The following is a 57,671-nucleotide window of genomic DNA, read 5'->3' on the forward strand; positions in this document are numbered from 1 at the left end:
GAGGTTATTCATTTCTATGATACTATGACCAGCGCCAGATCCCTTGTGGATTATTACACTTCAGGTCCATTTTTACATCTGGGCGAAGAGAGCTTTCATTTGCTATTGCAATCCAATGATGCAGCAGCGGCTACACATTATTTGAAGGCTTTGCAGGAAAAGTACGGAACAGAAAAGCGATGGACCATATTCGAAAATAAATACGAGGCCATCTTTAATAAATATGGAGTGGAATTTGATAAGCTATAAGCCAGCATTTTTCGTCGATAGACCGGTTAAGCTGAGTGTACCGTAAAGAACGGCAAGCTTTTGCTGTGGAACCGTCTCAAAAAGGGTGCGTAGGTGTTAGAGTGAACTCATTTTCATAAATTCAGGGCCCTCTCATGTTTGAGAGGGCCCTGAATTATTATTACTCTATCAACCCCGAAGCAGGACTGGTTTTTCCAGCATCAATATGGTCTGATTGGGAGTACAGCTTTTACTCCGCCGTTCCTTGGGTTGACCCATGGATATAGGTGAGCCAAGGGGTATCCAGTGCTCCTTGCCCCGGGTTATAGGTAAAGAAGTACTCGACGGTATCGCCATGCTTCAAGTTATTGACAGGATAGGTATAGTTGCCGTTCCCCGTGGGGGTCATGGCGACGTTCAGCTGCACGCCGTTGTTGATCTTATAGTGTAAATCGGCAAAGGTGGCGCCGTTAACATAGAACAGCAAATCATCGCCAATTTTCTTCAGGCCTTTCACCTCATCGCCGATGACGATCACGGTAGAAGACGCCGGCACAACGGTGATGGTGGAGCTAGCTGTTTTATTGCCGTCAGCGGTTGTCGCCGTGACGGTTGTCGTGCCCGGAGCGAGCCCGGTTACGAGACCGCTCGAACTCACGGAAGCGATGCCGCCGCCCGCAACGGACCAGGTGACCTGCTTATTCGTTGCATTGGACGGTGCCACATTGGCGTTTAACTGTACATTTTGCCCGACTTCCACCTGTGCCGTGGTTGGATTCACCGTTACGCCGGTAACCGGCACATTTCCGGGATTCTGGCTGCCGCCTTCCCCTTCTTTATATACACGCACATAGTCTACCTGCATCGTTGCAGGGATATCGGACGGATCCGGGGTCCGGCCGCCGTCAAAGTTCCCGCCGATCGCCAGGTTCATAATGAGGTAGAACGGCTGATCGAACGGGGCGTTCGGATTGTTCGGCGCCGCTGCGGAATACCATTGATCCCGGGTCGCTTTAAAGAAGAACTTGCCGTCCACATACCATTTAATGTTGTCCCCTTCCCAGACGACCGAATAGACATGATAGTCATTGGCAAAGGTTTGCCCTTCCGGGAAGTGATATTCGCCGGAAAGATGACGGTTCGTCGGCCATTGCCCGCCGAAGTGTACGGCGCCGCTCGTCGCCCCAGGCAAGCGTCCTCGTGCTTCCATCACATCGATTTCACCGGAGGATGCCCATGTTCCATACACATTATCCTGCGGAAGCATCCAGAGCGCAGGCCAGATGCCGTTGCCTGTAGGCAGCTTGGCACGGAAGTCCACTCTACCGTACTTGAGGGAAAAATGATCCTTGGTGTTGATTTTCCCGGAGGAGTATTGTGCATACCGATTTGGATCCTGCGGGAAGGATTTTGGCTCGTTCAAGGCCTGATGTTTAGCTTTCCGTCCTGTAGAAAAATATTTTGTGCACTGTCGGTATAGTGCTGCAGTTCCGCATTGCCCCAACCCCAGGTATTGGGATCGTCATTGAGATAATAACCTGTTTCATAGTTCCATTTGCTGCGATCAAGCGCGGTTCCGGCAAATTCATCCTGCCAGATGAGATTCATGCCTTGAATGGTTGGGTCGCTTGGCGTTCCGATCGGAATATCTTCCTGATCGGTAACATCCGGACGGGGAGCATCGGGATTGCCGATCAAGGTATAGTTGATGAAATTGCTGCCGACGCTTCCGCCCGTCTGCCCGTTTAGCGGATAGCCGATACGGATCTGCATATCCTCCTGGATGGGCTGGAACCACAGGCCATAAATATGGTCGGCCCAATATCCCCACTGATTGGCATCGGACTTATTGTTGTAACCGTTCGCGGAGTATACAAATCCGCTCTGACTGGAATTATCCAAATCCACCCATTGCCCGTTGATGTTAATCTGGTACACAAAATTGCCAAGCTCCTTGGCTATTGGCGCCCCCCCATCAATTTTGGGCAGCGGTATGCCGATAGCGCCGCTCGCATCGGCTGTAAAAGTCGTTCCTTCATAAGGCGTAAGAACATATGAATTTCTTACGGGCTCATTAAAGGTGATGGTATAGACGACGTTAGCCGAAGAGGTTTTCGATTCTAATTTGACGTTGATCGACTCCGTGACGTTAAACCAGTACCCGCCTCCTCCGTCGGTGAATTGGCCGAAGTTTTGATCATAGATCCAGCCGCTGGACGCATTGTTGTCAATATCGGTCCATTTGCTGCTGTTTACAGGTTTAACATACACCTTCAAATCATCCGCTACGGCTTCATAGGTTATGGCCGGATCATTGTTGAAAATAGGATAGGTGAAGCCTGCACCGCCTGTAAAACCTGCTGTAATCTCTGGCCCTTGCGTAGGTGTCATCGCCGTGATGGTTGTTTTGTTGATGTTTTGGAATTTAAGCGTATATTCAAGCGTGACCCTATTCGCTTTGGAGTATAGCTGAATCTCGGTCGTTGCGGAGAGGGTGAACCAATAGCCGGTAAAGCCGCCGTCGTTCCAGTGACCCCAGTTCCGGTTATAGACAAAGCTGCCGACACTGTCGATATCGATCCATTTGCCATCTACTTTTACATTTACGCCCAAGTCTTGGGCAACGTCATTCCAGGTGGCAGAGCCCCCGTTGAATATAGGCATGACAAAACCGTAGCTGGCCTGGCCAACTCCTGATTTTGTGATGACCGGTCCGTCTGCTGCCGAAAAGTAAGACATCGAGGTAATGGTGGCTCCAGCTTCTTCAGCTGCCTGAACCTTTGATGTCGGCCATAGGACGATGCTAGCCAGCAGCACGATCGCCAAGAACAAGCTCAGTCCCTTGTGCCTTAACGGCCTTTCCGTAGAGTGAGATCGCTTCATAATACCCTCCCTTAATGATAGATGGATTCTTCCAGCGCATGCGCACACTGGAAAACGCTTACACCGGTGAGCATCTTCATTCTATCGAAGATCATCATCCGATGAACAGGCACCATTTTTTTGGTTGGGTCCCATTATTTCGGGTTATTGGGATGCCCCATTTTCGATGCCTCGCGGATGCATACCGGGACCGGCCCGCTTTTGCGTCAATCAAAAAGGAGCGAACGCACCCGGCGCTCACTCCTTATGGTGTAGCTTATCTCATCAATGTCTCCATAAAATGCTCATGGAACCGCTTGGCGTCGACGCCGATGCAGACGTTGACGTTCGGCCGGTCGGTACAACGCGGACGCAGATCGGCGATGGTTCTGCCATAGGAGTGGATGCCTTCCAGATCGACCTGGAGCACCATTGGCTGAACTTCGACCAGGCTCGGGTCGATCGCCACGGCTACCGCCAGCGGATCATGCAGGGCACAGCTTGTCCGGTCGCCATAGGCTTCCCGGTAGCCTCCGATGTAGTAGGAAGCAATGTCGGCCAAAAAGCGGGTCAGGTCCGAATCCAGATCTCTCCAGCGCTGGATATCCTCCAGACTGAGCTCGGTCTGCATGGTCACATCCAGTCCGACCAGCGTAATCGGAGCTCCCGATTGGAAGATGAGCTGGGCCGCCTCCGGATCGGAGTACACATTCGCTTCCGCATGCATTCGGCGGTTGCCCGCCACGCCAACGGCTCCGCCCATCACGATAATCTGACGGACCAGCGACGATATTTCCGGCGCCTGCAGAATGGCCGCAGCCAGATTGGTCAACGGGCCGACGCAGATGAGCGTTACCTGCTTCGGATATCGCCGGATCTGATCCACCATAAAGGCCGCGGCGGACGTTGAGACCGGCTTGGCTGCAGGATCGGGGAATGCCAAGTTGCCGAGCCCATTCTCGCCATGAAACTGGACGGGATACGACTTCATCGAGGGATGAAACAAGGGGGCGGCTTCCCCCATGGCGACTGGAACCCCGGAAACGCCAAGCCGTTCCAATACATGGAGCGTATTTCGTGTCGCATGCTCCACCGGTACGTTTCCGAAGCAAGTCGTTATTCCAAGGATATCGAGAGCCGAAGACCGGACAGCATAGGCAATCGCCAGCGCATCGTCAACGCCCGTATCCACATCCAATACGATTCGGTGCATCAATCGTACTCCTCCTTCCTCTGACGGTTATGATAGCACCGTGCGAATGTAATGCTGCAGGAATGCCTCTTCACGGACCTGCATGCAGACAGAGGCATTGGTCCGTGACTGCGGGCGTCTGAAGTCGACCAGCGTTGCTCCGGAAGATAACGGCCCCTTTGTTTCAACATAGACGTAATAATCCTCCATCTCCACAAGGGAAGCATCCTCGACGACAGCTAGCGCCAGCGGATCATGCATTAGCCGGTATTTGCCCTCGTTCAAGCGGTCGCTTGCCTCAAAGCTGAATGTGAATATATGATGCATGAATGCTCTTAGTTCTGCCTGTTCATCCGTGAAGCCGTCCATGAGCTGTTGATAATGAGCCTCGCCGAATTTTGCCTTCCCGGTCACGTCCAGGCCTACCATCGTAATCGGAATCCCGGACTCGAACACCCGGTGCGCCGCTTCGGGATCGCCGTGGATGTTGGCCTCGGACACGGGCGTGATATTGCCCGGCACCTTGATGGCCCCTCCCATCAGCACCAGCTTGGCTTTCTGCGCGATCGACGGGTCTTTGGCGAGCGCCACCGCCAAATTGGTCAGCCTGCCGGTGAAGACCAGCGTAATGTCATGCGCCTGTTCCCGCATCTTCCGCACGATGAAATCAGATGCCCTCTCGTTCACCGGCGATTGGCGCGCCTCCGGCAGTTCATATCCGGCCAGGCCGTTGGCTCCATGAATGGCGGTTACGTTCTCCCGGCGGGGGCGAAACAAAGGGGCATCCGCTCCCATGGCAACGGGAATGTCGTACCGGGGCCGAGCCAATTCGAGCACCTGGAGCGTATTCTTCGTCGCCTGCTTCACGTCCACATTGCCGAATACCGTTGTAATGCCTTCTATATGCAGCTTATCGGACTTCACGGCAAAGATGAGCGCCAGGGCATCATCCACGCCGGTATCCACATCCAAGAGGATGTGTTTAACCTGCTCCTGCTCCATATCGTTGTCACTCCCTTATTCCTCACTTAAGCTTGGCAAGCTCGTCTGCAAGCTCCGGTATCGCCAGAATGTTATGGCCGATATCCAGGGAGTGGCTGAGCCTGCTGATATGCGGCTGCTTCAGCATCGCCTGCTCCAGCACATCCAGATTCCAGAAGATGGTTCGCTTGTCGTCATCCGCAATAACCTGACGGTTCGCCATGACGATGACCCGCTGGAAGTTGTTCACGACAAATTCCATATCATGCGTGATGGTGATGATGGTTTTTCCTTCCTGGTTTAAAGCCTCGATCAGATGGGCGAGCCGCGCCATGGCCGGAAGATCCTGACCTGCCGTCGGCTCATCCAGAATGATAACGCTGGAATCCATCGCAATGACGGAGGCAATCGTTACGAATTTACGCATGGAATAGGGCAGGTTGTACGGATTGTCCTTAAGAAACGGAACGACGCCTGCCAGTTCTGCCGCCTTCATGACGTTCGCTTTGACCTGTTCTTCCGGCAGGCCCAGCTTGCGAGGTCCGAATTCAATCTCGCTGTACACATCGTTATGAAAAATCTGGTCGTCTGGGTTCTGGAATACATAGCCCACCTTTCTTGATATTTGGGCGGTGGTATAATCCCGTGTATTCCAGCCGTCGATGACGACATCCCCCTCGGAGGGCTTGAGCAGCCCGTTCATCATCTTGACGGTGGTCGTTTTACCCGCCCCGTTCTGGCCGACAATGGCAACGGATTCGCCCTTTCGGAAGGACATGTTGACGCCGTCCACCGCTTTGTAGCCGTTTGGGTAGGCGAAGGAAACATTCGTCAAAGTCAGAAAGCTCATGCGTTAACCCCCTTCTTCATCCATGTCTTCACGGCATCAATGGCTTCTTTTTCGGTTAACGGGATGCTGCCAAGATCCATTCCCCGTTTGCGCATGTCCAGGCCGAACAGCGAATATTGGGGAAGTGCAGCTCCGAATGCCAGGGCACGCTCATCGGTGAGAATCTCCTTTGAGCTGCCTCGCATGGCCACTTCACCCTCGTTCAGCAGGATGACATCGTCGGCATATTCGGCAATCAGCTCGATTTTGTGCTCGACGAGAATAATGGTTTTTCCCTTATTCTTCATCAGCTCGATAATCTTGAACACTTCTTCCGTTCCCTTCGGATCAAGCTGCGAGGTCGGCTCGTCAATCACCAGCACATCTGGCTCCATGACGATGATGGAAGCGAGCGCAACCCGCTGCTTCTGGCCGCCGGAGAGCTCGAACGGGTTTTTCTCCCGCAAATAATCGATCTCCAGCATTTTGATGACCTGATCCACCTTCTCCCGGATAAGTACGGGCTCCATGCCCAGATTTTCAAGGCCGAATGCAATCTCTTCAAACACGTTATCCTTCACGCCGCTGATCTGCGTAAAAGGATTCTGGAACACATAGCCGATTTTTTGGGAGAGCTCGCCCATTTCCCATTCGCGGATATCCTTGCCTTCGATCAGCACCTCGCCGCGCAGATCTCCCTTATAGAAGTGGGGGATAAACCCGCGGATGACATTGCACAGGGTCGTTTTTCCGCCTCCGTTGGCTCCGATCAGCGCATACAGCTTGCCTCTTTCGATCGTTACATTCACGTTCTTGAGTGCATCGGACTCGCTGATCGGATATTGGTAGGATAGATTCTTGATCGTAATGATACTCATAGCGCAACTCTCCAGACGATTAAGATAGCAAGCAGTACGACCAGCAGAATTCGAACCAGCCGGTCATGCTTTGTTTTCTCCAGTTTGTAGATGCTGCTTTTTTTGACGTTGGCCGAGAAGGCTCTCGACTCCAGCGTCAATACCCGTTCCTCTGTGCTTGCCACGGATCCGAGGATGAGCGGACTAAGGGTCGGCAGGAAGGCCTTCATGCGGACAAGCAGCTTGCCTTCGGTTTCAACGCCTCTTGTTTTTTGGGCGTCCATGATGACGTGGGTCAGTTTTTTCATCTCCGGAATGAGCTGCAAGGTGGACAAGATGACATAGGTTACTTTGGACGGCAGGCCGACCTGTTCCAGGGAATGGACCAAATCCTTGACCTTGGTGATGCGGAAGAACAGAATGAAGGCCGATGCTACCGCGACGATTTTGGATGTCAGAAACAGGGCGAACTCAAGTCCTTCCCGCTTGATGGAGAAGATGCTCCAGCTCCACAGAATGTCGTTGCCGGGATAGAAGAAGCTCTGCAGGATAAAGATGAACACAACGATCATCAGCAGAGCCTTGATCGCCAGATTGGAAAACTCCTTAAAGCTGCCGGCGAAGTAGGCCAGCACCATGCAAATCGGCAGAACGGCGTAGCTGAACCCGTAGCCGGGCACGATAAATGCGGCCAAACATAGAGCGATGGTAATCATAAACTTGGTTGTTGGATAAAGACGGCTTAACATAGCCTGTTCGTTATTCACAAGAACCCCCTCCTTTTGGAAGCGCATCCATTACTGGCTGCACGTCATTTCTTTTTGATGAAAATCGCGCCGTAGTTCAGCTTGGACAAGTATCTCGGGGACATCTTCATCACGATGACAAAGGCAATGACGTTGCTGATGATTTTGTCGACGCTTTCCACCAGGATTTTGGTTGAGAATACCGCCGTCCAGATCTGCTGACCGGAGGCCAGGAATGTAGCAACCACGGCATCCGAAGAGTTGCCGGTCGCTCCGCCGAACATCAGCACCTGGATCGGAGAGGCCACGATCAGCACGGTCAGTACGACGGCGAATGAAGACAAGACCACTTTCCACAGCTTCGTATACATGCCTCTCATGGAGAGCAGGCCGACCACCAGACCGACGGCCATTTGTACGGGCGTAAATGCGAACGAGACCGGATTCGTTATGCCCACGACGAGATTGGTGCTCGCTCCCGTAACCATGCCGACCCAAGGACCGCCGATCATGGCCGTCAGAATCGTCCCGATGGTGTTCAGGTAAATCGGCAGCTTGAGCAGCAGTATAATTTGCGCACCGACAAAGTTGATGGCGATACCGATCGGGATCAACAAAATGGCCAACAACGAAAAATCATATTTTAATCCGCGTTTGATTCCCATTGATTATTCCCCCTAGAGCATAGTTTGTTTTCAGCAATCCCTATTCGTCAGCCAAGATGGTATGGAGCGCGACCTCGACCATGTCGTGGAAAGACTTCTCGCTGTCTTGATGGGACGAGCGTTCATTGTTCAGCAGATGACTGCCTACTGTTAAAATGGATAGGGCCCGTACGCCGTATTTAGCAGCCAGCGTGTACAGGGCGGCACTTTCCATCTCGACCGCGAGCACGCCGAAATCCATAAATTTATGAAGGCGATCCAAAGTTTCTCTATAGAATTCATCGGAATTATAAATATTGCCGACAAAGACATTGACTTGCTTCTCCTGAGCCAGTTGATGGGCTTTGCTTAACATGCCGTAATCGGCGTCGGCGCGTAATTGCAGCCATAAAATATTTTTTCCATCAGATTGCTGTCAGAAGATACGGCTTGGGCCAGTACGATGTCGCGGACTTGAAGCTTTTTTTGCATGGCGCCGCATGTACCGATGCGGATCAGCTTTTTGACCCCGTAATCCTGAATCAGCTCTGTGGCATAAATACTCATGGTCGGGTTGCCCATTCCTGTGCCTTGGACAGAAACCGGGACCCCTTTATAAAGGCCGGTGTACCCATACATGCCTCTCACTTCGTTGTAACAATACAGCTCCTCCAAAAAGTGCTCTGCTACAAACTTCGCCCGCAGCGGATCGCCGGGCAGCAGCACGCGTTCTGCGATGTCTCCCTGTTTTGCTCCCAAATGTATACTCATCTTGCTCCTCCTGCCTACTGGCCTCCCTCTTGAGAAAGCGCTTTATTAACTGTCTGCCTTCATCATAGTAAGAATCAGAGGGATAACCAAGACCAGAATGTTACGGAGCTTAACGGAAAAATGCAACCATGAGGTCTCATGGTTGCATTAATTCCTTGCGGATATTTTCCAGGTCCCGTTTGGTCGGTATCGTTGAAATGATGACCACGGGTACCGTATTCAGCTCAACGGGAAACGTGCTGATCACAAAATCGATGCCGTGCTTCCGAATCATCTCATCGGTAAGACCCTCCATAATGGAGGTATTGATGATCAGCTCGTCGCCGATTTCATTCTTGATGAGCTTGGCCACGTAATGGCGGATGGAGAATTCCTCGCCGATCAGCAGAAACGCCTTTTTGCTGTTATAGCGCAAGCTGGAGCCGATCAATAGCGTCAGCTTCGTCAGATGATAGTCGTTATACAGAATACCGGGATACCGCTGTCCCCATTCCTGCATGCAGCTCTTTACGCTTTGGTACATGGGACGGCATTCTTTTTGGACATAATCTGTCAGGCTGCTTGTCGAGATCGCTATCATATCGGGAAGCGCATTTTCCAGCCGGAGCTTCTCGAAGAAATCTCCGATTTCCCAGATGAACCGGTCGTTCATATCAATGGCAGGGAACGCGGCAAGCGCCAGCATGAGAAAATGATTGACGATTTGATATTTTTCCTCTTGGATCTGCACGAGATTTGTTTTCTCCATCGATATCATCGTGCTGACTTTCGCGTCATCATAATAGTTGTATTGGCCCAAATTGAACATGGTTTGAAGAAACCGGATTTCGTCCAGCGGCAAATGAATGGCGTACCGCTGCTCCAGCGCTCCGGCCAAGGCGGCAACGGACGGGTGAAGCATGCTGCTCTCCCAGTCATAGTGCCCTTTGGGAACGTCCGCATATTTGCCCTGCAGCACTCTGGTGATCATGATCGCCGCCAGAAAGGACAGGCTTCGCTTGGCATTGAGAAAATACACGATGTCGTTCTCCGACTCGATCGTCGTAATGTATTCATGGATCTGAGCTTGGTCCATGTTAACGAATGGCCAACCGGAAAATTCGTAGGCATCGTAATATAATTTCCAGTAAAAATAACGGATATTGATTTCAGTGCCTTTGACCTCGGGCATGGAATACGCGATCCGCAAATGGTATCGCTTCAATTCATGGTTGTTCAACCGGATAATCAGCTTTTTCAGCGAGGAAGAGCTCATATACAGCTTGTCGGCCAGCTCTTCCAGTGAGTAGTGTCCCCCCTCGGCGAATAGCAAATCGAGCAGTTGATAGAAGGTTCTCTGCCTGTACATGGAGGAAATGACTTCGCCAATCGCCACATTCCGTTTCTCATAATGGAGAATGACGCCTTTTCCCCGGGAAATCTCAATATGAATCGAAGGAGGAAGCTCCTGCTTGGTTTCGTCGATAATTTTACGGATCGTTTTGTCCGATACGCCAATCTGCTCCTCAATCTCGGCCAGGGTAAACCATCGATATTCGGAATCGAGCAGGGTCAACAGCTTTTGGGTCAATATAAATTCCTTTTCCATGCGTCTGTTCTCTCCCTTACTGAACGAGTCGGTTAGATGTCAGTCGTCTCACAAGTTGATAGACCTAAGTATGGGACGGAATGTGCGTATTTATAAATAGCCGCGTAAAACATTCGGAAGGCTTCCCGTTTCACGCGGCTTACAGTCCATGTACTTTTTCTTATTTTAATAGATATGTTCCTCGACAAGTATGCTTATAAGTAATGGTAATGGGCTCTGGAGTTTTAATCAATCGGTATATGCGAGAAGCCTTCGGTCGTATGAAACGAAAGGGAGCGGCATAAATGCCTTTTTCGTGATATAGTGGGAATGACAATTTATGGTTGGTTGTGAAGATTATTGTGGAAAATGAGGTCGGAAAATATGATAAAAGAGCTCGCCGAATATTTAAACGAATGCGAAATCGAGATTAGAGCCGTCGAAGGTTTATCCTTACCGATTGCAAAAGAAGAACATCGAAGCCTTCTCATACTTCCAAGCTTTAATATTTTGGAGATGATGGAGGAAGCGGTAGAAGATGCCGGTTCGCTTTCATCCTATGTACGCCACCAGCTGGAGGAGGCAAGCGGTTTGCAGGTTGATGACGCATGGCGGATAATAGTGGAATCCGAGTTGGCTTACTCCGATCTTTCACCGGAACAGAAAGACATGAACGGTAAAGACTTCGAAGAGATTTTTAAAGCCTATGCTTTATTGTGGGAAGATAGCTCCCTTCTGAACGAGCAAATTTGCGATTCAGCAACAGCGCCTTTTTCGATAAATTCTGATTGGATCGAGCAGAGATCAGAAAATGACGAAATCATCATTCTTCATTTACCTGTCCGTTCGGGGTATGAAGCACCTTTATGGATTCCGATGGGAGGATTTAATGAATGTCCTCTGCCTCTATATCAATCGCTTATCTTTAAGCATTGGCAGGATCGGTACGATATAACGCCGCTTGCCGTGTCGGAAGATACATGGATCATTCAAGCCGGCAAATGTCCTGAAACCGAGGAAGAAGCCTTAAGGCTGGCCAAGGAGCATTTTATTTTTTGCAGTTATGCGTTGGAAGGCTGCCCTACGCTCGGGCATTATGCAGATGATTTGATGAAGCACAAGGTTTGGTATTTTTGGTGGGATTAAAGCCAGGGGCCACAACCACAATTGGAAAAAGCTGTCCGGAAAGTAGAAAGTCTACTTTTTAGGACAGCTTCTTTAATGTTCTACGTCATATCCGTTTTTAGCGCATGATATCAAAATGATCTATATCGAGAGTACCATCGGAAGATTCTCCAGCGCCTACACGATATTCTCCGTTCGCGCCATTTCTATTGCTTCCTCGCGGTTGTTGACGCCGAGCTTGGAGTAGAGAGTCGAGCAGTAATTGCGAATTGTTCCCTCCGATAGAAACAGCTTGGCGGCGATGGACTTATAGCGCAGTCCGCTCGAAAGATGCTCCAGAATCTCCATCTCGCGTTTCGTAAGCCCGTACGGGTGGTTTTCCTGACTTGAGCTGATCTTCTCCAATTGCTCACGTTGTCGCTTCATCTCTTCGAAAACTTGCGCAGCGACCGATTGGTCGATCCAGGTTCCTCCGCTAAAAATAAGTTTCAAGGCTTCCTTCATCTCCCGCGGATGAATCGACTTCAGCATATAGCCTTTCGCCCCGCGCTCCAATGCAGTGGCTGCCTGCAAGGAATCCTCAAACGTCGTCATGAGCACAACCTTCATATCAGGCCATCGTTGTTTCATTTCAAGTAAAGCTTCAAGCCCGCCCATTCCCTGCATACGAACATCCATGAGCACGATATCCGGTTGGGACCGCTCACAGTGTTCCAATGCTTCAAGCCCGTCCCTGCTCTTGCCAACGACGATAAAATCAGAATCCTGATCCAAAATTTGTTTTAAGCTGTCGGTAATGATCGCCTGGTCATCAACGATCAACAGGCGGATCGCGTCATGTACAGGCTCTGTCTGCAACGGAATATTACATATGACGAACGTTCCTTGTCCAGGCACGGAATGAACGGACAGCGTGCCGTGAAATAGTTTAAGCCGCTCCTTCATCCCACCCAGCCCAAATCCGAATTGGACTTCTTCCATTCCGATACCGTTATCCTCGATCTGTAACCGGAGCTGCTGACTATCGAAATGCAGCTGAACGGTTATCACGCTTGCCTGGCCGTGCCGAACCGCGTTGGTTAGAGACTCTTGAAGGCAGCGGTGTAGACAAAAATTTATCTTTTGTATAACAAGAGTCTCACTGCCAATTACACGGAAATGGACTGTTATACCTGTCGACTTCATAAACTCCTCGATTAATTGCCGCAGCGATTCGCTTAACGAACGGCTTAATGTAGTATGAGAGAGCTGGTGCAGATGCTTTCGGATATCATCCAGACTGTGCTGGGCGATACCGACAAGCGAATCGATTCTCTCGATCTGCGGATCCGGCACGGACGATCGCAGCGATTCGACGCCGACGATGAGCGAGGTAAGCGCATGGCCAATCGTGTCATGCAGCTCATGTGATAGCCGGCTGCGTTCCTCCATTAGCGTAAGCTCCTCGATCCGTTTAATATGCTGCTCCAGCAACAGCTTCTGCTCTTGAATAATCTGGGCTTGCTTATGGGACTGAATCAATATATTGAACGCGAAGCCGATGGCAAAACCAAGGCTGCAGCTAACGATAAACTCATACGGAAGACGATCCGCGATCCAACCGTTCAATGCCGGGAATACGATTCCGCAGAGGATACCTGTCCACATGTAAGTTCTTCGACTGCTCGCCAAGCCGATAACCATCACGAGTAAAACGAAAGACCAAAGCAATCCCGGCGCTGCGTAGGCTAAATAAAGATGAAAAAAGCCCGCTGCCGTGACTTCGACTGCAAGATACCTGTCTTCTTTCCTATGGCGGACGATTAATGGAACGAGGTAAACGACGAAAGCAAGAGAAAGTACAATCCATAGCGGCGCATCGATCAATGAGGGATGGATAAAATCAGCGCTTGCGACAATGACCAGCCAAAGCGTTCGTATAGTCACAAGTATCCAATCATACCAGAACCATTTCTTTATTATGGAAAACACGGATTATGCACACCTGCTTATATATTTTTGCAAATCAATTTCCGGATAATTCAGACCTATCATGCACCATAACTTTCCGATTCGTCAAGCGAAAGAGGGGGGGACGGTTTAGAACTTGGCTGTAGTAGCCAAGCACGTCACATGAGACGGTTGACAGTTTGTCATACGGTATATGTGACAGGTCCAAGTACGATGTCATCCAAAGCTTAGCGGTTTCATCACTGTCCGATTTAACAATTTCGGGGGTAGGGTGAAGGAGTGAAGCAACACAACATTCCAAAATAATAGGAGCGATGCGTTATGAAATCATTCACCACTCAAAAAGGAGCTGCGCTTACTTTAACAGCCATATTGGCGGGTACACTGGTATTCCCCGCTTATGGAACTGCTCGTGCGGCAGTTAAGACGCCAACCCAACAAGCTATCGATAAAGTTGCCAATGCCGACAATATTCCGGGCGTCATTGTTGTCGTAAAGAAAGGAGATGCTAGCTGGTCGTATGCCTCCGGTGAAGCGAATATCGAAAGGAACCATAAGGTAGACGCCGACTCCGCTTTCCGGATCGGAAGTACAACGAAGACGTTTGTCGCTACGGTTGCCTTGCAGCTTGCCGGCGAGAAAAAGCTAAGCCTCGATGATACGGTGGAGAAATGGCTGCCGGGGCTCGTGCAGGGCAATGGATACGACGGCAATAAGATTAAGATTCGTCAATTGTTGAATCATACAAGCGGAATTCCAGATTATTTGACTCCAGAGCTTAGGGCAAAATTACTCGCAAATCCAAGCGCAAATTATACAGCCGAACAGTTAATTGACCAAGCCTTGGAGCAAAAGCCCATAACGGGCTGGTCATATTCAAACGCGAATACGGTTATTATGGGGCTCATTATCCAGAAGGTCACCGGGGAAACGTATACCGGGCAGATCAAGAAAAGAATTATTGAACTGCTTCAGCTTAAAGAAACGTTCCTCCCCGGCAGCTCGGCGGATATTCCGAAAAAAAATGCTCGCGGCTACCTGAACACTGGAGATAAATTAGTGGATATTACCACGCTGAACCCATCGTTTACTAATGCCGCCGGGGAAATGATCTCGACTGGGGAAGATATGACCACGTTTTTCCGCGCCTTATTGGGCGGCAAGCTGTTGACACCGGAGATGCTGAAGGAAATGCTGACCAGTACAGCCGACTCTCCATTTGGAAAGTATGGACTTGGCATACACCAAACCAAGCTGCCGGACGGGACAATGGTATGGGGACATGGCGGCGGCATTCCCGGATTTACCAACTTTGCAGGCGGAACGGAAGGCGGTCAACATGCCATTTCGATAAATATCAATGTACTGGGCGATGCGGATAAACATATTAATGATATTTTAGCGTCGGAATTCGCAAGAGAACCCCAAAAAGAGCTCACGGAAAAGGAAAAGAATAGCAAGCATCGGGAAGAAGTCAAACGCGTCATGGATGAGGTGATAACGAGCAAAAGAGTCCCAAGTGTCGTGGCTGGCGGACTGCAGGATGGGGAACGCTGGTCCTACGCTACAGGTACAGCCAGCTACGAAGTACCGCGCCCGGTGGAGCCGGATTTTTCATTCCGTATCGGAAGCATCACGAAGACGTTCACCGCTGCCGTTGTATTGCAGTTGGCCGAGGAGAAACAATTGAGCCTGGATGATTCGGTCGAAAAGTGGCTGCCGGGGGTCATAAAGGGTAACGGGTATGACGGCAACAAAATTAAATTTCGTCAGTTATTGAACCATACAAGCGGGCTTGCTAGCTATACGGATCTGGATATGCGGGATATTACCTTGCCCCAAAATCCATTCCGTTACTATTCCGTCGATGAGCTTATCACCTTGGCACTTGCAAAACCGCCTGTATTTGCGCCAGGGGAGGGCTGGAGCTATTCCAACATCAATACAGTACTAGCCGGTCAAATTATTCAAAAGGTAACCGGGGATACGTATGCGGAACAGATCAGGAAACGATTCATCGAACCCCTCGGGCTGACGGAGACATTCGTCATGGAGAATAGTTCCCATATTCCGGGTAAGCATGCCACAGGATATAATATGGACAGAACGGGTCATTTGTATGATATGACTGAGATGAATCAATCATGGGCAAACGCAGCCGGAGATATGGTTTCAAGCGTCAAAGATTTGACCACCTTCTTCAGTGCGTTGTTGGGCGGAAAGCTGCTAAATCAAGAGATGATGGACCAGATGTTCACAACGGTAGATTCACCTATGGGCAAAGTCGGACTAGGGATTTTTGAAGGAAAAACTCCGGACGGGCAATCCTATTGGGGGCATGCCGGCGGTACTTTCGGATTTGAAACGAGAGCCTTCGGACCCAAAGGCGGGAAGCATATTTTGGTAACGGCTATCAACTCGGTAGCACCGGAAGCCACGGAGGCCCATAATAAAATATTAAATAAGGAATTTGGCCGTTAAGTTGAAAGCCGACATCGCGCCCTTTATTCGAGGGCGGGTGTCGGTTTTCTTGCTGCGATTGCGGAGTCCGAGAATTCCATTCAAAGTAAAATCCGTTTCCATATCGGTTGACTTTGACGCCGTGTCGCACTTTAGGCTGGTAAAAAGGAGGAACTATGGAGCTCCAGACTATTAGCGAGGTTACAAAAAACTATCAAATCTCCACAAGAACGCTTAGATATTATGAGCAAATCGGGCTGCTACAGAGCGTAAAGAAGGAGGGGTATGCTTATCGCGCTTATGATCCATATTCGTTGAAACGGTTGGAACAAATATTGATATTACGGAAGCTGAGAATTCCATTAAAAGAAATTCAGAAAATCTTGCAAGGCGAGGAGTCTAGGGTAGCAATAGCCGTTTTTCAAGAGAAGATCAAAGACCTAACCAATGAAATAACGGCATTGGCTGCTGTAAAGGCGGTCATTGAACAATTCGCAACCTTTCTAAAAGAAAATGCTGAAGTGGAGATGAGCCTAGGATTTTTAGCTGATGAAACGATTCTGCAAATCATGGATACCCTTCCAGCAGCAAAAACAAATCTTAAGGAGGAAATAACCTTGAATGATTTGAATACGGCCGACAATCATTTATCCAAACTCAAAGATGTAAGAATTGTATATTTACCCCCTACATCGGTAGCCTCCATACACTTGGTAGGTGGGACAGCGGAATACGACACAGGAGTAAAGCTTCAACAATTTATGATTCAGACCAATCTTGCCGGTAAAAAGCCGGATCTGCGTCATTATGGCTTTAACCATCCGAATGGAGTTAAACCTGACGGATCTGACCATGGGTATGAAAGGTGGATCACCATTCCGGATGATATGGAAGTACATGAACCATTTGCTAAAAAGAAATTTTCTGGAGGTTTATATGCTGCCCATATGATACCCATGGGAAATTTCGAGGAATGGGGTTGGCTTGCCGAATGGGTAAATAACAGCAATGAGTACGAACCAAACTGGGGTGACCCTGATTGCATGAATGGTTCTATGGAAGAACATTTAAACTATATCAATCAATATCATCTAAGCAATGAAGATATGGATAAATGTTTGCAATTGGATTTGTTGCTTCCAATCCGATCAAAGTTGAGTAAATAACACGAGTTTACGAATTTGTTGTAGAGGTACTCCTAAAGGGTATCTCTCTCTTTTTTATCAAACTTGCCGTTACAGACAGAGCGGAGAACAGTATCATAAGCACGGCGAAACAGTTTTATTTAAGCTAGTTCCTTCATTTTTCGGTCACAAGAATATGAGGATGAGCGCATAGCTTGATCTGCTAATCACCCGACTGCTTTTGACTAGAGGTAAATCCTTCGGGCCTCCTCGTTGAAGAACTCGATGACATTCTTATATTCGGCAATGTCTATATGGTTTTGCCTCATAAGCTTCTGAATAAAAATGGTATCCGTAAAGATTTTATTGATGATCTTTTCGCACCATAACGGAGTTCCTTTAAAGTACTCCACCAAATCATGAATTTCATCAAACTTAAAGTACAGGATATAACAGACATAATTTTGAAGCAGCGTACTGAAACAATGATCGCGATAGGCGTTAGAGCGATTGTCGGAGAGAAAGTCTCTCATGGTCCCGAATAACGTTGTTTTATTTTCGGAGTAAATCTGTATCAAATCATCAACGTTATTGATCAGCCGCAATACAGCCTCTAATCCTTCTTCCGGAGGCATGGCCAGCTTGGCCGATTTACCCTCTATGGACTTTAACAGCTCCAACGTGAGATTTTTGCAGGCATTGATTTCATGCGGGGCTATGAACAATTTGTCTCTATGCTTGTCGAGATTCTCGCTGTAGTAATCGTGATATAAAGAAAAATAATGCTCGATATTGATATTGGTTTTCGTATGAATCAAATCCTGCCCGCTGAATGAAAAGGAATAGAGGGTCTCCTCATTAACCGGGTGAGCATAAAGGTAGAAAAAGAAGAAAAAGTCTCTTAATTGATGTCTTTGTTCATCGTTCAATCCGGCAGCATCAGTCAATTGAGCTAATTGAAAAAAACAATAGTTCTTCATAAAATCATTCATGGCGTTGAACGGATTCTTCTTAGCAATGGACGTCGTCGCGTTGATCGTAAACAACAGATAATATAGTATCAGTTCATCATATACATCCAGCTGTTTAAAAAAAGCCGAGAGCACAGGCTTCCAGTCCGGATTCACGGTGTAATTGGGATCTCTCGGTTGCAATTCATACGCCCACTCAACAAACGACTCATTCTTACGATCGACAAAGAATAATTCTGTGCTGTCGTCTTCGCAAAAGCAGTATTCAAACCCGTCCGCTTGAACGGACGGCAATTCCCTGTTGAATTTTATATTTAGATATTCATTGTATAGTGATTGAAGTTTCATCAGTCATATCCTCGGTTCCTATAGGATTCAACTCGTAATAACGTATTGGCCGGATGATCTCTTTATCCCTTCCTTAGAGATATACGACATATAGCCGGGCATTCCTCTAGTACATAGATTGACGAGCGGTGGGCTTGAAGAAGCGAAAATTGCTTTTGTGGCGTTTGCTGCTGGAACGTGGGTATTTTGAGGACCGGAAGCAAGCCGCCAGTAAGGGTCATGTTGAACAAGGTGTGAAGTTTCCGACCAGAAAGTCCGCATTTCGACAAATGCGACTCAGGTAGAACGGATTCCTTCAAATGCGTTTATCACCAAATGTTGCACATAGGGTTCGTCCAACGTTTCGCCTGTCACAAGCAAGCGATAAAAGATCGGCCCGTAAATGAGATCAATGCATATGCCAATGTCGAGATTTTTTTTCAATTCCCCGCGTTGAACCCCTTTCTCCAAAAGACTCCTTGCCTCAAGTCGGCGGGGACGGAAAAATCGGGTTCGATAGGCCTCCGCCAATCCCGAATCAAACTGCCCTTCTCCTAATAACTCCGTAATGATGGTCCCCTCGCGACTTATCAAAAAACCGGTTAAATTCGTGGCGTGAATTAAAATATCATTAAATGCCGAACCCGTATCAGGCACGGGCAATCTGGCCGTGGCGGCATGCAGGAACCCATCCATGACCACGGCAGCCTTGTTAGGCCACCATTTATAAATGGTGGCTTTGCTAACTTGAGCACGCTCGGCAATTTTATCAACGGTGACGGCTTGAAAGCCATTTTCCAACAATAACTCATAAGATGCGGAAAGGATAGACTTTTGCGCTTCCACATTACGCGGCCTGCCTCTTTTGCCGTTCATCGTCATCCTCCTCTTTCGTCATACATATCTTAACGGACAAAAATAAACTATACGTTCAGTATACCCATTATGAACAAAAAATAAAGTGAGATCGCCTATTTACAAAACTAAACGTTCAGTATATTATTTTGTTATTAATTTATAAACTACACGTTCAGTATTTAAATATGCCGAAAGGGAGGAGCTACCATGAGAAGAAATCCGCATGGAATTGTAATTGCATTGAAGCAATGAAGGTACTGACCGTAGTAGAACAATATATTTCTATATAAGGAGTTGCCTAAAATGACTGCTTTAAGAAAACAAACCATCGAGAAAAATATCCCGACATGGTTAACCATACTTCTGGCTGCCGCATGCGGCATCATTGTAGCTAATCTTTACTATGCGCAGCCCTTGGTCGGGGTCATCAGTTCTTCCATCGGGTTGTCCGCAAACAGTTCTGGCTTTATCGTGACGTTAACGCAGATTGGTTACGTAATCGGCTTGTTATTTATCGTACCTATGGGAGATATCGTTGAAAATCGAAGGCTGATAGTCGTATCTTTGCTTCTCACAGCGGTTGCCCTTGCAATCACCGCATTATCGAAACAAGCTGTTCCGTTCTTAGCCGCTTCATTTGTCATCGGTTTAGGGTCGGTCGCTGCGCAAGTACTCGTCCCTTTTGCGTCATACCTTGCATCCGAATCTTCACGCGGTCGCGTTGTCGGCAATGTCATGAGTGGTTTACTGCTTGGCATCATGCTCTCGCGTCCTTTGTCGAGCCTGGTAGCCGACTTCTTTGGCTGGCATGCCGTATTCGTTGTGTCTGCCACGGCTGTTTTTGTTTTGGCAATCGTACTGTCGAAGGTGTTGCCTACAAGAAGGCCCTCGTCAGACACATCCTATGCAGCCCTGCTCGGTTCGATGTGGCACTTGCTGCGAACAACTCCGATCTTACGCCGTCGGGCTGCATATCATGCATGCGTGTTTGCGACGTTCAGCTTATTTTGGACAACAGCACCGTTACTGTTATCCAGCCCGCTCTTTCATTTTTCCCAGAAAGCCATTGCGTTGTTCGCGCTTGCCGGAGTCGCGGGTGCAATAGCTGCCCCTGTGGCTGGACGGTTGGCCGACCGCGGCTGGACTAAACCCGCAACAGGGATCGCACTCGCTACGGTCGTCATTTCTATGTTGTTGCCGCTTATGATCCGTACGGGCTCATCCATTGGAGTAGCCGTTCTCGTCGTTTCAGCCATATTATTGGATGCCGGCGTATCCGCAAATCTTGTGCTTGGACAACGCGCGCTCTTTTCGCTGAGTCCGGAAATTCGAAGTCGTCTGAATGGGCTGTTCATGGCTATTTTCTTTTTTGGCGGTGCCATCGGATCCGCAATTGGGGGGTGGATATACGCTACGGGGGGATGGAGTGCAGCGTTATGGATTGGAATAGCTTTCCCCATCATTGCCTTGCTTTATTTTGGCACGGAAAAAAAGCAGTTTCTATGAGCAGGTTTCTTTAAAATGATGTCTTACCAGTCGGGAGATGCCTGGCTGTGCTGCAACGCGCACGGAGTTTGACCTCTGTTGTAAAAACAAAACCATCCCGAGAATTTAACATTCCGGGATGGTTTATCGAAATCCTTAAGAATTCCGGGTGTTTCACAAAATCAAGTTGTTAGTTTCGCATACGCGATAAAGAACACCATGATCTCTCCGACGATCGCATAATTAGGTACATGATAAATCAAGTCAAACGTTATAAAGCAACCCAATAATCCCAATAAAACCGCCAAATGATAGGGCTTTAACCGTAAATGCTTGTGTCTGTACAGGTGAAACACCAAAGAGGTCGAAAAAAAATAAAGAAGTACGGACCCAAATACAAAAGTCAACATGAATGGATAATTTAGCTTGTCCTGATATAACAACTGGATTGAAGCAGCGATCATGCTCATGGATAAGTAGATGAATAAGTGTCCATAAATAATCGTTTGGCCAGCGGTTTGTATTTCCTTGCTAACTTTGGTTTCAATATTATCGAAGTACTGCCACCATACGGCAATGACTAACAGACTTGTAAATGCGACAAACAAAATCGATGGCAGATCCCAGTTGCTGAACTGCAGCACGGCCAGAATGCTGATGACGGATTCTCCTAAAAGAATGAGCGTAAATAAGGCAAAACGTTCAAATAAGTGAGGGGTATGGATTGGTGTTTTTACCAGGTGTCTTCGCCCGATGACGGGGAGTATAACATCTACAGCAATTCCCATATATAAAATGACGTACCGGATCCATGAGTCAAAGAAAAGCGAACAAGCTGATATCAATATCCCGATCAAAAAGTGGGTTCCCAGATAAGAAGCTGTCGATTGTTGGTGAGCGGCTTTGGATTTATGCACCAAAAGATATTGAATGGCGGTCAGCGCTCTCGAACCTATATATCCTACAAAGAAGGGAATATAGTATTGATCGAAATCAGGGGATAAGCTCGCTGTCATGATTAAAACAAAAAAGAGTTGAAGGATGATTAATATTCTATGTATAAAGATATCTTGACCGAATCTGTTTACAAAGAGCGTTTGTCCTACCCATCCCCACCAAATCGGGATAAAGATTAAAACAAATTTAACTAAATATTCAATGGGAATGACCCCATGGTCTGCATGTAATAAGACATGAGTAGCTTTTGAGACGGCCGCGACAAAAAGAAGATCATAAAAAAGCTCTAACCAGGTGACTTTTTTCTCAACCATATCCTCTACAATCCCCCCATTGACGCATGTTTTCTACAGAATAAGCTAGCTGAAGGCGCTGTTTCATCTGAATGATCATTTTATTATACCAATTTTAATATCTTGGACTATAAGGTTTTCGGCCATTAGGAAAATTCGAATATTAAAGTCTGCTAAGAAGGTAGGGCCGTATAATAGACACAAGGACACCTCTATCATCCGTTTCCCTTTCATGTTGGCTGTGGTAGATTATGGAATAGGACTTACTTGAATGTCATAGCGTGTAAGGGCTAATTACGAAATACTCACATGTGTAATATTAAAAATGATTAGGAGAGACTACTTCTTGGCAAATGCTCCCCCAAATTACCAAATGAAAAAGATCCATATTATATTATTACTAGGGCTCCTATTGGTTGTTTTATCCGGTATACGCATGTTGTGGACGGAGTCGTTTTCTGATCAAAAACAGGCGTCCATTCAAAATGGGCAATTCGATTTGCGTGCTTGGAATGCAGAAGATGGTGACGTTCTCTTGCTTGATGGGGAATGGGAGTTTTACCCTTCGTTATGGTTGACGGAGGGGAGACGGCAACAAGTATCAGGCGAGAATGAGCCGAGGCTTATTCAGGTTCCGGGAGGATGGAATGAAGCTTTTCATGCTGAAAAACCAACTCCGTATGGATTTGCTTCATATCGCTTGCGTATCTATGTAAATCCGGAAAAGGATCTTAATTATAGTATTCGTGTACCCAGCGTGCGCACTTCATCCGAATTATATATAAATGGCCGATTGCTTGCAAAATCCGGGCGGGTGGCAAAAACGAAGGATGGATATATTGCAAAAAACCTGCCTTATTCAACGACCTTTACGGCAGACGAAAACGGCGTCATCGAACTGGTGATTCAGGCGGCAAATTATGAGGATAGCCGAAGCAGCGGCATTATTCGGTCCATTAAATTCGGCTCAGAAGAAGCCGTTGCAAAGGAAATGAAATTTTCCGTTTCCATGCAGCTTCTGGGGGCCATTATATTTTTTATGCATTCCGTCTATGCGTTTATTTTGTTTTTACTGGGAAATCGGGAAAAGAAGCTGCTCTATTTTTCTTTGCTGACACTATGCGTAACGCTTCCAAGTCTATTAAGCAGTGATGAAAAGTTGTTCCACCAATTATTTTACATCGGCCTGGATTGGGATTTTCGGCTATCCAATGCTGCTTTCATGATTGGAGCCTATGCTTTGTTGGAGTGTACGAATCATCGTGATCTCCCTTTTTGGAGCAAGTTGTATCCTGTTTATGCTGCAATGAATTTAGGGACTGCCGGCATTACGATGTTTTTAGCTCCCAATCAGGTGATCGCGCTCTTCCCGGTTTATTTTCTATTGGGCTGCATTGCGGCAGTGGTCACGATGATTGCCATCTTTAAAAAAGTAATCAAGGATATAAAAAGCCACCTTTTACTGCTTTTTTCCATCCTTGCGTTGGTTCACCATTTTCTTTGGTCGTTAATCTGGCGGGAAAGCGGTTTGAGCGTTGTCCACTACCCGTTTGATCTGATTATTTCGATGGGGTGTTTAGCTTCTGTATGGTTCAAGGATTATTTTAACATGCATGCCAACACCAAGGAGCTTGCCGCAACATTGCAAAGAATGAATGACCATAAGGATCAATTCTTGGCAAACACTTCCCATGAATTTAAAAATCCGCTCCATAGCATGCTTAACATGTCGCAATCCGTTTTAAAAAGGGAACGGCATTTGTTGCAGGAAAGGAGCATCCAAGAGCTTGAGACGGTTTTATCCGTAGGACGTCGGCTGACATTCATATTAAACGATTTGATTGATGTGATGAGTTTACGGGAAGGCAATCCGCGTCTACGGAAAAAGGCCATATGGATTCAGCCCATCGTGACCGGCGTGCTCGACATGCTGCAATTTAACGCAGAAGTGAAGTCTGTAAAAATCGTCAATCAAATTCCCAGGGAGTTTCCTCCAGTCATGGCCGATGAGAACCGGGTTGTCCAGATCGTGTTCAATTTGCTGCATAATGCCGTGAAGTACACGAATGAAGGGGTCATTTCGATTCAAGCTTATGCAAAGGATGAAAGAGCTTGTATTGTAATTGCCGACACCGGGATCGGAATGGATGAGGACTTGCTTAAGCGCCTGTTCCGTCCGTATGAGCAAGCCAGCGCGAGCGAGACCATGATTGAAGGCGGCTTTGGGTTAGGTTTAAGCATAAGCAAGCAACTGGTTGAGCTTCATGGAGGTACGTTAGACGTATCTTCTGTTTTGGGAGAAGGCTCTAAATTCACATTTTCGCTAAAGCTAGCAGGTTTGGAAGCGGAGGAAGAGAAGGATGTTTCCGACTCATTCGAACCGTTGGTTTTGCAATCCATGCCGTTTCAAGAAGTCGCCATCGGTTTGGAAAACGAGGAAATCCCGCCGGCTGCAAATCAAACCACTTTTATTGAAAATATTCGTGATCGTCCGCTCCTATTAATCGTTGATGATGATCCTGTCAACCTTCAAGTGCTTGAAGCCATACTACCGCCAGACGAATATGACATCACGATGGTAACGAGCGGTAAGGAAGCGTTGGCTAAACTGGATACAAAGGAATGGGATCTGATTATCTCCGACGTTATGATGCCGCAGATGTCGGGTTATGAGCTGACGCGAAGGATTCGTGAGCGGTTTACGCTCACGGAGCTCCCTGTTTTGCTCCTTACCGCAAGAAGCCAACCGAAAGACATCCAAAGCGGCTTTTTGGCGGGAGCAAACGATTATGTGACAAAGCCGGTGGAAGCACTAGAAATAAGATCGCGGATCGAGGCGCTAACGACGATTAAACAAATCGTTCGGGAACAATTGCAATTGGAAGCTGCATGGCTGCAAGCGCAAATCCAGCCTCATTTTTTATTCAATGCATTAAATGCGGTAACGGCTTTAAGCGACATTAATTTGGATAAGATGCGCAATTTGCTTGATGAGCTCAGCAACTTTTTGAGGAATAAATTTAAATTCCAAAATACGGATGGACTTGTTCCGATCGAAGAGGAGTTAAGTCTAGTGCGATCTTATCTATATATTGAAAAGGTTCGGTTTGAAGAAAGGCTGCAGGTTGTTTGGGAGGTAGACGACTACGAGGAATTAAAAATCCCATTTCTTTCGATCCAGCCTTTAGTCGAGAATGCGATAAGGCATGGCGTTATGAAGCGCACCCGCGGGGGAAACATTTTTATTCGGGTTTCCGTCTTTAAAACGCATGCAGAGATAACGGTTGAAGACGACGGGGTCGGAATGGACGAAGTCCAATTGCAACGAATATTAGAAAGGAAAACCGATAGCCGGTCAGGAGTCGGATTGATCAATACGGATCAGCGATTAAAACGGCATTTTGGAACAGGACTTCATATCAAAAGTTTGTTAGGTAAAGGGACAAAGGTAACTTTTCATGTACGCAACAACAGGTCAGGAAGCTAGGGTAAAAGAAACAGAGGCATTTATTTTTGCCAGCGCTAATCGCGAGATCGTTCTTCCCTGGTTGCTGGCCGCGAAAGGGCACGAATATCTTCAGGAGTTCGGTTTGTATCATGCGGCTATCTAAAAAGATCTCACATATTAGATATGCCTAATATGTGAGATCTTTTGTTTTTTTCATAGGCAGGGCATACAATACCAAGGTAGGGCCGTTGTAGCGGTGGCATCCCGGCGTTTTATTATTCCAGCATTTATAGCCGCTTCGACAAAATACGAACTACATTTTCCATATGTTTCATCCAGTCCGAATCTCCGTCCCTCAATTTATATAGCTCGCGTTCTCCGCCTTTATTATCCAGCACCTGCTGTACCAATTGCTTCAACTCGAGCAGATCCTCTTTTTCCCAGACAATCTCCTTCAGACCACTCAATTTCTCGTACTGGGTTTTGCCGTTTTCGATATAGGCGCATACAATTTCAGCGAGAGCAATGGCCGTATTATCATAAAGGAAATCCTCCTCTTCCGGATCTTCCGAGAGCAAACCCAACGCTCTGAAATGAGTTATCAGATCCTTCAACTTGACGGACTTGCGGTCCATTGCATATTCGCTTAACGCATCAAGAACATCAAGCCCCTCGTCGCTTTCCAGCGATGCTGTTCCCCATGATCCCATCGTATTTCTCACCTTTCTTTTTATATTTCTACCATCTTAGCATGACTTGGATGAAAATTGCTCCATTTCCCAGTTCTCCTTTTCATTAAAGCTCCTTGAAAGTAGACGCCAATCCAGTAACGGGTCTGTTCTCCCGTAATATCCATTTCTGCGTAAGCTTCTATACTCAAAGCTCCTCTCCCAAAAGCTGTTTCAAACGCTTCAGCTGCCTCAAGTGATGACGGTAATGCATTTCAACGAGCAAAAACCATTCCTTTGCATTAAGGGCCCCGAGTCTTGGATGAGGGACCGTACTTTGGGCAGATGCTTCTTCAAGAGATGGTTGAACTTCGTTCATTCGCCGGATTACCAAGGCTAGTCCTTGGATCAACTCCTCTTTGGTTTCGGGCTGTTCCGGCGTATATTGAGGAGATGGCGGAACATGAATGCGTATAGGGGGAAAACTCCCTTGTTCAAATACGGCTGTGCCCTCTTTGGTCTTTGCCGTTATGGTGGTTGCAGAGTCGTTGCTTTGCGCCAGACATTGCTCAATATTGCGGAGCTGCATATGCAGCGCGGATTGAATCAAATGCTGGTACATCTGCCCGATCGACCACTCGCTTTCCGCCTTCTGAAACCTCAACTGCTCTATGCTGAAACCATCTAATTCATGCAGATAGTGAGTCACCGTTCCTTCAAATCGTTGTAAAGCTTCAGCTGCATCCATCTCGTTTCAACAACTCCTTTAATATGGTTTAAACGCATCATACAAAAACGCTACTGACAACGTTATGTCAGTAGCGTTTTAACATATTTTCCGCTTCATTTCGGATTTGGTTACGGAAGGATTCAGGCTCAAGTACAACGATGCCCGATCCCCAACCGAGCACCCAATGCAGCAATTCCTCTGTTCGGCGTACGCGAAGAACCATATGCAGACCATCTTCGCGTTCCTCTGCGGCCTCCATATAAAAGTTATTCGATTCCATGACCCTGTCCGCCATATCAGGATGGACAAGAATCCGAACGGTCAGGCGACGGTCATCTATGGGCCTATAATTCTCCAATTTGAAATCAGGCAGTATCTCGTAGTTTTCTTCCAACACCGAAAGGTCCGTCATGCGGGAAACCCGGAAGTGGCGAATGTCCTGCCGGAGTTCGCACCATGCGATTAATGCCCATGAGCTTTGAACAAATACCAAACCGTATGGGGCTGCGGTTCTTTGGCTGTGCCTGCTGCCGCTGCTGTCGGGAATGTTTTTCAGATAATCAAATTTCAACTTTCGCCTTTGCAGGATGGCATGCCGGATCGCTTTCATGTAATCCTTCTCTTTTCCTGATACGGTATCTTTATCAGGTAAGATCAGCCGCATGGTTTGGCGTATTCTCGCTGCTTCATGGCGGACATTTTCCGGGAGAACGGCCTCAATTTTGTTGCGGGAAGACAACGCTCTTAGGCCATAGTCTTTATCAAATCTCTGTTCTATGAAATCCGTTCCTAGCAGCAGCGTTACGGCTTCTTCCGCCGTAAAGCGGACTGGAGGCAAGAAGTACCCCTCCATCAACGAATACCCTTGTCCCGGGGCACCGATCACAGGTACTCCCGCCTCGCAGAGCGCTTGTATATCCCGGTAAATGGTCCTGATGCTCGTCTCAAAAGTGTCGGCCAAATCCTCAGCCCTCACAAGTTTTTTTCGCTGAAGCTCAAGAACGATGGCTAGCAAACGGTCTGTCTTGTTCAAAGCCGTACCTCCTTAATGAGTCCCGGGTTCATTACTTGAGCAGTGTAAGTGTCATCTCAATCGAATGATCAATAAATGATCGCTCCGGTCGGGACTTCAGCATGACCGTTAGCCCAATTAACGATAGGAGCAGGGCCTGTGACACAGCCTTCGCATTTTCCCCAATCATGAGCTCACCCGATTCTATACCCCGTTCTATGGTTTCTTGAAATATCACCGACAGGTACATCTGATGTTCCCTTGTAAGAATTTCAAATTTCTCATCATGAGGTGCAAGTTCGACCATTGTATTGATGCAAAAGCATCCTTTTCTAGGGCCTTCAGCATATTCATCATCAACCACGCTTTCAAAAAAAGCGCGAAATGCTTCTTTTACCGATGGATTGCTTTGAAGCTGAGCCCGGATATGAGAAGCACGGGTCTTCGTGTATTTGCGCAGCGCGGCTTCGAACAATTCCTTTTTGCCTCCAAAAGCTGAGTATAGACTGGGACGTTGAATACCCATTCTCGACGTTAAATCGCTTAATGAGGTAGCCTCATATCCCTTCTCCCAAAATAGTTGCATAGCTGCTTCTAATACTTTCTCTTCGTCAAATTCGCGGATTCGTCCCATAGTCAATCCCTCACGTTACTTTTGTTTTCTTCTGAACGGCTCAATGCTTCTGATTATATGCAACAGATTCAGCCTTCATTTACGTACCAATTAGTATGATATTATTTTATAATTACTCGTTTTCATTGTCAAATTAAGGCTGTTTTATTTTGCGGATTAAGATTAATTTGTTGACATTGCCCATTTTTAGGAGTTATATTTACTGAGAATTATAACGTACCGATTGGTACATTATAATTCGGTGTTTAAAATTTATAGAAATAGGATGTGAACAAAGTGAAGGAGGCTAAAGTAAAAGCGGCAGTTCATGCTGAGCTAAGGGAGAATTCCTCACCGCCGGCGATGGTCGTCTCTGATTCAGCTCAGGGTTCTCTGATGTCCCGTTATGTAACGCTATTGTTTGCGGTTATCTGCGGAATGTCCGTTGCCAATATCTACTTCGCACAACCCATACTCGATGATCTGTCGAGTGAGTTCAGTATTGACCATTCAACCATTGGCATTCTCATCACCATCACTCAGGTCTTTTATGCAGCGGGATTGCTGCTGCTGGTGCCGCTTGGAGATCTCCTGAACCAGCGCCGACTGATTATGGGTCAGATGCTATTATCCATGATAGCTCTGGTTATAGTTGGCACTGCCTCCTCCAGCATGGCGCTATTCGCAGGTATGGCTTTGGTGGGACTGCTTGCCGTTGTAACGCAGACTCTTGTGGCGTTCGCGGCGACGATGGCTGCCCCTGCCGAACGGGGACGCGTCGTGGGCATGGTGACAAGCGGAATTGTGATTGGCATACTTCTTGCCAGGTCCATTGCAGGAATATTAACCGATCTTGCGGGTTGGCGTTCCATATATCTGGTCTCTGCTGCGGTGCTGTTTCTCATGGTTTGTGTATTAATTAAGGTTTTGCCAAAAGTGGAACGCAGGGTAAAATCACTGTCCTATCTCCACCTGCTTAAATCGGTGTTTATGTTGTTCGCACAAGAACGAATATTACGCATCCGTGCCATTTTGGCGCTGCTGATTTTTACTGATTTCAGCATTTTGTGGACTTCGCTGGTACTGCCTCTTAGCGCGCCGCCATTATCCCTTTCGCACACTGCCATTGGGTTGTTTGGTCTCGTGGGGGTTGCCGGAGCGTTAGCCGCAGCGCGTGCGGGGAAGCTGGCCGATCGGGGTTACGGTCAGAGAACGACGGGCTTGTCTTTGATGCTGTTGTTGATATCCTGGCTGCTGATCAACCGTATGGAACAGTCGCTGTTTGTATTGGCCCTTGGCATTATTCTTCTTGATTTGGCGGTGCAGGCCGTTCATGTCACTAATCAAAGCATGATCTTGGCATTACATACGGAAGCGCGCAGTCGGCTCACTGCCGGGTACATGATTTTCTATTCCATCGGCAGTGCGACGGGCTCTATCGCTTCGACCCATGTATATGCATTCTATGGCTGGGACGGAGTCTGCTTGCTTGGAGCCTCTGTTAGTGCTGTAGCTCTTCTGTTTTGGGTTATGACCAGGCGCGCTACGGCTGCTGCATTACAATAAAGATTTTTTAGAATAGGAGAGATGATCGTGGAGATAGGGATTACTTCGTTTGTAGAAACAAAACCGGACGTTCAAACGGGTGAAGTGATGAGCCACGCACAGCGATTGCGTGAAGTTGTTGAGGAAATTGTCCTTGCTGATCAAGTGGGACTTGATGTGTTTGGCGTAGGTGAGCATCATCGGAAGGATTATGCGGCATCTTCGCCAGCACTTGTGTTGTCTGCGGCTGCATCACAGACGAAACGGATTCGGCTGACTAGTGCAGTGACGGTGCTTTCTTCAGCTGATCCGGTGCGCGTTTTTCAGGATTTCGCTACGCTGGACGGCATTTCAAATGGACGTGCGGAGATTATGGCGGGCCGGGGTTCCTTTATCGAATCTTTTCCACTGTTTGGCTATGACTTGGATGACTATGATGAGCTGTTTGAAGAACATTTGGAATTGCTCCTTAAAATACGGGAGTCCGAAAAAGTAACCTGGAAGGGCAGGCATCGGCCAGCGATTAACCATTTGGGCGTGTATCCACGGCCCGTTCAGAATCCTTTGCCGATATGGATCGGCAGCGGGGGCAGACAGGAGTCTGCTATCCGTGCAGGTCTGTTAGGACTGCCACTGATGCTGGCGATCATCGGTGGGAAACCGACGGATTTTACAATGCTTGTGCAGCTTTATAAAAAAGCAGCGGCGCATGCTGGTCATGACGAATCGCGGCTTAAGGTCGGGTCGCACTCGATAGGATTTGTTGGAGAGAATACGGAACGAGCTGCAGATACATTTTTTCCTTCTACCATGGCAGGGATGAACAGATTGGGCAAGGAACGGGGCTGGGCGCATTATGATCGTTCCAGCTACGATGCAGCGCGCAGCTTTGAAGGTGCGCTGTATGTCGGCGATCCCGAGACCGTTGCCCAGAAGATCATTCACCTTCGCAAAAATGTAGGCGTTACGCGCTTTATGCTGTATGTTCCGTTAAGCACAATGCCGCATGCCCAGGTGATGAGAGCCATTGAGCTGCTAGGAACAGAGGTAGCGCCCCGAGTTCGGGAGGAAATAACCAAGTGGGAAGCTGAGGCGGGGATAAGATCATAATTCAATGATAGGAGTGATTCGAATGGATTTTGAAAGGTCTAATATGATTTGTAGGAGGCAAGGGATGCATCCATGAGCATTTCGCTCAGGCAGAAGAAGTTTATCACTCCCTCATGGTGGGAATTCATGGTTTCAATAAAAATAGCCAGTCGCCGGATCATCTCCGGTAGACTGGCTATTTAGACTTGTATGCTGTCTTGATCCCTGCTTCCCCATGGGGCGCTTTTCATTCACACGCCGCTGCTAAATTTCTTCCACTAATCGTGGTAATATTCTGCCAATGCGTTTGCGGCAATGATGGCCTGATACACATCATCGGGAGTGACCGGATGCGGCATGTTACCCATCGTGTCTCCTTCAGCACATGCGTCTTCCGCTACTTTTCGCCACTCTTCCTCTTTAAATTCGTCAAGACCAAGGTCTTTTAAGGTTAACGGCAAACCCACTTCTTTGATAAAATGAATAACCGTTTCAATTTCCTCTGTCGGCGCGCTTTCTAAAACAAGCTGCGTTAATAAACCGAAAACTACTTTTTCGCCATGCTGCGCATGATGCAGGGATGGAACAGCGGTCATTCCATTGTGGATCGCATGAGCAGCCGCTAAACCGCCGGATTCGGCACCAACACCGCTCAAATAAATGGTAGCCTCGATCGTTTTTTCGACGGCTGGAGTAGAAATTCCTTGATCAACTGCTATTTTGGCTTGAAGGCCATATTCCAGAATGGTGTCATAGCACATTTTCGCAATACCTAAACCAGCTAGAGATGGCTTTAAATTAACGAGGTTATTTCCATTTTTCTGGTAACATGCACGTGCCTCGAAATAAGTCGCAAGAGCATCCCCAATCCCGGCTACAAAAAAACGGGTCGGAGCACTTGCCAAAATATCGGCATCTGCCAATACCACGTCCGGATTTTCCGGCAAGAAGAGATAGCGATCAAATGAGCCGTCCGAATTGTAAATGACGGAAAGTGCGGTACATGGTGCATCTGTTGAAGCAATGGTCGGGAATATAACGACAGGCAAATGTGCGTAATAAGCGGCAGCTTTAGCTGTATCTAATGTTTTTCCGCCGCCAATACCAACAATGACGTTGGCACCTGATTTTTTAACCCCTTCACAATGTCGATCAATTTCCTCTTGGGTAATTTGGTAGTTGAATTTTACAAATTCGCTTTGATGTCCGGCTTTTTCAAATGATTTTCCTGCTTCTTTATGTGCACGGTCCAGAATGAATTCATCACATATAACATAAGCATGGTCACCGTAAATACCGGAATATATCGATAATTCGTTTAACAAATGGTGACCCACTATAAATTTCTTGGGCGATGTAACTGACTTTACTGATTTTCCCAATCCATCCGCGCTCCTTTGATTTGAAATTCTTGGATATTATCCACTCCGAGTGAAGTTAATATGCAAAAATTTATAGCGTGAACAGATCAGGCCATTTCGTGGTATAGATTTTCGACCTCCTGCAGCAGATCCGGTATCCAAGTTTCCGATTCAGGAATGATTTCTGTCCCGCCATAAACAAGCCAATGCAATGTCTTGATCAGCCAGCATAAACCGCCAATGCGCAGCTCCCAGTCCAGATGGTCCATATCGAAAGCAGCTATTTCGAGGTATGCGGAGGCCATATCTTCTTTCGATACCTGACTCCAAGCTTGCGCTTCCCCAATCAAGCAATATAAATCACCAAGATGAGGGCTTAAATAGGATATGGACCAATCAATCGGCATAACGCCATTGTCTTGGATCAGAAGATTCTTTGCATGATAATCATGATGAACGATGGTGGCGGGTACCGTTTGATAGAGTTTTTCCAAGTGACGGGGAAATACTGCCTTAACATTAAATAGGGCTTTGTTTTCCGCTAACTTTTTCGATTTCAAAAGATCGTCCAGCAGATCCAGGAATTTTTTCGCTGAAACGGAGTAGGTGTTAATGATCTTCTTAGGAAGCGTCTTTTCCAAGTTGGATGCTGCTTTCGTTCTTAATCTTGCCAATTCCCTTGCAGCCTCCAGGAAATAAGCCGGTTGCGGATTTTCTTCCAAATTTTCTTTTCCCGCATCTTCCATAATCATGACTCCGCTGTCCTTAAACTGCACATATTCAAAAATCTGCGGGGCTTTGATTTGCAGCGGAAGCACTAAATCTCGGTATATCCCAGCTTCGCCGGCCATCTCACGACCACCCCATTTGATAATGCGTGATTCGCCTGTAGTAAGCTTTATCCTGTAGACTTCAGAAAGAGTCCATTTTCTTAATAACGACCATTCAGCAACCTCATTCAGCAAAGGTATCTTGTAGCAATAATCTGAAAAGCATGTTGGAATCATTCTGTTTTTCCCTCCCGCACTATTTTCGTACGGAATAGATTTTTTCATATATGGCAGGGAAAATATAGACTTATAATTCTCTTTTTGATATGATGTTGAATGAGGTCTTGAAAAATTTCAGGACTCTTTTTTTATGCATGAATATCGTGATTCATTGCCATTATTTGTTCTGAAAGATCTTGCCTTTTACCTCGCCGATTTTGATTTTTCCGTTACCAGATTGCTTAATGGTCGCATTTTTCATCACGTGATCAATATCCAGGCTGCCATCTCCGACATGTACCTCGGCTGAACCATCTACGCGATCGATCTGAATACGTCCATTGATATTGTTAATGGTTACATCCGAACCGATATCGTGAACAGTCATGTTACCATCACGATTATCGATTTCAAGGGATCCGGACAGGTTCGATACTTGAATATCACCATTGATATTGTCAATCTTGGCACTGGATGATACATCAGCGATTCGAATATTGCCGTCACGATGTGAAGTAATGTCCACCTGAAGTTGTTTCGGGATTTTGATTACCAGATCGACCGCTCCCGACCCCATAGCAAGGAATTGCCCTCCAAACCGTGCATCCAAATAAGCGTTTTCTTTCCGTGCTTCCAGTGTAAACTTCAATTTATCCATACTGATTCCTTTGGCTTTGGCCAGAGCAACCACTTCAATCTTATCCGAATCCGCGCTGCCTGTAATCTGAATTTCGCCATTCCGATGGTCGATGACGAGTTTGGATAAATCGTTTGCGGGTAATTCCAGGGTCTTTTTCTCCGATTCTTCTTTTGCTTGGCAGGCCGTAATCAACAGCAATAACGCCGCTAAAAACATCATACCCTGTACTATTTTCGTTCTTTTCATATATATCACCATTTTCTTAATGTGATTGTTAAATAGGTTTGCTTTTAGACTACATCGCGCTTTATAAACAAGGGGTAAGACATCAAATGCATGATTGCGAGATGGAGTACGATAAATACAAGGGAAAATCCTAACGTTACCCCATCAACAGAAGGATTTCCGTATAGGAACGGTGTCAGGTCAGTGTGGGAGAAGACGAAGTATTTCGTCCAAGCCCAGCCGTCCATCGCAATCGCGATAATAAACCCGGTCAAAGAAACAAGCAGAGAAATCACGATGGAGAAGGTCGTGCTGCGAAAAGCAGCGGAAATCATGAAAGCGAGCGTAGTTGCGATCAGCAAGAATGGAATATTAAGAACATATCCTGCTAGTAAGGCTTGCAGCGTGGGTACTTCCCTTACAGCTTGGTCTTTGACGTAGAAATAGCCGTCCGCTAATCCATCGAAACCGAATATGAAACCTCCAAGAAGGATGGACGCGAGTATCCCGGCCGCGGATAACAGCAGACCGAACAGAATGGCGGCAACGTACTTGGACAGATAGATTTTGGTTCGGCTCACCGAACGGGTCAACAGCAGCTTGATCGTGCCGGATACGAATTCGGCGGCAACGATTTCGCCGGCGATAATGACGGAAATCAAAGATGCGGCAAAAATGATATTCCGTACCTGACTTACTGAAAAGCTCCATGCATTAGTACTAGGCGGAATATTTTGATCTAAATAGTATTGGTTCAGTATGATGTGTTTCTCGGCCTGTGCAATTTCAATTTTGAGCGCATCCGGCTTGGCAGCTTCCTTGCTGAATTGCACATTTTCCTGTTCCAGCTGTGTTCTCCAATTGTCGCTCGCAGTAACGCTTCCGGCTGTCTTCAAATTCACGATTTGAAGCAGCACGTATAACAGAACGATGGCAATCATCACCCACGTACGCTTTCGTTTATAAATCTTCATGTTTTCATTGCGAATGAATGGAATCAATGGTTTTCTCCTCCTGTTACCTCCATGAACTTGTCTTCCAGCGTCTTCTTGATCGTGTTCACGCCATACACATCGATCCCGGCCTCCATTAGCTTTCGGCTAATCTCCGGAATATGCGCTTTGGCGATACTGATTTGAATGTGGCGTTGATCGGCCGTTATTTCATCGCCGGCCATGATCGCTTGCAGGATCTGTATCGCTAAATCCGGCCGGTCGACCTCGAATCGGACTTGGGTTCGTTCGTCGTCCGCCATATCCGATATGTTATGAACGCCAACCAGCTTCCCTTTTTGCAAAATCGCTACGCGGTCGCACATCATTTCCATCTCGGACATGAGGTGGCTGGAGATCATAATGCCTACTCCTTCTTTGTGAGCCAGATGCTTCAAGTGGCCTCTCAGCTCGCGGATACCAGCCGGATCGAGTCCGTTGGTCGGTTCATCGAGGACAAGCAGGGAAGGCTTATGGACGAGAACGACGGCAAGGCCTAACCGCTGCCGCATGCCTAAAGAGTAGGTGGCCACTTTATCGTTGATGCTGTCCTCCAATCCAACGAGAGCAATGACTTCCCGGATCCTCGCCTCTGTCACGCCTGGCGTCATGCGGGAGAAGTGAATCAAATTGTCATAACCTGATAAATATTTGTATAAATCCGGATTTTCCACGATGACGCCAACGTGTTTCATGGCTTGTTCAAAGTGTGCATGAGTATCCGTACCGTCAATCACCACTTGGCCCCCCGATTTGGACATGAGGCCGACGATCATCCGAATCGTCGTCGTTTTTCCTGCTCCGTTCGGACCGAGGAGTCCCAGGATTTCCCCCTTTTCCATATCCAGCGTTACTTGATCGACAATGACCTTGTTTCCTATCTTTTTTGTGAGATCGCGAATTTGCAGCAGCGACAATCCATACAACTCCTTTTATTAGCATTTGGAATGAGATATAATTTTCCGTATTCTAGAGGATTCATCTCAGGCCATCCTCAACGTAACAGAACGGTTGTCATAAAGCCGAGTGACAAGGAATCATGACCTTGCATGACAAGAAAAATCGGGCTTGTTCAGGCTGATTTGCCGCTCAATTCAATAAGAGTGAATGGAGTTGTACATATGCGTTTACTTGTCCCAAACCGGTGGTCATGGCAGGATTGGACCATGCTTGCCATTCGCATCCTATGGGTCGTCGCCGTGATCATTTTGATGTATCAGGATCAGCCTACCTTTCCATTTTGGATGGTGTTTCCTCCTCTTTTGGTATGCAATCTTATCCCCTTTTTATTTGTGAAAGGGCGGTACTCCCAATACCTGGCTGCGGAGTGCTTGTTGGCTGGCGGAGTATCGTTATTTCTTGCTTACGATCTTGGTTTGATAAGGCTGTTCCCGCCGGCCCTCTTTACGATTGCATTCTATAGCCGTGGACGAGTCCATTGGATCTCATTGCCCGTAGCCGTGACGCTGTTCGTTTTGAGCGCAGGGAATTCCGTTGGCTCGTCGTTGTCACGTCCTGTCATATGGCAAAGTTTACTCGATGCGATGCTCTTCTATGGGGTAAGCTATGCGCTGCAAAAAGGAGCCTTGGCAATCAATGCCATCAAGCAGAAGCTAGCGTTAATCAAAGAACAATATACGATTTTGGAGCAGTATTCCTCGCAGATCGAAAGAATGACGCTGCTGGAGGAACGTTACCGCATGGCTCGCGAGCTGCATGATACGATTGGCCATACCTTTACTTCCTTGATTTTAGGGATGGAGACATTGAAGCCCCATATTCATTCGAATGAGGGAGAATCCAAGCTGCAGGGAATGCTCAAGCTGGCGAGAACGGGGCTGGACGATATTCGCCGTCAGGTGCATCAGATGGATCCGATTGAGGAGGCACTGCCTTTGGATCGATCGCTGCTTCAGATGCTGGATGAATTCAAGGCGAACACTGGGATACGGGTTGTGTTCCGCACGATGGGTGAGCCTTATCCTGTGATGAAGCAGGCCAAGCTTGTTTTGTATCGCTGCCTGCAGGAAGCTCTGACCAATGCCAGCCGTCATGGGCAGGCCAGCACGATTCAAGTCCTTCTTCAATATGATCTTGCTCAGGTCATGCTGCAGGTGCAGGATAACGGCAAAGGCGATGACAACCTTCAATATGGATTCGGTCTGACCGGCATGAAGGAGCGGTTGGCCCCATTGCAAGGCAAGCTCTATATCCATTCGCAAGCGGAGGCAGGCACGATGGTAACCTGCACGATTCCCAATCCATCTAATGAAGGCGGACAGATTATCAAAATTCTGCTGGCGGACGACCAACCCCTGGTCCGTGAGAGCCTGAGGCTGCTGTTAGGAGAAGAGAAGGATTTCGAAGTAGCGGTTGTTGGCGATGGCAAGCAGGCCGTTCTGCAATGCGGGAAAGAACGTCCCGACATTGTATTGATGGACATCAACATGCCGGAAATGGATGGCATCGCGGCTACCAAGTCCATTAAAGAGACGTGGCCGGACATTCGGATCATTATGATCACCACGATAGAGGATGTTTCTTTGGCGTCTGAGGCGCTTCGTATCGGGGCGGAAGGTTATATGTTGAAATCAATACACCCTAAGGAGCTTGCAGCAACCATTCGGCTCATATACGGCGGGGGGACGATGATCTCGCAAGATGTAGCCCATCAATTATTCCAATACCAGACAGGGGATAAAACGCCGAATCCGTACGAGCTGACTGAACGGGAAATCGATGTTCTTCGGTGCTTGACCGAAGGGCTTCGCAACAAGGAAATCGCGCAGAGTCTGCATTTGTCGGAAGGCACGATACGCAATTATATCTCGTCCATCTACCTGAAGCTGCAAGTAAATGGCCGCGAAGAGGCTGTCGAGAAAGCTAGGGTTGAGTGTCTGACTTAAAGATGTGCGAAAGGGGATAATCGCTGGAAGGCGACTAACCCGTTCAATCCCATTACAATCGGGGGTATTCATGCTGGTTGGTTACGCGGAAAACGATTAATACGATTGAAAACGGCAAGTTTATTCCCAGTACGATATTAGCGATTAAGCTTGCCAAGGTATTTGGAATTACGGTGGAGGAGCTGTTTATTCTCCACGAGGACTAGGTTTTTGGGCTATTGATACACCAGGGAGCCGTTCTTGACCTTCGAGGTTCAGGTACGGCTCCTTTCCGCTGCAGTGGGAAGGGATTTTCTGTCGAGCTTGCAAGACCTCCAGCATCCCGTTGTTTTCAATCAGTTGATATATGCAGTCTCGATCCGTGAAACTTCATCATTTTTATAAATTTACAATTGTAATAGTTTATCGAATAAGTTATATTTACATTTGTAATAGTTTATCGCCAAGTCGGGAAAGGAGGGAGGACAATGGACAAGATGCCCAAGATCTCGGAGTCCGAGTGGGAAATCATGAAGGTCATTTGGCGGGAAAACCCGCTGACGGCCGAGCAAATCATGCAGTATTTGCCGGAGGGCACGGACTGGAGCGATCAGACGGTCAGAACCTTTATCAACCGGCTTATGAAGAAAAAAGCGCTAGGTTATCAAAAGTCGGGCAGAAGTTATTTATATTATCCGCTTATTTCGGAAAAAGAGTGCGTGCGCGCGGAAAGCCGTTCTTTTTTAAACCGGGTGTTCAACGGCGCGGCCGGATTGATGATGACCAATTTTTTGGAGGAGACCCAGCTGTCGGATCAAGAGATCGAGCGGTTGCAGCAAATTTTGCTGGAGAAGAAGGAAAAGGACTCCAAAGACTAAAAGAATCAACAGACTCAAGACTCATCACGGCCTTAAAAGCGTGAAATCTAACCAAATGAGGTTATACCATGATTATGACTGAAAGCCTCTTCAGTTGGTTCGTTGCCTCGACGCTGATGGCAAGCGCGGCCGCAGCTGTGGTGCTGGCGGTTCAGCGTCTGTTTCGCGGACGCATCAGTCCCCGGTTGAGGCATGCGTTATGGCTGATTGTACTGTTGAGGCTCATGCTGCCGGTGCTGCCGCAAAGTCCGGTAAGCTTGTTTAATGCAGTGCCTACATTTACAGACATAAAAAATGCTGTCCTCGGGTTTTCGTTTCAGCTGGACAAGCCTGCAACGAGAGCCGAAAACAGCCAAAAAGAAAATACGCATCCATCTTATTATACAACGAATGAAGCAGAAAAAAATGTTTCGCAGCCGCTTTTGATCACGCAGGAAACGGAAAAACTTGCCGTAGTGGACGAAGAGAGAGAAAGCCATCCGGCAGTTCGCGTACTGGCTGTCATTTGGCTGACGATTACGGCCGTCTTGCTGGGATACAGCCTGATCTATTGGTTGCGAATCCAAAGAAAACAAAAACACCTCGGCCGTGTCGCCGATGCCGCGATTGTGAATATTGCGGAAGAATGCCGGGGCTTATTCTCCATCAAGCGTCCGGTAGGGATCTATACAGATCCAGCAGCTCAGAGTCCGTATATTACGGGAGTTCTCCGTCCGGCGGTTTATTTGCCCGAGTCGCTTATTTCCGAATCAGGCAACGAACGGCAGCTGAAGCACGTGATCGCTCATGAGCTGGCCCATTACAAACGAAAGGATACCATCTGGAATCTGCTCGGCAGCCTGGTATTTGCCGTTCACTGGATGAATCCGCTCGTGTGGTTTCTATTGCGGCAAATGAAAGCCGACCGGGAGCTGGCATGCGATGCCTGTGTCCTGGAGGCGCTTGGGGAAGAGGAGGCTGTGCCTTACGGCATGACGATTATCGGATTCCTGAAACGGTATTCTAAAGGGAGAAGCCAGCCGCATCTTCTTTATTTCAAAGGTTTGAACGGTCCCCAAGAGGTGGCAAGGAGGATTCAAATGATTTCATCTTTTAAAAAGGGTTCTTATAAATTTTCAATGATGGCGGTTGTTCTCGTACTCTTGATCGGTACGGCTACGCTGACAAATGCGCGGGTATCGGAGGCGGGATCTTCCGAATGGGTTCATGCCGAAGACGGCGGGAATGAAAAACTGTTTGGGGACGAAGGATTTCGGGTATACGATAACCTTGAAAAAGGGGCTAAGGTGGCGCCGTTTAAATTTAAAGTGCCATCTGTTCTGCCGAAGGGATATGCTTTTAGCGATTTCAGTCTCCAGCTCAAATCAGAATCCCATCCGTCCCGTGCGGAAGTCAACCTACACTACGTTAAGGCTAACATCAACAAAAGTAACGGCAACTTCATGTTGAGAATAGTCCAAGGCGCTGATCTTCAGGAGCTTTACGATCCGATTGCCAAAATAGAGAAAGATGGAACGGATCAGAAGGATGACGGGAAAGTTATAGAGAAAGAATCCCTATCCTTCCCTGACATGGATGAAGGTTTAAAAGTGACGATTCGCATGACCGCCTGGAAAGGGCAGCCGGAAAGATATTATTATCTCTGGAAGGATCAAGGCATAAGCTACCAACTGAGTTCCCACATATTGTCCAGCGGCGAAATGGAACAAATCATCGCTTCCATGAAATTTCCCGATTCGAAGCTGAACGAGCTCCATAAAGACAATGAGTATCATGGCAAAATCTTGACCTATTTGTATGATACCGAGGATATCCGACGTGCTCAGAAGCTGGTTGGTTTTAACGCCGTGTTTCCGCGCAAGCTGCCGGGGGATTTTATCGCCAGCGGTGCCTATGTGTCACGTAAAGCGAATTTCAATTACGCGGAAAATGATAAGGACTCCATGCGCAAGCTGCTTCAAGTCTCTTATAGCCGGGGCGATCAAAAACAGAAAAAAGAAGCTGCCTCCGGAATCCAAAGCGTTGCATTTAAGCAGATGTTAAACGGGGATATGTATCAAAAGATGAAAAAGAACGGCCAGGTTTCCTTCTCGAGAATTGACGGCGAACGGAATAATGTCAAGCTTAAAGCCATAACCATTCAGGGGAAGGAAGTACTGCGTACCGAGCCATACAAAGTGGATGGCAAGCTAAGCAGTTCCGATGAAACCAATCTGGTGAGCTATTTCTGGTTGGACGGCAAGGTTTGTTATCAAGCCGTTTTCCAAGGTCAAGGACCGGAGGAACAGAAAATGGTTCAGTATTTAATGAAGCCGGACCGGTAAAATCGATTAGTTAAAGGGTTTAAGTATAAAGGGAGCGTTCCAAAAGGTCCATTGACCTTGGGCGCTTCTTTGCTCAGTCGTAGACGAGTGCTATCACGAACAATGTCCAATTATTGACTTTATTCTGTACGGTCATTATAATTTGGTTGGTCGACCAATAAAAGGAGGGATTATATGAGCAAACAGGATAAAAGGAAACAATTAATCGATGCGGCTTACAAAGTATTCGTAAAAAAAGGATACGTTAACGCTACGATAAAAGATATTGCAAACGAAGCCGGTATGACTTCGGGACTTGTGCATTATTATTTTAAAAATAAAGAAGAATTGTTGTTTTCCGTACAGGATGAAGTCCAAAAGCATTACCAGAGCCAATATGACAAACAGCCGGACAACTCTGTAAACCTCGAAGCAGTTATACTTGAAATCAAATCCAGAGCGGAAGGCAACCCCGACTGGTATCGTTGGCGATATGAAATTTATTCTCTTGGAATGAAAAGCGAGAGCGGTCATCTTGAACAGCAAGTAGCGTCTATTCTCAAGAATGGAAGAGAGAGTCTTTCCGCGCCATTGCAGCACTTCGTTGGGGATCCCCATAATGCTTCTGCGCTCGCCGGAATACTATTGGCTTGTTTTGACGGGCTAGCGCTTCAGAAAATTGTTGATGATAAATTTGATATTGAAGAATCGTATCGTTTATTGATCGAGCTTATTGAGCTTTATTTAAGCAAATCCCACTCCATTTAGATGAATATATGTTCATTTAATCATGGAATAAATAAACAAAAAGGTGAAATCATATGAAAAAAGTAATAATCAGTTTATTCATCTTCCTGCTTGCCGCCCCATCACTTTCTCTAGCTGCCGAAAGCCACGATAAGACCCAACAAATTAAAACATTTATGAAAAAAGCCATGAAGGAATATCATATTCCTGGAGCTTCGCTGGCAATCGTACATAACGGTCAGACCGTCTTTCAAGATAGTTGGGGGACAATGAGCGACGGGTCAGCCGTAACAGCAGACACGACTTTTCTTATAGGTTCGGTAAGCAAGCCTTTGACATCTCTTGCAATTATGATGTTAGCAGAAGACGATAAAATAAAGCTGGATGAACCGATAGAGACTTATATTCCTTGGTTTACCTATAAAACAGACGGCAAAAAATCAATAACTGTGCGAAATCTATTAGAACAAACGAGCGGGATTAGCGCTTATGACGGAATGAAAGTAACCGATCGGGAAAGTCGTGACAAGGAGAATGGCATTACTCAAGCTGTTAAAGAACTGAGCGGTGTAAAATTAAGTCATGCCCCCGGTGAGGCATATGAATATAATTCAGCTAACTATTTGCTTTTAGGAGCTATTATTGAGGCGGTGACCAACCAGTCATTCTCACAATTTATGAGTACCCATGTATTCTCACCTCTTGGCATGAACAATACTGCTGCTGATTATGATAGTGCGCTCGATAAAGGATTTGTGCCTGGTTTTCACTCATGGCTGGGCAAACCTGTTGAAGGAGATGGGTTGTATGATCATTCGGGAGCACCCTACGGTTATATTTCTTCCACCGCCAGTGACCTTGCTAAATTTATAACATTCATGCTAGACGGCGGGGAGTTACTTACTGAACAAAGCCTAAAACAATTACAAACGCCCCCTAAAGAAGATAGGAGGTACGGCTTGGGTTGGCACTTTCCTAGATCGGGTCATAAATATCCTTACCATACGGGTGCAACGCCAGAATATAAATCGGAAATTTTCTTTATACCAGAACAGAATCTGGGCGCCGTTTTGGTGACAAATAAATACCATGAGTTAGAGGCCATTTCTTACTTAAGTATAATGGAAGGAATTCGGGCCATTATGAACGGTAAACATCCGGATTTGGCACAATTAAATGTAAGCACGCAATGGATAACGCTTGGGGTTGCATTATTGCTTGCTATTATATCTGTAGTAAGTTTAATCCGATTAAAACGCAGAACCACGATAAATAAAAGAATATGGTTGTCTACCGGTGTTCTCTCCGTCATATTGGCTGCCGGGCTGATTCCATTGTTCACATCTAGCATGGGTATCTCATGGAGGACGGTGGGGCTTTTCCTTCCAGACATCGAATTTCTAATTTATTGTCTAGTCGCGATATTGGTAGTTCACGGTCTCTTAACCTTCCTCCTAGTTGCAATGAAAAGAAAAAATCATTGCCTGAATATGGGCGGGTGAAGGCGTGCTTTATGTAGACGTCAAGACTTTTACCTCACAGATAGGTTAAACACTTGAAATCGCTACCGATTACCTTCATTTTTTAGGAATAAACTGATCTAATGCCCCTGCCGGAGAAAGTAGGGGTTATTTGACGTTAAGTTCCCTTGATTCCATTTCTTCCTAAAATGAATCTGGCGATCAAAATCGTATGACAAAAAGCTATCGATCATAACGACTTCTGAAACGAAAGCCTCAGTTCAGAATATACCTATTGTGGTAAAATACTTCCAGAGAATTGCATCCTGCTGCTTTACTCCAAAGCAGAGTGTGGTCGGTTTCATTTCAACCTGAGCCATGCCTATGGAAATTCGTTTATGGATGATCATTCAGAAAACAGGAGGAGTTTTCATGTATATTGTATCCCAGCCAAAGCCGCTATCCGATAGCCGAAACCAGGCACTTGCGAAGGAAAACGACGCTTCGTTCCCGCCGGGCTACCTCCGGTTTTTGCGGCGGTTCGGCGAAGGGACTTACAGAGGGTGGATGAATGTTCATTTGCCGGATACGGAAATCCTTAAGCCTTTTGCCGAGTACGGTTTATGGGAGCATGACGAAGACAGCCCAATTACAGAGCAACAGATCGGACAGTGTGTCGCTATAGGCACAACGGTGGACGGTGATTTTCTGGCGGTGCATCCCCAGACGTCCGGGTTCCTCTGGCTTCCACGGCATGCAGAGCACATAAAGGCGCTTTCACTGCAAGCACCGGAGCAGGAAGACGAAGGGATGTACGCCTTGGTGCTGGACGAAATATATAGTCAGGTGTATGGAAGCAGCCAAGAGGGAGCCGTCTATTATGAACCATGGACGGGTACGCGGAGCCATCTCTTTTTTCGCTTGCCGCCGAGGAAGGATCAGCTTTCGCTGCCCGAGCTTGCCGGCATGTGCCGAGCGGCTTTTCCGCCTGATCTGTCCATGGAGACCCAGTATGCTTGCTTCCTGTTCTACCGGCAACTGGGCGGCTATATCAGATTGAATTATGCCTACCAGCAAGAGGTGGCCGTCTTCTATGAACCAGATGCACAACAGGCGTTCGCCGTTATGAAACAATGGCTCTTGTCTAAAGGGTGCGAAACGATTTCGGGGAATGTTTAGGTAATCCATTTCGCTCTGTGCTTTATCGTCGGAAGGATTAGTAAATGAAATAGGCTGAATAGGGGTTGTGAATAATTTTGGGGAATAATTATAAGGAAATCGATGCAGTTATAGAGAAAATGCAAGCAGCCTTGGAGGAGATGCGGAAACTAGATCCCGAATTTTATGCCAAGTATCCCATGAATCTTGTAACCGAAGCTGAAGAAAAAGCCATGCGCATGGTATCCGACAAATGGCGTCTTCCTGATGAATACTTATACTTCCTAAAGCATTATGTTCCCGAATCGGTGGCTTGGAGCACGGACGAATATATCAATCTTTTTATTTACGGTGCCGAACACTTGCCGGAAGGTCAATGGGGATACAACTATAATCCCGTTACGAATGAAGAAATTTCGGACTGGCCGAACAGCTATCTGGTCATTGCTATGGATGAAGGCGACCCTTATTGTATCGATCTATCCAGAGGGGACACCGTCATTTATACGGCGGAGCACGGAACGGGCACTTGGGATTTTTCCATTGCATATGACCATCTTGCCGAGTTTCTTCATAGCGTCTTATTGCCACGCAGTTCCGAGGAATGGGAGACAGGCGAGGAAGTGCAGTATGAATACTACAAAGTATTTATTACAGGTGAAGGCAGCAACAAGATAAAAACGCTGATGTTCATCAAAAAAACGTTCTCCTGTGATTATTCGCAAGCGAAGTCCTATTTGGAGGAGGTGCCTTTGCAAGTGTACAAGGGGATTGATTTGGGTGCCGCGAAAATCGAGGCTAAACTGAAAAGCATCGGTGCCGATTATGAAATGCGAAAAATCAGTTTTGCCGAATTTCTATAACCTGTGCGGTGAACAAGACGCAGATTCGGGATCGGCAAGGGAAGCGGCCGGCAGCGTAGGTTGAGCCGCATGGGGATGTGGTTCGCTGGGACTGTGGAAGATTAAGAGCACGGTCTGTCCTCTTTCCTGGACATGTAGGTCAGCTTGCCGATATGCACGTCAAAAGCACTCATTGCCGGAACATCTCCCTTTGTTTTGAACGTTTATGCAATATTTTCAACGCGCTTTTCAAGGTACATAGGCACCTACAACCTCGAATTTTTGCTCGTTGTCTATCGTCATATACTTCACTTCGATGACGCAGCCTTTTTGAAATGCGGGAATATTCACGATCTGGATGACGGTCTTTACGACGGTATGGATAATCTCGCCATCCTGCTTAGTGACGGTCAGATCGAGCAATACTTCCGGCTGATCGTCAACTTGCACATTCGTTTGCTGGATCAAGTTGATGACCGCTTGTGCGGACGTACCCCCGGCAAGTATCGCCTTACGTTGCAAGTTTCGTTTTTTGTGGGCTCGCAATCCCTTGAAAACGATCGCGAACGTTATTGACGTTGTAAGTAGTGAGAAAATGGCGATGATCACAATAATGGAAGTCAATGGCATACACCTCGCTTTCATCCTCGTTCGGGAATGGCAAAATTAACCTGAATTCCATTATAAGTTTAATTTAGCGAAAAAGAGAAGTCTATATCATTTGAAAATTTTAAACGGTTAGTGTAGATACGGCGCCAAATAAGGCGTGGTGAAGACCGAAAATAACCTCCAACCTATGGGGATGGAGGTTTTTTGTCTACGGATGGTCTTTGCGGTATAGATCGCGACTTTTATAACCTGCCTGAAGAATCATCTTCATTTCTTCCCGGCGTTTTGCTCTTGTTGCCTCCTGTTTGGCACTGTACACATAACGAGCCCAATCTTTACGGTATCCCGGGGTAAGCGCTTGGTATAATTCGAGCAGCTCCGGAGTATCTTCCAGATCCTTTTCCACGCTAGGAATCCATGAAATATAATCATCCACACACTGACTTGCCTTGGAGGAAGTCAGGCCTTTACCCTTGGCGTCCTCTTTGAAGCGACAACGGTAAAGACATCGTCCAGTCCGACCATGCGCGCAAATTTAATATTGCTTGTCCCGACATATCCCTGCTCATCGCTGCCTAGACCCGCAAGCAGATCATCACGGTGGATAAACGTATCATAAACCTTGTTCCCCTTTTTGGGATATGCCGCGAAGAGGTAACCGTTACTATGAAGAAGCTGCCCTTCAATTACACGGTTAACCAGTTCCTTTAAGGACCCCATATCCAGCACAAAAGCAAATATGAGATCATATGCGCTCTCCTTGAGCGCGGTATCATAACCTGTCAGCTCCGCAAAATAATCCGTTCCTTCAGGCTGATTCAATATCGCTACCTGTTTGTACTTTTGTAAGCCAAGCTTTTCTACGATGGATTTAGACAATTGTATTTCATCTCCTACCTATATTCGGGTATCCTTTCATATCAATTATAGCCTGATTTGAAGGTGAACATGAACTTGTAATACCTGCCCATCAACGTAAAAAATCAATGCCTGATTTTCGGCGGACAGCCCGGAGGACGGTAAGCTATAATAAAAAACACAATCCAAGCGTTTAAAGTTGAATCTAGGGTGGTTGGAATGATTAAAGCCGAGTATAAGCAAGAGTATTATCAGGCACTGATTGAGAAAAAGACGGAATATGAGGGTCTGTTTTACGTAGGAGTCAAGACAACCGGCGTGTTCTGCCGCCCTACATGTCCGGCAAGAAAACCAAAATACGAGAACTGCGAATTTTTTGAGACGGCCAAAGAGGCATTGCTTGCTTCCTTTCGTCCTTGCAAACGATGCCGTCCCCTTTCCCATCCAAACCATGTTTCGGAAGTTGTCCAAATGCTTGTAGAGTCCATTGAAGAGAATCCCGAAAAACGATGGAGGGAAAGGGATTTTCAAGAATTATCGATGGATGCTTCGACGGCACGCCGTCAATTCAAAAAACGGTTCGGGATGACATTCGTTGAATATGCGCGTGCACGGCGGATGGGGATTGCCATGAAGCAAATAAGGGAGGGTGATAACGTGATCGATGCACAACTTTCTGCCGGGTATGAATCAAGCAGCGGCTTCAGGGACGCGTTTTCGCGGGTCATGGGCTCCGCTCCCAGTCAGCTTGGAAACGGTCACGTTCTGAAAGCGGCATGGCTGGATACGAGGCTGGGCCCCATGGTCGCCATTTCGGATGACGAAGCGCTTTATCTTTTGGAGTTCGTTGATCGAAGGGGGTTGGAACGGGAGATTGAAAAGCTTAGGCAGAGAACGAAAACCGCCATTATTCCCGGTTCTGCGGACCCGATCCGATCGATCGAGCATGAGCTCAATCAATATTTTGACGGTGAATTGAAAGAATTCAAAACGCCCGTTCATTACCTTGGATCGCCGTTTCAAAAATCAGTATGGGATGAATTGAGAAAAATTCCTGCCGGAGAAACGCGCTCCTACTCGGAAATAGCAGCCATAATCGGAAAGCCGTCTGCTTTTCGCGCGGTTGCGCGGGCCAACGGGATGAACCAGCTTGCGATTATCGTGCCGTGTCACCGTGTCATCAATAGCAATGGAGGCCTGGGAGGTTATGGCGGCGGCCTGACGCGGAAACAGTGGCTCATGAACCACGAAAAGCAAGGCAATTAAAACGGAAGCCCATTGAGTCGTTAAATTGACAGTTGGAGTAGTCGATGTTATTATCCAATATATATTTTTTAGGAGGCACGCTATCTATGTTACATTCCATGCGTTTAAGATAAGCTGGCAATAAAAAAGCGGATTTTTTTATCCACAACTGTGGGCTTTTTTTGAGCTGCTTATTTTTACGTATGTAGACATAGAGCGCGATTTGGATAGCTTTTTTTTGCTATGCCTTGTATCGCCGTGTTCTCTCGTGATAAATGCAGATCTAAGCCCGCAATGTGGACTTGGATCTGCATTTTTTATTGCCTAAAACAGAAGACAATAAAAAAATGCAGGGAGAATGGACATGATACAACAAAATTGGAAGCGAAGTTTCTTTACCATATGGGCAGGTCAGGCGGTTTCACTAATTACTAGCGCTGTCCTGCAAATGGCGATTATTTGGTATCTAACCGATACTACGGGATCTGCAATGGTACTCTCGATGGCAACAATGGTAGGTTTTTTACCTCAAGCCATTTTGGGAACCATGATCGGCGTATGGGTTGACCGTTGGAATCGAAAACTTGTTATGATCGGTGCAGACCTTATCATTGCAGCCGCAGGTGCTGCTTTGGCAGTGGTGGCACTCACCATCGACCTGCCGACATGGGTCGTGATGATCGTTTTATTTATCCGTAGTATCGGAACGGCATTTCACACACCTGCATTGAGTGCGGTAACGCCTTTGTTGGTACCCGAGGATCAACTGACGAAGTGCGCCGGATACAGCCAATCGGTACAGTCGGTAAGCTATATTTTAAGCCCTGCAATTGGAGCTTTCCTATATGCAACATGGGAACTAAACGCAATTATTGCCATTGATGTGCTGGGTGCATTAATTGCTTCGATCACCGTGGCGATGGTTGCTATTCCGAAGCAACTGACGCAAGGCGAAAGTGTTAAAAGCAACTTTTTCGAAGAAGCAAAAGAAGGCTATCGAACCTTTAGGAAATCGAAGGGATTATTTGCATTGCTTTGGATTGGTGCGCTATATTCGTTTGTCTTTATGCCGATCAATGCCTTGTTCCCTTTAATGAGCATGAGTTATTTCGGAGGAACGGCAACCCATGCTTCAATTGTTGAAATCGTCTTTGCGGTTGGAATGTTGTTTGGCAGCTTGTCGCTTGGTGTTTGGGGCGGATTCAAAAACCGCGCGCTGAGCATTATTTTTTCCATTTCTTTAATGGGAATTACGTTATTCATTTCTGGCTTGTTGCCGGTCAATGGCTTCCTTATCTTTGTTCTGTGCAGTTTCTTTATGGGCTTTTCAAGTCCATTTTACAGCGGCGTACAGATGGCTCTCATTCAAGAGAAAATTCAACCTGAATATTTAGGGCGGGTATTTGGCCTAGTGGGCAGTATGACGTCCTTCGCCATGCCGATCGGTTTGATCGTGTCAGGTATTTTTGCAGATCGTGTTGGAATTCATGCTTGGTTTATGTTATCAGGGGGTTGCGTCATGGGAATTGCACTTCTATGCGCGATGCTTCCATCTATTCGACATTTGGATAAATAAAAGGTGAAAGGAGTTATTACTATGCGATACATGCATTGGTACTTCTTTATATAATCCTCGCTTCTTAAATCGCAGGCTATCCTGCGAACAGAAAACTGCGATTTCTGAAGGAGGTTATCCTTATGGAACCATCCCCTTGGCACCGAATGAGAGCGCAACATTTCAAATGTTGTCCCGTGATATAACTATATTGAATTCGGACGAGGAGATGAGAAGCATGGGGAAGTTGGAAGGTAAAATCGCTTTAGTAACCGGAGCAAGCCGGGGAATCGGCCGCAGTATCGCATTGCGTCTGGCACAAGAGGGAGCATTTGTCGTCGTTCACTATGGAAGAAGACGAAACGAGGCGGAAGCCGTCGTCGACCAGATCGAGCAAAGCGGCGGGAACTCGTGCGCGATTGGCGCTGATCTGAGCACGCTTGACGGCATTCATGATTTATTTGCGGCACTGGATAATGCCATTCGGGAACATGCGGACGGCCGCGGATTCGATATTCTTGTCAACAATGCCGGGATCGGTCAGATTCTTAGCTTTGAGGAGACAACGGAAGATTCTTTTAACGAGGTCATGAAGATAAATGTCAAAGCGCCGCTTTTTGTTACCCAGCAAGCTTTACCGCGTCTGAAAGACGGGGGGCGCATTATTAATATTTCTTCCTTTGTAACGCGCGCGGCCTCTCCAAGCGTGTTCACCTACAGCATGACGAAAGGGGCCATCGACACCTTCACGCTTCTTTTGGCCAAACAACTGGGGAGCCGCAACATTACGGTGAACGCCATTCAACCTGGCATCATTAACACGGAGATGAACGCCGGGACGCTGCAAGATCCCCATGGACAAAAATATGCGGCAGGCCTCTCAACCTTCAACAGATGGGGAGAACCCGAGGATGTCGCCGATATTGCTGCCTTTCTTGCTTCGCCAGACAGCCGTTGGGTGACCGGTCAATTGCTCGATGCAAGCGGCGGATCCCACCTATAAGCAAATATTTGGGCTTCCCACATCATGTGGGAGGCTCTTTCGTTTTCAACCGTTGGCAGGGATAATTTTTTTATAGGGCCGTAAACAAAAAGAAACGCCCCCCGTTACTCGAAGGGCGCTTCTCCGCAAAAAAATTTAAGGTTACATGTAAATGCTGCTGGGTTTCATCAACCTGTCTCTCTACTCTCCTTGGAGCATCGATTTCGGATACTTCACTTCCGGATAATCCTCATGGGGACCGGCCAGAAGCTTGCTTTCGATTCCGCGCAAATGTTGGTTGAAAAATTCCAGCACATAGCGGTTAACGAGCTCCGCTCCCCTTGCTCCGTCAATGCTCCCCGCCATGCCGATTTGTCCGATAAGCGGCGAATACAACGCAAGATCGGTAAAGTTGTAATGTCCGGTTCCTTCGATATATATCACCCTTCCGCCGTCTTGTTGCATTACGCGGTCCATCAGCTTAAGCTCCAATTCCCGATTCTCCAGGATCGTGTCGAACTGTTTTCGCGTGAACTGGAGCGCCTTCAGTTCTTCGTCCGTGATCGGGGTTTTGCGGTATTTCGCCTGCTGCTCGTTTACTTTCATAAACTCTTGCGATTCTATGAACATAAACGGTTTCTTCATGTCGTCGCGGCCTTTCGTTTCGAACACCGAACCGTCCATATTCACGCCGGCTTTGATTCGCGGGTTCGAATAAACGGCTTTAAAAGCTGCCGCTCCTCCGAAGGAGTGGCCCATCATGCCGATGTTGTCCATATCCAGCTTTCCTTTGAATTTGCTGACGATGGCGCCGGAATTCAGCTTCTCCAATTGGTAGACGACGAATGCGGCATCCTTGTTCCACACTTGCAAAATGGCGCGGCTGTCCTCAAAAAAACGATCCTGAGACTGTACAGTAAGAAAGCCGGTCACCCGGCCGTCCGGAAAAGCGGTCGTGACCGTGCTGTAAGTATGATCGATAGCGAACACGATATAGCCGTGGCTGGCCAAATTTTCGGCCTGCGACGTATGCAAAATCCTGCCGACCCCCATGCCGTGCGACAGCAGCACCACCGGGTACGGATCGTCTGCGGGCAGCAAATCCGCATGGGCGTATGCGTTGGCCCGGCTGTATTTCCAATAGTCGAGCGCGGCCGCGGGAAGGCCCAGATAGCCGGAATAAGCTTGCATATAGGTATGGAACAGCTTTTTGTCTTGAGGGAACACCGTGCTTTTCTCGGAACTTCCGCCAGACTCCGCAGCGGGGTACCATACCTGAACCATAAGTTCCCGTTTGTCGCCCTTTTGCTCGGTAAACGTCTCTTCCCGGTGGGTGTCGATAAAATGGAACGTTTCCGTTCCCACCCGGAACTCGCCTGAAGGCGTAGGCAAATGAAAAACCGGCAGAAGCAGCGACAAGGCAACCGATCCGCCCAACAAAACAACGAATATGGCTAATATCGTGTAACGCAGAGGTTTCCTAACCTTTCTGCGCCCGGATAAGGCGATGACGACAAGCAGCGCGGCGACGCTATAGGCCGGAAGAATCTGCCATCTATACCCCTCAAACAGCAGTTGCGCAGCCAACAATGCACCGCAGGCGATGCCGGCTATAACCCCGGCCGTTCGGTTCGTTTCCTTGCGGATCAGCAGCATAATCAGCACCGCGGCGCAGGACGCGACCAACAACATTTCCAATCCCCGCATACGTTCCTCTCCCTTGATCCCCGAATTTCCTTTATCGTAACAGACCAAGGTTAAAACGAACGGAGGGTTCCGTTTAAAATTGGTTTAAATATGGGAACTGCCGCTTTGCCGCTGAATGAGTTGCCTGACGGGTACGGGTACGAAGGAATATTCTATTAACTGTGGCAGACAAAAAGTTCAGCCGGTTGTTTTCCGGTCGGCTTCCTTTTGATTCATATAAGATTTCCATTGTTTTTTAAATTTTTTAAGAAATCCTCTTTGCTTCTTTTCTTGATCCAACAGACGTAAGTATCTCATCAGCAAGCGATATCTCTGTTCATCACCATGACTATGTTTATGCATTTCGTTTAGAATGTCGATACGCAAGTCTACTCCACCCCCTCACACGATCTTTATTCTAAACAACAAATCTCGACAAAATCTGAATAAACCTTTTGTCGGGAGGTGGGGGAGACATTCTCTGATATCATATTTGGATATTATTGTAGAGCAATCTATAATATAGGTTATAATGCGAGGTCTAGTACGATTAAAACGAAAATAATAATCTGAACGGATAATAATGATCATGATAAAAAAAATGCGGAAGAGACGATTAAGGATAGGAATGAAGCTCCTTCTAATCGTTCTCCTATTGCTTGGCATAGGCGGTATTTGGCAAAACGCGATGATGAAGATAGAGTCGCGCAAACATGCACCCAAAGGACAAATCTATCATATAAACGCCCATGACATGCATTTATACGGCGTCGGCAAAGGCGAAGTTACCGTTGTTTTCATTCCTGGCTCAGGAACGCCCAGTGCTTACACGGATTTTTATTATTTGCAAAACAAACTGCAGCCTTATTCCAGGACGGTAAGCTATGACCATGCCGGATTTGGTTGGAGCGGGAAAACGGATATCCCAAGAACAATCGACACTGTGGTGGATGAACTGCACGAGTTGCTGCAGAAAGCAGGCGAGAACCCCCCTTACATTCTTGTAGGGCATTCCTTAGCTTCACTGGAGGCAATTCGTTATGCTCAAAAATACCCGGGTGAGGTAAAAGGAATCGTGTTATTGGATGGCGGGAGTCCGGAATATTATGCGAAAGATTCCGAGACGAAGTCATATTGGATTAACCGGATTTTTGCGGGCTTCCGAGCGACAGGAGTGATCAGGCATTAGGCAATGCCGGATTACTTCTTCCGCTTACAGGTGAGAACATACGCAATGAGTCGCTTCCGGATGAGATTAAAAGCATAGACGCCGCCATGTACTATAATCATGTCGGGGAGTACAGCAACGTAAATGCTATACGGCTTATTAATGAAAATGCACAGGCAGTCATTGAAGCAGGGCATTTAAAGGATATTCCGCTTCTTATTTTATCATCGGATAGCGGCGGTGATTGGGAAGAAGTTCAGAGACAACTATTGCATTGGTCTAATCAGAGTGAACAGGAGACTTTGCCTCATTCCGAGCATTATATTCATTGGTCTAACCAAGAAGCCGTTTCAGAAAAAATATTGAACATGCTAAATCTTAACTAAGGTGCGTTTAATGCGGCGTTGTTAAAGCAAAAGCAGTCGGTTTCCTTGTGAGCGGAACGGACTGCTTTTTGCTTTATGGCCTATAAGTATAGGAGGGAGTTTTACGAGTTGTCTTATTTCAGGTGGTTTTGCTGACTTCCTTCCTTGCTTGCTTGCCTCTGAGCACGAAGCTCTTCAAATTATCTATGTTGATCACAACGATTCCGATGATGATCGTGATTCCGCCGACCACCGATAAAACCGAAACTGGCTCATCGTATAAAACGGCGCCAAGGCAAAGGGCAATCAACGGCGAGATATAGAGCCAGGTGGATGGAAACACGGGATTGGTTTTGGCGATCAGCCAATAAAAGATGGTGTGTCCTATCATGGACCCCGCGATGACTAAATATAAAAGAGACGAAACGGCGTTTGGAGCAAGCATGATTTCAATGTCGATTTTTTCCGTGAATAAGGACAAAACTAGAAGCAGCCCTCCGCCATACATCATCTGAGCCGCATTCAAAGCGATGGGAGACGTATCTTGAAACCGCTGCACGACATGCCGCGAATATACGGCACCGGCGGAATAAAAGACTTGGCCCAATAGTACAGCCGCGCATCCAAGCACCCAAAGCGTGCTGAAGGTAACGGTAAGGCCGGGCAAAAGCAGAAAAACGACGCCGGCGGACCCGATAAGGCAGCCTGCCAAGGAGCTGACCGGAAGCCGCTTCCGGGTTATGGCGGATTGAAGCAATACAATCATGAGGGGAGCCGTTGCCGACAAGATGGCCGCAATCCCTGAGCTCAAATACTGTTCGGCCCAGTATAGCGTTGCGAACACGCCGAAGGTTAGTCCCGCACCCGTCAATAACATCTCTTTGCGGAGCAGAAGGGACCACTTCGCTTTTCGTTTGACGACCATATATAACAAAAGGATGCTTCCAGCCAGCAAAAAACGGAGGCCAGCCGAGAAAAAAGGAGGTGCTCCCGCATCGATCCCTACTTTAATCGCTAAAAAGGTCGTCCCGAAAATCAGGCACATCAGCAAATAATTCATCAATATCATGTCCATTCCTCCTTGTGTTTTTATATAATAAGCGGGAAGGAATAGAACAGTTATACGGGGATAGAACAGAGCTGGACGAATCCTTTATAATGTAGGGAAAGGGAGGGAGGCCATATGAAGAGAAACGTTCTTTCGAAGGTTCATTCGGATAAACTTTTTGAGCAAGTATACGACTATCTTTTGGACCGGATTATGCGCGGGGAGTGGAAGGCTCATGAAAAACTCCCTTCGATTCGCGTACTGGCGGCGGAATTCGAAGTGCATCGCCTAACGGTTTTCAAAGCTTACCAATTGCTGAAACAAAACAACAAAGTATACGTGAAGGATAAATCCGGATATTATGTCCAACCCGCTAGTACGCTGCCGCTGTCCGCGCAGCAGGATCCGATCGTTTCCGCATATGTCCATGAGAGCTGTCTTTCCGAAATCCATCAGGTGGAGGCGGTTTATCAATTTTCCAAGGCATTGCTGGATCCTAATTTGCTGCCAAACCGGTATTTTTCCGAATACGTGAAAAAAGTGTTCGATCTATATCCCAAGGTGCTGGGCACCTACTCTACTACGCAAGGGGATTTGGAACTGCGGGAAGCGCTGCGGCGATATTTTGCGGACCGGCATCATTTTGATGTGACCAACGACGAAATACTGATTACTTCCGGTTCGCAGGAAGCCATCGATTTAATGGCCAGGGTTTTGGTCAAACCGCGGGATACCGTACTGATGGAAAGACCCACCTATAGCCCGGCGATTGATGTGTTCAGAAGACAGGGGGCGAATATCGTCCCGATTGAAATTTACCCCTACGGCTACCGTCTGGATCAAGTGGAGGAATTGATGCGAAAATACAAGCCGCGCCTGTTTTACCTCAACCCTACTTTTCAAAATCCAACGGGCTACACCGTTCCGGCGGAGCAACGGAAGCGGCTTGTGGATCTGGCGGCTCAATATCAATGTCTGCTGGTAGAGGACGATTCTTGTCCGGACATCTATTTCGGAAAAGAACCGCCGCTGCCGTTCTTCGCCTACGACACGGCCGGTTACGTGTTATATATTCGCAGTTTCAGCAAATACGTCGCCCCGGGCCTGAGCATTGCATGGTGACCTGCCGCCCCGGCTTGATGAAATACCTGGTCAAGGCGAAATCGCTATCGGACAACGGGACCCCGTTGCTCAATCAAAAAATCTTTTTGCATTATTTCTTTTCGGAACGCATGCAGCAGCATTTGGGGAAGCTCCGGACCGCGTTGGCGGTCCGAAAGGACATTATGGAAGAGGAGTTGTCCGCCACAGGCTGGCAATGGAACAGCCCGGCAGGGGGATTTAATCTGTGGATCAAGCTGCCGGAATCCACCCCGATGGAGGCCCTTCTCGGCAAAAGCATGGAGCAATCCATTACCTTTGTGCCGGGCTCCATATGCGACCCGCTCAGGGAAATGAATTCTTGGATTCGAATGAGCTATGCCTATTTGAACGAACAACAGCTGCGGGAGGGGTTGCAGCGTTTCGTAAGCCTGTTCAACCGGTTGTCTTCAGGAAAATAACGGCAGTGCTGAATTTACTTCCAGAGGCTTCGGCAAGTTGTTTAACTCAAAAGGATTACCGTACACAAAATAAGCATGATAAGAGCATTAAGGGCCATAACGGGTTTATGCTTGGCACGAAAAAGGTGTGCGTGGATTGCCCCTATCATCAGGACAGCCAGCAAGAAGGCTGCAGCGTTTAGAAGAACGGGAAACCAGAAGGCGAGAAAGAGCCCCAATACGCCAAGCAATTCGAGTGAAGCCGTTACGTACATGAACCACATCGGATATCGGTACTCCTCCCAATGACGGACCATGCTTTCGGCACGACCCCATTTCAGGACAACGGATACCGTAAACATTGCCATCAGAATAACTTGGACTGAAATGATGAGAATACTCATACCTTTGTAGACACCGCCTTATCTTGTTAAGTTCAGGTTTCAGTAGAATGATAAAACAATTCGTTAGCAAAGAATGTAGTTTAGCCTACATTCCCGGGATGATGGAGGAGGATCCATTGAATAAACTAAAGTATTTATCGAGAATGGAATTATTTCGCGGGCTCAGCATGGAGGAATTGGAGAATGTAGGGGAAGACGTACCGGTCGAACCGGTGGCTAAAGGTACATTGATTACGTCTCCTCATCATACGAAAAGGTTTATATATCTGGTCAAAACGGGATCGGTCCGACTCTATACGCTAACGGATCAGGGCAAAGAGTTTACCATTGACGTATTGGCTCCCGGGCATATGTTTGGCGACGTGGGTTTAGCTTCGGCCGAGGCGAACACGTTTGCG

General features: G+C 47.2%; 49 protein-coding genes and 3 pseudogenes (2 of these 52 cut by a window edge). 23 read left to right on the top strand and 29 right to left on the bottom strand.

All coding sequences use genetic code 11. From position 1 onward, the window contains the following. Positions 1 to 249: the end of a DUF4304 domain-containing protein gene (locus XI25_RS14520; protein WP_046679224.1), read on the top strand. 363 nt of this gene lie to the left of the window's left edge; 249 of the gene's 612 nt are visible here — the last part of the coding sequence; its start codon lies beyond the left edge, outside the window; the stop codon is at positions 247 to 249. Between the two features lie 229 nt (positions 250 to 478). Here XI25_RS14520 and XI25_RS34675 read toward each other — a convergent pair whose 3' ends face one another. From XI25_RS34675 to XI25_RS14565, 10 genes and pseudogenes are all read right to left on the bottom strand, one after another. After that, positions 479 to 1,651, bottom strand: a complete 1,173-nt coding sequence (locus XI25_RS34675; protein ID WP_235439886.1) for a family 16 glycosylhydrolase — start codon at positions 1,649 to 1,651, stop codon at positions 479 to 481. Then, on the bottom strand, positions 1,648 to 3,111 hold the full coding sequence (locus XI25_RS34680) for a glycoside hydrolase family 16 protein (protein WP_235439887.1): 1,464 nt from the start codon (positions 3,109 to 3,111) through the stop codon (positions 1,648 to 1,650). The genes XI25_RS34675 and XI25_RS34680 overlap by 4 nt, the downstream gene beginning before the upstream one ends. Before the next feature lie 256 nt (positions 3,112 to 3,367). After that, the gene (locus XI25_RS14530; protein WP_046679225.1) at positions 3,368 to 4,303 is read right to left on the bottom strand and encodes a nucleoside hydrolase; all 936 of its coding nucleotides are present in this window, start codon (positions 4,301 to 4,303) and stop codon (positions 3,368 to 3,370) included. 27 nt (positions 4,304 to 4,330) lie between these two features. After that, the gene (locus tag XI25_RS14535; RefSeq protein WP_046679226.1) at positions 4,331 to 5,284 is read right to left on the bottom strand and encodes a nucleoside hydrolase; all 954 of its coding nucleotides are present in this window, start codon (positions 5,282 to 5,284) and stop codon (positions 4,331 to 4,333) included. 22 nt (positions 5,285 to 5,306) lie between these two features. Further along, the gene (locus tag XI25_RS14540) at positions 5,307 to 6,113 is read right to left on the bottom strand and encodes an energy-coupling factor ABC transporter ATP-binding protein (RefSeq protein ID WP_046679227.1); all 807 of its coding nucleotides are present in this window, start codon (positions 6,111 to 6,113) and stop codon (positions 5,307 to 5,309) included. Then, a complete protein-coding gene (locus tag XI25_RS14545) occupies positions 6,110 to 6,970 on the bottom strand; it encodes an energy-coupling factor ABC transporter ATP-binding protein (RefSeq protein WP_046679228.1) in 861 nt (286 codons plus the stop codon). Before XI25_RS14545 ends, XI25_RS14540 begins: the two co-directional genes overlap by 4 nt. Then, positions 6,967 to 7,716: an energy-coupling factor transporter transmembrane component T gene (locus tag XI25_RS14550; RefSeq protein WP_082112370.1), complete on the bottom strand. Its 750-nt coding sequence runs from the start codon at positions 7,714 to 7,716 to the stop codon at positions 6,967 to 6,969. The genes XI25_RS14545 and XI25_RS14550 overlap by 4 nt, the downstream gene beginning before the upstream one ends. A 44-nt stretch (positions 7,717 to 7,760) precedes the next feature. Then, complete coding sequence (locus tag XI25_RS14555) at positions 7,761 to 8,360, bottom strand: ECF transporter S component (RefSeq protein WP_082112371.1); 600 nt, start codon at positions 8,358 to 8,360, stop codon at positions 7,761 to 7,763. A 40-nt stretch (positions 8,361 to 8,400) separates the two neighbouring features. Beyond that, positions 8,401 to 9,110, bottom strand: a pseudogene (gene deoD / locus XI25_RS14560) (purine-nucleoside phosphorylase). A 136-nt stretch (positions 9,111 to 9,246) separates the two neighbouring features. After that, complete coding sequence (locus tag XI25_RS14565) at positions 9,247 to 10,698, bottom strand: helix-turn-helix domain-containing protein (RefSeq protein ID WP_046679229.1); 1,452 nt, start codon at positions 10,696 to 10,698, stop codon at positions 9,247 to 9,249. Positions 10,699 to 11,061: 363 nt separating this feature from the next. On the opposite strand from XI25_RS14565, the gene XI25_RS14570 reads away from it, so the two are divergent. After that, entirely contained in the window at positions 11,062 to 11,823 is a 762-nt protein-coding gene (locus XI25_RS14570; RefSeq protein ID WP_046679230.1) for a DUF4253 domain-containing protein, read from the top strand. A gap of 156 nt (positions 11,824 to 11,979) precedes the next feature. On the opposite strand, the gene XI25_RS14575 is transcribed toward XI25_RS14570, so the two are convergent. Continuing rightward, a complete protein-coding gene (locus XI25_RS14575; protein WP_046679231.1) occupies positions 11,980 to 13,773 on the bottom strand; it encodes a helix-turn-helix transcriptional regulator in 1,794 nt (597 codons plus the stop codon). Positions 13,774 to 14,073: 300 nt separating this feature from the next. Between XI25_RS14575 and XI25_RS14580 the strand changes: the two genes are divergently transcribed. Together XI25_RS14580 and XI25_RS14585 are read left to right on the top strand one after the other, a co-directional pair. Next, positions 14,074 to 16,233, top strand: a complete 2,160-nt coding sequence (locus XI25_RS14580; protein WP_046679232.1) for a serine hydrolase domain-containing protein — start codon at positions 14,074 to 14,076, stop codon at positions 16,231 to 16,233. 155 nt (positions 16,234 to 16,388) lie between these two features. Next, the gene (locus XI25_RS14585) at positions 16,389 to 17,378 is read left to right on the top strand and encodes an effector binding domain-containing protein (RefSeq protein ID WP_046679233.1); all 990 of its coding nucleotides are present in this window, start codon (positions 16,389 to 16,391) and stop codon (positions 17,376 to 17,378) included. A 203-nt stretch (positions 17,379 to 17,581) separates the two neighbouring features. Here the strand turns inward: XI25_RS14585 and XI25_RS14590 are convergent, their stop codons facing one another. Then, on the bottom strand, positions 17,582 to 18,655 hold the full coding sequence (locus tag XI25_RS14590; RefSeq protein ID WP_046679234.1) for a hypothetical protein: 1,074 nt from the start codon (positions 18,653 to 18,655) through the stop codon (positions 17,582 to 17,584). A 276-nt stretch (positions 18,656 to 18,931) separates the two neighbouring features. Next, positions 18,932 to 19,510 carry a TetR/AcrR family transcriptional regulator gene (locus XI25_RS14595; RefSeq protein WP_046679235.1) on the bottom strand — a complete coding sequence of 193 codons (579 nt, stop codon included), beginning with the start codon at positions 19,508 to 19,510 and terminating at the stop codon, positions 18,932 to 18,934. Positions 19,511 to 19,795: 285 nt separating this feature from the next. On the opposite strand from XI25_RS14595, the gene XI25_RS14600 reads away from it, so the two are divergent. Beyond that, the gene (locus tag XI25_RS14600) at positions 19,796 to 20,998 is read left to right on the top strand and encodes an MFS transporter (protein WP_046679236.1); all 1,203 of its coding nucleotides are present in this window, start codon (positions 19,796 to 19,798) and stop codon (positions 20,996 to 20,998) included. Positions 20,999 to 21,159: 161 nt separating this feature from the next. On the opposite strand, the gene XI25_RS14605 is transcribed toward XI25_RS14600, so the two are convergent. Beyond that, complete coding sequence (locus tag XI25_RS14605; protein WP_046679237.1) at positions 21,160 to 22,248, bottom strand: low temperature requirement protein A; 1,089 nt, start codon at positions 22,246 to 22,248, stop codon at positions 21,160 to 21,162. 352 nt (positions 22,249 to 22,600) lie between these two features. On the opposite strand from XI25_RS14605, the gene XI25_RS14610 reads away from it, so the two are divergent. After that, the gene (locus XI25_RS14610) at positions 22,601 to 25,714 is read left to right on the top strand and encodes a hybrid sensor histidine kinase/response regulator (RefSeq protein ID WP_200901434.1); all 3,114 of its coding nucleotides are present in this window, start codon (positions 22,601 to 22,603) and stop codon (positions 25,712 to 25,714) included. 248 nt (positions 25,715 to 25,962) lie between these two features. Here XI25_RS14610 and XI25_RS14615 read toward each other — a convergent pair whose 3' ends face one another. The 4 genes from XI25_RS14615 to XI25_RS14630 form a co-directional block, all read right to left on the bottom strand. After that, positions 25,963 to 26,385, bottom strand: coding sequence for a DUF4259 domain-containing protein (locus XI25_RS14615; protein WP_046679239.1), 423 nt, complete (start codon positions 26,383 to 26,385; stop codon positions 25,963 to 25,965). A gap of 166 nt (positions 26,386 to 26,551) precedes the next feature. Next, entirely contained in the window at positions 26,552 to 27,091 is a 540-nt protein-coding gene (locus tag XI25_RS14620) for a DinB family protein (protein ID WP_046679240.1), read from the bottom strand. Positions 27,092 to 27,158: 67 nt separating this feature from the next. Then, complete coding sequence (locus XI25_RS14625; RefSeq protein ID WP_046679241.1) at positions 27,159 to 28,106, bottom strand: helix-turn-helix transcriptional regulator; 948 nt, start codon at positions 28,104 to 28,106, stop codon at positions 27,159 to 27,161. Positions 28,107 to 28,137: 31 nt separating this feature from the next. After that, complete coding sequence (locus XI25_RS14630) at positions 28,138 to 28,719, bottom strand: TetR/AcrR family transcriptional regulator (protein WP_046679242.1); 582 nt, start codon at positions 28,717 to 28,719, stop codon at positions 28,138 to 28,140. 342 nt (positions 28,720 to 29,061) lie between these two features. On the opposite strand from XI25_RS14630, the gene XI25_RS14635 reads away from it, so the two are divergent. Together XI25_RS14635 and XI25_RS14640 are read left to right on the top strand one after the other, a co-directional pair. Then, entirely contained in the window at positions 29,062 to 30,264 is a 1,203-nt protein-coding gene (locus XI25_RS14635) for an MFS transporter (RefSeq protein WP_046679299.1), read from the top strand. Between the two features lie 27 nt (positions 30,265 to 30,291). Next, positions 30,292 to 31,353 carry an LLM class flavin-dependent oxidoreductase gene (locus tag XI25_RS14640; protein ID WP_046679300.1) on the top strand — a complete coding sequence of 354 codons (1,062 nt, stop codon included), beginning with the start codon at positions 30,292 to 30,294 and terminating at the stop codon, positions 31,351 to 31,353. 257 nt (positions 31,354 to 31,610) lie between these two features. Here XI25_RS14640 and XI25_RS14645 read toward each other — a convergent pair whose 3' ends face one another. From XI25_RS14645 to XI25_RS14665, 5 genes are all read right to left on the bottom strand, one after another. Beyond that, positions 31,611 to 32,714 (bottom strand): glycerol dehydrogenase, encoded by a 1,104-nt coding sequence (locus tag XI25_RS14645; protein WP_046679243.1) that lies wholly within the window; start codon positions 32,712 to 32,714, stop codon positions 31,611 to 31,613. 86 nt (positions 32,715 to 32,800) lie between these two features. After that, positions 32,801 to 33,700, bottom strand: coding sequence for a phosphotransferase (locus XI25_RS14650; RefSeq protein WP_160308920.1), 900 nt, complete (start codon positions 33,698 to 33,700; stop codon positions 32,801 to 32,803). 160 nt (positions 33,701 to 33,860) lie between these two features. Continuing rightward, positions 33,861 to 34,568: a hypothetical protein gene (locus tag XI25_RS14655; protein WP_052759612.1), complete on the bottom strand. Its 708-nt coding sequence runs from the start codon at positions 34,566 to 34,568 to the stop codon at positions 33,861 to 33,863. 44 nt (positions 34,569 to 34,612) lie between these two features. After that, complete coding sequence (locus tag XI25_RS14660) at positions 34,613 to 35,548, bottom strand: ABC transporter permease (protein WP_046679245.1); 936 nt, start codon at positions 35,546 to 35,548, stop codon at positions 34,613 to 34,615. Beyond that, positions 35,545 to 36,456, bottom strand: a complete 912-nt coding sequence (locus XI25_RS14665) for an ABC transporter ATP-binding protein (protein WP_046679246.1) — start codon at positions 36,454 to 36,456, stop codon at positions 35,545 to 35,547. The genes XI25_RS14660 and XI25_RS14665 overlap by 4 nt, the downstream gene beginning before the upstream one ends. A gap of 204 nt (positions 36,457 to 36,660) precedes the next feature. Here XI25_RS14665 and XI25_RS14670 point away from each other — a divergent pair, with 204 nt between their 5' ends. The 8 genes from XI25_RS14670 to XI25_RS14700 all read left to right on the top strand — a co-directional run bounded on the left by XI25_RS14670 (position 36,661) and on the right by XI25_RS14700 (position 45,833). Next, positions 36,661 to 38,445: a helix-turn-helix transcriptional regulator gene (locus XI25_RS14670; protein WP_046679247.1), complete on the top strand. Its 1,785-nt coding sequence runs from the start codon at positions 36,661 to 36,663 to the stop codon at positions 38,443 to 38,445. Positions 38,446 to 38,522: 77 nt separating this feature from the next. After that, complete coding sequence (locus XI25_RS32180; protein WP_152669137.1) at positions 38,523 to 38,651, top strand: helix-turn-helix transcriptional regulator; 129 nt, start codon at positions 38,523 to 38,525, stop codon at positions 38,649 to 38,651. 261 nt (positions 38,652 to 38,912) lie between these two features. Continuing rightward, on the top strand, positions 38,913 to 39,302 hold the full coding sequence (locus XI25_RS14675) for a BlaI/MecI/CopY family transcriptional regulator (RefSeq protein ID WP_046679248.1): 390 nt from the start codon (positions 38,913 to 38,915) through the stop codon (positions 39,300 to 39,302). Between the two features lie 68 nt (positions 39,303 to 39,370). Further along, the gene (locus tag XI25_RS14680) at positions 39,371 to 41,626 is read left to right on the top strand and encodes a M56 family metallopeptidase (protein ID WP_046679249.1); all 2,256 of its coding nucleotides are present in this window, start codon (positions 39,371 to 39,373) and stop codon (positions 41,624 to 41,626) included. A gap of 174 nt (positions 41,627 to 41,800) precedes the next feature. Then, on the top strand, positions 41,801 to 42,373 hold the full coding sequence (locus tag XI25_RS14685; RefSeq protein WP_046679250.1) for a TetR/AcrR family transcriptional regulator: 573 nt from the start codon (positions 41,801 to 41,803) through the stop codon (positions 42,371 to 42,373). 53 nt (positions 42,374 to 42,426) lie between these two features. After that, on the top strand, positions 42,427 to 43,854 hold the full coding sequence (locus XI25_RS14690) for a serine hydrolase domain-containing protein (RefSeq protein ID WP_046679251.1): 1,428 nt from the start codon (positions 42,427 to 42,429) through the stop codon (positions 43,852 to 43,854). A gap of 390 nt (positions 43,855 to 44,244) precedes the next feature. Further along, the gene (locus XI25_RS14695; RefSeq protein ID WP_046679252.1) at positions 44,245 to 44,991 is read left to right on the top strand and encodes a hypothetical protein; all 747 of its coding nucleotides are present in this window, start codon (positions 44,245 to 44,247) and stop codon (positions 44,989 to 44,991) included. Between the two features lie 77 nt (positions 44,992 to 45,068). After that, on the top strand, positions 45,069 to 45,833 hold the full coding sequence (locus XI25_RS14700) for an SMI1/KNR4 family protein (RefSeq protein WP_046679253.1): 765 nt from the start codon (positions 45,069 to 45,071) through the stop codon (positions 45,831 to 45,833). A 228-nt stretch (positions 45,834 to 46,061) separates the two neighbouring features. Here XI25_RS14700 and XI25_RS14705 read toward each other — a convergent pair whose 3' ends face one another. Both XI25_RS14705 and XI25_RS14710 read right to left on the bottom strand, forming a co-directional pair. Continuing rightward, entirely contained in the window at positions 46,062 to 46,442 is a 381-nt protein-coding gene (locus XI25_RS14705) for a hypothetical protein (protein WP_235439888.1), read from the bottom strand. A gap of 187 nt (positions 46,443 to 46,629) precedes the next feature. Then, positions 46,630 to 47,300: pseudogene (locus tag XI25_RS14710) on the bottom strand (YdeI/OmpD-associated family protein). A gap of 198 nt (positions 47,301 to 47,498) precedes the next feature. Between XI25_RS14710 and XI25_RS14715 the strand changes: the two are divergent. The 3 genes from XI25_RS14715 to XI25_RS14725 all read left to right on the top strand — a co-directional run bounded on the left by XI25_RS14715 (position 47,499) and on the right by XI25_RS14725 (position 51,082). Further along, positions 47,499 to 48,545, top strand: a complete 1,047-nt coding sequence (locus tag XI25_RS14715; protein WP_046679254.1) for a bifunctional transcriptional activator/DNA repair enzyme AdaA — start codon at positions 47,499 to 47,501, stop codon at positions 48,543 to 48,545. A 343-nt stretch (positions 48,546 to 48,888) separates the two neighbouring features. After that, a complete protein-coding gene (locus XI25_RS14720) occupies positions 48,889 to 50,100 on the top strand; it encodes an MFS transporter (protein ID WP_200901429.1) in 1,212 nt (403 codons plus the stop codon). 217 nt (positions 50,101 to 50,317) lie between these two features. Then, positions 50,318 to 51,082 (top strand): SDR family oxidoreductase, encoded by a 765-nt coding sequence (locus XI25_RS14725; protein ID WP_046679256.1) that lies wholly within the window; start codon positions 50,318 to 50,320, stop codon positions 51,080 to 51,082. 180 nt (positions 51,083 to 51,262) lie between these two features. Here XI25_RS14725 and XI25_RS14730 read toward each other — a convergent pair whose 3' ends face one another. Next, positions 51,263 to 52,768 (bottom strand): alpha/beta hydrolase family protein, encoded by a 1,506-nt coding sequence (locus XI25_RS14730; RefSeq protein ID WP_046679257.1) that lies wholly within the window; start codon positions 52,766 to 52,768, stop codon positions 51,263 to 51,265. A 177-nt stretch (positions 52,769 to 52,945) separates the two neighbouring features. Further along, complete coding sequence (locus XI25_RS14735; protein ID WP_046679258.1) at positions 52,946 to 53,134, bottom strand: hypothetical protein; 189 nt, start codon at positions 53,132 to 53,134, stop codon at positions 52,946 to 52,948. Between the two features lie 202 nt (positions 53,135 to 53,336). Between XI25_RS14735 and XI25_RS33735 the strand changes: the two genes are divergently transcribed. Further along, entirely contained in the window at positions 53,337 to 53,936 is a 600-nt protein-coding gene (locus XI25_RS33735; protein ID WP_200901430.1) for an alpha/beta fold hydrolase, read from the top strand. A gap of 86 nt (positions 53,937 to 54,022) precedes the next feature. Then, positions 54,023 to 54,301, top strand: a complete 279-nt coding sequence (locus tag XI25_RS33740; RefSeq protein WP_200901431.1) for a hypothetical protein — start codon at positions 54,023 to 54,025, stop codon at positions 54,299 to 54,301. A 118-nt stretch (positions 54,302 to 54,419) separates the two neighbouring features. On the opposite strand, the gene XI25_RS14745 is transcribed toward XI25_RS33740, so the two are convergent. Continuing rightward, entirely contained in the window at positions 54,420 to 55,349 is a 930-nt protein-coding gene (locus tag XI25_RS14745) for a DMT family transporter (RefSeq protein ID WP_046679259.1), read from the bottom strand. Between the two features lie 114 nt (positions 55,350 to 55,463). Between XI25_RS14745 and XI25_RS14750 the strand changes: the two are divergent. Then, positions 55,464 to 56,890: pseudogene (locus XI25_RS14750) on the top strand (aminotransferase-like domain-containing protein). A gap of 41 nt (positions 56,891 to 56,931) precedes the next feature. Here the strand turns inward: XI25_RS14750 and XI25_RS14755 are convergent. Continuing rightward, positions 56,932 to 57,273: a DoxX family protein gene (locus XI25_RS14755; RefSeq protein WP_046679260.1), complete on the bottom strand. Its 342-nt coding sequence runs from the start codon at positions 57,271 to 57,273 to the stop codon at positions 56,932 to 56,934. A gap of 116 nt (positions 57,274 to 57,389) precedes the next feature. Here XI25_RS14755 and XI25_RS14760 point away from each other — a divergent pair, with 116 nt between their 5' ends. Next, positions 57,390 to 57,671: the start of a Crp/Fnr family transcriptional regulator gene (locus XI25_RS14760; RefSeq protein WP_046679261.1), read on the top strand. It continues 429 nt past the right edge of the window; 282 of the gene's 711 nt are visible here — the first part of the coding sequence; the start codon lies at positions 57,390 to 57,392; its stop codon lies beyond the right edge, outside the window.

The sequence above is a fragment of the Paenibacillus sp. DMB20 genome (genome assembly GCF_000987955.1).
Lineage (GTDB): Bacteria > Bacillota > Bacilli > Paenibacillales > Paenibacillaceae > Paenibacillus_AQ.

Excerpts from the sequence above, each read along its gene's own strand:
- XI25_RS14555 (WP_082112371.1), bottom strand. The coding sequence starts at position 8,360 with ATGGGAATCAAACGCGGATTAAAATATGATTTTTCGTTGTTGGCCATT.
- XI25_RS14730 (WP_046679257.1), bottom strand. The coding sequence starts at position 52,768 with ATGCGGGGATTGGAAATGTTGTTGGTCGCGTCCTGCGCCGCGGTGCTG.
- XI25_RS14535 (WP_046679226.1), bottom strand. The coding sequence starts at position 5,284 with ATGGAGCAGGAGCAGGTTAAACACATCCTCTTGGATGTGGATACCGGC.
- XI25_RS14725 (WP_046679256.1), top strand. The coding sequence starts at position 50,318 with ATGGGGAAGTTGGAAGGTAAAATCGCTTTAGTAACCGGAGCAAGCCGG.
- XI25_RS14690 (WP_046679251.1), top strand. The coding sequence starts at position 42,427 with ATGAAAAAAGTAATAATCAGTTTATTCATCTTCCTGCTTGCCGCCCCA.
- XI25_RS14540 (WP_046679227.1), bottom strand. The coding sequence starts at position 6,113 with ATGAGCTTTCTGACTTTGACGAATGTTTCCTTCGCCTACCCAAACGGC.
- XI25_RS14720 (WP_200901429.1), top strand. The coding sequence starts at position 48,889 with ATGATACAACAAAATTGGAAGCGAAGTTTCTTTACCATATGGGCAGGT.
- XI25_RS14570 (WP_046679230.1), top strand. The coding sequence starts at position 11,062 with ATGATAAAAGAGCTCGCCGAATATTTAAACGAATGCGAAATCGAGATT.
- XI25_RS14670 (WP_046679247.1), top strand. The coding sequence starts at position 36,661 with ATGCGTTTACTTGTCCCAAACCGGTGGTCATGGCAGGATTGGACCATG.
- XI25_RS14620 (WP_046679240.1), bottom strand. The coding sequence starts at position 27,091 with ATGGATGCAGCTGAAGCTTTACAACGATTTGAAGGAACGGTGACTCAC.
- XI25_RS14635 (WP_046679299.1), top strand. The coding sequence starts at position 29,062 with ATGGTCGTCTCTGATTCAGCTCAGGGTTCTCTGATGTCCCGTTATGTA.
- XI25_RS14610 (WP_200901434.1), top strand. The coding sequence starts at position 22,601 with ATGAAAAAGATCCATATTATATTATTACTAGGGCTCCTATTGGTTGTT.
- XI25_RS14705 (WP_235439888.1), bottom strand. The coding sequence starts at position 46,442 with ATGCCATTGACTTCCATTATTGTGATCATCGCCATTTTCTCACTACTT.
- XI25_RS14650 (WP_160308920.1), bottom strand. The coding sequence starts at position 33,700 with ATGATTCCAACATGCTTTTCAGATTATTGCTACAAGATACCTTTGCTG.
- XI25_RS14615 (WP_046679239.1), bottom strand. The coding sequence starts at position 26,385 with ATGGGATCATGGGGAACAGCATCGCTGGAAAGCGACGAGGGGCTTGAT.
- XI25_RS14585 (WP_046679233.1), top strand. The coding sequence starts at position 16,389 with ATGGAGCTCCAGACTATTAGCGAGGTTACAAAAAACTATCAAATCTCC.
- XI25_RS14685 (WP_046679250.1), top strand. The coding sequence starts at position 41,801 with ATGAGCAAACAGGATAAAAGGAAACAATTAATCGATGCGGCTTACAAA.
- XI25_RS14530 (WP_046679225.1), bottom strand. The coding sequence starts at position 4,303 with ATGCACCGAATCGTATTGGATGTGGATACGGGCGTTGACGATGCGCTG.
- XI25_RS14590 (WP_046679234.1), bottom strand. The coding sequence starts at position 18,655 with ATGAAACTTCAATCACTATACAATGAATATCTAAATATAAAATTCAAC.
- XI25_RS14600 (WP_046679236.1), top strand. The coding sequence starts at position 19,796 with ATGACTGCTTTAAGAAAACAAACCATCGAGAAAAATATCCCGACATGG.
- XI25_RS14580 (WP_046679232.1), top strand. The coding sequence starts at position 14,074 with ATGAAATCATTCACCACTCAAAAAGGAGCTGCGCTTACTTTAACAGCC.
- XI25_RS34680 (WP_235439887.1), bottom strand. The coding sequence starts at position 3,111 with ATGAAGCGATCTCACTCTACGGAAAGGCCGTTAAGGCACAAGGGACTG.
- XI25_RS14565 (WP_046679229.1), bottom strand. The coding sequence starts at position 10,698 with ATGGAAAAGGAATTTATATTGACCCAAAAGCTGTTGACCCTGCTCGAT.
- XI25_RS14605 (WP_046679237.1), bottom strand. The coding sequence starts at position 22,248 with ATGGTTGAGAAAAAAGTCACCTGGTTAGAGCTTTTTTATGATCTTCTT.
- XI25_RS14745 (WP_046679259.1), bottom strand. The coding sequence starts at position 55,349 with ATGATATTGATGAATTATTTGCTGATGTGCCTGATTTTCGGGACGACC.
- XI25_RS14715 (WP_046679254.1), top strand. The coding sequence starts at position 47,499 with ATGATTAAAGCCGAGTATAAGCAAGAGTATTATCAGGCACTGATTGAG.
- XI25_RS33735 (WP_200901430.1), top strand. The coding sequence starts at position 53,337 with ATGATAAAAAAAATGCGGAAGAGACGATTAAGGATAGGAATGAAGCTC.
- XI25_RS14755 (WP_046679260.1), bottom strand. The coding sequence starts at position 57,273 with ATGAGTATTCTCATCATTTCAGTCCAAGTTATTCTGATGGCAATGTTT.
- XI25_RS14545 (WP_046679228.1), bottom strand. The coding sequence starts at position 6,970 with ATGAGTATCATTACGATCAAGAATCTATCCTACCAATATCCGATCAGC.
- XI25_RS14675 (WP_046679248.1), top strand. The coding sequence starts at position 38,913 with ATGGACAAGATGCCCAAGATCTCGGAGTCCGAGTGGGAAATCATGAAG.
- XI25_RS14695 (WP_046679252.1), top strand. The coding sequence starts at position 44,245 with ATGTATATTGTATCCCAGCCAAAGCCGCTATCCGATAGCCGAAACCAG.
- XI25_RS14680 (WP_046679249.1), top strand. The coding sequence starts at position 39,371 with ATGATTATGACTGAAAGCCTCTTCAGTTGGTTCGTTGCCTCGACGCTG.
- XI25_RS33740 (WP_200901431.1), top strand. The coding sequence starts at position 54,023 with ATGTACTATAATCATGTCGGGGAGTACAGCAACGTAAATGCTATACGG.
- XI25_RS14630 (WP_046679242.1), bottom strand. The coding sequence starts at position 28,719 with ATGGGACGAATCCGCGAATTTGACGAAGAGAAAGTATTAGAAGCAGCT.
- XI25_RS14595 (WP_046679235.1), bottom strand. The coding sequence starts at position 19,510 with ATGAACGGCAAAAGAGGCAGGCCGCGTAATGTGGAAGCGCAAAAGTCT.
- XI25_RS14655 (WP_052759612.1), bottom strand. The coding sequence starts at position 34,568 with ATGAAAAGAACGAAAATAGTACAGGGTATGATGTTTTTAGCGGCGTTA.